Annotated in this window: 46 protein-coding genes and 2 tRNA genes (2 of these 48 cut by a window edge); 17 read left to right on the forward strand and 31 right to left on the reverse strand. The window is 43.8% G+C overall.

Translation table 11 applies throughout. The features are described from left to right. The 5 genes from G458_RS0115290 to G458_RS0115310 form a co-directional block, all read left to right on the forward strand. Positions 1 to 941, forward strand: the 3' portion of a protein-coding gene (locus G458_RS0115290) for a sodium:solute symporter family protein (RefSeq protein ID WP_026952663.1). It extends 457 nt beyond the left edge of the window; 941 of the gene's 1398 nt are visible here — the last part of the coding sequence; its start codon lies off the left edge, out of view; its stop codon occupies positions 939 to 941. Further along, positions 928 to 2109: a class I SAM-dependent rRNA methyltransferase gene (locus G458_RS0115295; RefSeq protein WP_026952664.1), complete on the forward strand. Its 1182-nt coding sequence runs from the start codon at positions 928 to 930 to the stop codon at positions 2107 to 2109. Before G458_RS0115290 ends, G458_RS0115295 begins: the two co-directional genes overlap by 14 nt. 66 nt (positions 2110 to 2175) lie before the next feature. Then, a complete protein-coding gene (locus G458_RS0115300) occupies positions 2176 to 2610 on the forward strand; it encodes a hypothetical protein (protein WP_026952665.1) in 435 nt (144 codons plus the stop codon). Between the two features lie 162 nt (positions 2611 to 2772). Beyond that, positions 2773 to 5085, forward strand: a complete 2313-nt coding sequence (locus G458_RS0115305; RefSeq protein ID WP_084438886.1) for a TonB-dependent receptor — start codon at positions 2773 to 2775, stop codon at positions 5083 to 5085. Between the two features lie 11 nt (positions 5086 to 5096). Then, positions 5097 to 5693 carry a hypothetical protein gene (locus G458_RS0115310; protein WP_026952667.1) on the forward strand — a complete coding sequence of 199 codons (597 nt, stop codon included), beginning with the start codon at positions 5097 to 5099 and terminating at the stop codon, positions 5691 to 5693. A 67-nt stretch (positions 5694 to 5760) separates the two neighbouring features. On the opposite strand, the gene G458_RS0115315 is transcribed toward G458_RS0115310, so the two are convergent. Further along, a complete protein-coding gene (locus G458_RS0115315; RefSeq protein WP_026952668.1) occupies positions 5761 to 6264 on the reverse strand; it encodes a hypothetical protein in 504 nt (167 codons plus the stop codon). A 208-nt stretch (positions 6265 to 6472) separates the two neighbouring features. Between G458_RS0115315 and G458_RS0115320 the strand changes: the two genes are divergently transcribed. Further along, the gene (locus tag G458_RS0115320) at positions 6473 to 8932 is read left to right on the forward strand and encodes a ligase-associated DNA damage response DEXH box helicase (RefSeq protein ID WP_026952669.1); all 2460 of its coding nucleotides are present in this window, start codon (positions 6473 to 6475) and stop codon (positions 8930 to 8932) included. On the opposite strand, the gene G458_RS0115325 is transcribed toward G458_RS0115320, so the two are convergent. From G458_RS0115325 to G458_RS21010, 4 genes are all read right to left on the reverse strand, one after another. Next, the gene (locus tag G458_RS0115325; RefSeq protein ID WP_026952670.1) at positions 8929 to 10377 is read right to left on the reverse strand and encodes a TrkH family potassium uptake protein; all 1449 of its coding nucleotides are present in this window, start codon (positions 10375 to 10377) and stop codon (positions 8929 to 8931) included. The two genes, G458_RS0115320 and G458_RS0115325, sit on opposite strands and share 4 nt — an antisense overlap. 2 nt (positions 10378 to 10379) lie before the next feature. Continuing rightward, positions 10380 to 11726 carry a Trk system potassium transporter TrkA gene (trkA, locus tag G458_RS0115330; protein ID WP_026952671.1) on the reverse strand — a complete coding sequence of 449 codons (1347 nt, stop codon included), beginning with the start codon at positions 11724 to 11726 and terminating at the stop codon, positions 10380 to 10382. A gap of 162 nt (positions 11727 to 11888) precedes the next feature. After that, on the reverse strand, positions 11889 to 13130 hold the full coding sequence (locus G458_RS0115340; RefSeq protein ID WP_026952673.1) for a DNA recombination protein RmuC: 1242 nt from the start codon (positions 13128 to 13130) through the stop codon (positions 11889 to 11891). Then, on the reverse strand, positions 13120 to 14136 hold the full coding sequence (locus G458_RS21010; RefSeq protein WP_035468363.1) for an alpha/beta fold hydrolase: 1017 nt from the start codon (positions 14134 to 14136) through the stop codon (positions 13120 to 13122). Before G458_RS21010 ends, G458_RS0115340 begins: the two co-directional genes overlap by 11 nt. A 79-nt stretch (positions 14137 to 14215) precedes the next feature. Here G458_RS21010 and G458_RS0115350 point away from each other — a divergent pair, with 79 nt between their 5' ends. Then, positions 14216 to 15442: an Nramp family divalent metal transporter gene (locus G458_RS0115350; RefSeq protein ID WP_026952674.1), complete on the forward strand. Its 1227-nt coding sequence runs from the start codon at positions 14216 to 14218 to the stop codon at positions 15440 to 15442. Positions 15443 to 15479: 37 nt separating this feature from the next. Here the strand turns inward: G458_RS0115350 and ypfJ are convergent, their stop codons facing one another. Next, positions 15480 to 16373 carry a KPN_02809 family neutral zinc metallopeptidase gene (ypfJ, locus tag G458_RS0115355; RefSeq protein ID WP_026952675.1) on the reverse strand — a complete coding sequence of 298 codons (894 nt, stop codon included), beginning with the start codon at positions 16371 to 16373 and terminating at the stop codon, positions 15480 to 15482. Positions 16374 to 16471: 98 nt separating this feature from the next. Between ypfJ and G458_RS0115360 the strand changes: the two genes are divergently transcribed. Beyond that, positions 16472 to 17224, forward strand: a complete 753-nt coding sequence (locus G458_RS0115360) for a 3-keto-disaccharide hydrolase (RefSeq protein WP_026952676.1) — start codon at positions 16472 to 16474, stop codon at positions 17222 to 17224. A gap of 138 nt (positions 17225 to 17362) precedes the next feature. Here G458_RS0115360 and G458_RS0115365 read toward each other — a convergent pair whose 3' ends face one another. Then, on the reverse strand, positions 17363 to 19201 hold the full coding sequence (locus G458_RS0115365; RefSeq protein WP_026952677.1) for a M1 family metallopeptidase: 1839 nt from the start codon (positions 19199 to 19201) through the stop codon (positions 17363 to 17365). A gap of 162 nt (positions 19202 to 19363) precedes the next feature. On the opposite strand from G458_RS0115365, the gene G458_RS0115370 reads away from it, so the two are divergent. Together G458_RS0115370 and G458_RS0115375 are read left to right on the forward strand one after the other, a co-directional pair. Then, complete coding sequence (locus tag G458_RS0115370) at positions 19364 to 22498, forward strand: VPS10 domain-containing protein (RefSeq protein WP_026952678.1); 3135 nt, start codon at positions 19364 to 19366, stop codon at positions 22496 to 22498. A gap of 83 nt (positions 22499 to 22581) precedes the next feature. Continuing rightward, the gene (locus G458_RS0115375) at positions 22582 to 23862 is read left to right on the forward strand and encodes an APC family permease (protein WP_026952679.1); all 1281 of its coding nucleotides are present in this window, start codon (positions 22582 to 22584) and stop codon (positions 23860 to 23862) included. On the opposite strand, the gene G458_RS0115380 is transcribed toward G458_RS0115375, so the two are convergent. The 4 genes from G458_RS0115380 to G458_RS0115395 all read right to left on the reverse strand — a co-directional run bounded on the left by G458_RS0115380 (position 23859) and on the right by G458_RS0115395 (position 27131). After that, positions 23859 to 24335 (reverse strand): TspO/MBR family protein, encoded by a 477-nt coding sequence (locus G458_RS0115380; protein ID WP_026952680.1) that lies wholly within the window; start codon positions 24333 to 24335, stop codon positions 23859 to 23861. The genes G458_RS0115375 and G458_RS0115380 overlap by 4 nt on opposite strands. A gap of 71 nt (positions 24336 to 24406) precedes the next feature. Beyond that, positions 24407 to 24856: a DinB family protein gene (locus tag G458_RS0115385; RefSeq protein ID WP_026952681.1), complete on the reverse strand. Its 450-nt coding sequence runs from the start codon at positions 24854 to 24856 to the stop codon at positions 24407 to 24409. Positions 24857 to 24858: 2 nt separating this feature from the next. Further along, complete coding sequence (locus G458_RS0115390; protein WP_026952682.1) at positions 24859 to 25683, reverse strand: N-acetylmuramidase domain-containing protein; 825 nt, start codon at positions 25681 to 25683, stop codon at positions 24859 to 24861. 80 nt (positions 25684 to 25763) lie between these two features. Further along, positions 25764 to 27131, reverse strand: coding sequence for a DEAD/DEAH box helicase (locus G458_RS0115395; RefSeq protein WP_026952683.1), 1368 nt, complete (start codon positions 27129 to 27131; stop codon positions 25764 to 25766). Between the two features lie 26 nt (positions 27132 to 27157). Between G458_RS0115395 and G458_RS0115400 the strand changes: the two genes are divergently transcribed. The 3 genes from G458_RS0115400 to G458_RS21535 all read left to right on the forward strand — a co-directional run bounded on the left by G458_RS0115400 (position 27158) and on the right by G458_RS21535 (position 32648). Beyond that, positions 27158 to 28360 carry a carboxypeptidase-like regulatory domain-containing protein gene (locus G458_RS0115400; RefSeq protein ID WP_245579278.1) on the forward strand — a complete coding sequence of 401 codons (1203 nt, stop codon included), beginning with the start codon at positions 27158 to 27160 and terminating at the stop codon, positions 28358 to 28360. Positions 28361 to 28410: 50 nt separating this feature from the next. Next, a complete protein-coding gene (locus G458_RS0115405) occupies positions 28411 to 30282 on the forward strand; it encodes a gamma-glutamyltransferase family protein (RefSeq protein WP_026952685.1) in 1872 nt (623 codons plus the stop codon). A gap of 350 nt (positions 30283 to 30632) precedes the next feature. Beyond that, positions 30633 to 32648 carry a sensor histidine kinase gene (locus G458_RS21535; RefSeq protein WP_051287367.1) on the forward strand — a complete coding sequence of 672 codons (2016 nt, stop codon included), beginning with the start codon at positions 30633 to 30635 and terminating at the stop codon, positions 32646 to 32648. Between the two features lie 79 nt (positions 32649 to 32727). Here G458_RS21535 and G458_RS0115420 read toward each other — a convergent pair whose 3' ends face one another. Next, positions 32728 to 34221: a calcineurin-like phosphoesterase C-terminal domain-containing protein gene (locus G458_RS0115420; RefSeq protein ID WP_026952687.1), complete on the reverse strand. Its 1494-nt coding sequence runs from the start codon at positions 34219 to 34221 to the stop codon at positions 32728 to 32730. A 469-nt stretch (positions 34222 to 34690) separates the two neighbouring features. Between G458_RS0115420 and G458_RS0115430 the strand changes: the two genes are divergently transcribed. After that, on the forward strand, positions 34691 to 36415 hold the full coding sequence (locus G458_RS0115430; RefSeq protein ID WP_026952688.1) for an amidohydrolase family protein: 1725 nt from the start codon (positions 34691 to 34693) through the stop codon (positions 36413 to 36415). Between the two features lie 319 nt (positions 36416 to 36734). On the opposite strand, the gene G458_RS21540 is transcribed toward G458_RS0115430, so the two are convergent. The 4 genes from G458_RS21540 to G458_RS0115450 form a co-directional block, all read right to left on the reverse strand. Next, a complete protein-coding gene (locus G458_RS21540) occupies positions 36735 to 37592 on the reverse strand; it encodes a PIG-L deacetylase family protein (protein WP_051287369.1) in 858 nt (285 codons plus the stop codon). Then, positions 37589 to 41002: a HEAT repeat domain-containing protein gene (locus G458_RS0115440; protein ID WP_026952689.1), complete on the reverse strand. Its 3414-nt coding sequence runs from the start codon at positions 41000 to 41002 to the stop codon at positions 37589 to 37591. Before G458_RS0115440 ends, G458_RS21540 begins: the two co-directional genes overlap by 4 nt. Before the next feature lie 180 nt (positions 41003 to 41182). Further along, a tRNA-Glu gene (locus G458_RS0115445) sits at positions 41183 to 41254 on the reverse strand. Positions 41255 to 41312: 58 nt separating this feature from the next. Then, positions 41313 to 41384, reverse strand: a tRNA-Glu gene (locus tag G458_RS0115450). A 184-nt stretch (positions 41385 to 41568) separates the two neighbouring features. Here G458_RS0115450 and gap point away from each other — a divergent pair. Next, on the forward strand, positions 41569 to 42588 hold the full coding sequence (gene gap / locus G458_RS0115460) for a type I glyceraldehyde-3-phosphate dehydrogenase (protein WP_026952690.1): 1020 nt from the start codon (positions 41569 to 41571) through the stop codon (positions 42586 to 42588). Here the strand turns inward: gap and G458_RS0115465 are convergent. The 12 genes from G458_RS0115465 to G458_RS0115520 form a co-directional block, all read right to left on the reverse strand. Further along, positions 42578 to 43627, reverse strand: coding sequence for a VOC family protein (locus G458_RS0115465; RefSeq protein ID WP_026952691.1), 1050 nt, complete (start codon positions 43625 to 43627; stop codon positions 42578 to 42580). The genes gap and G458_RS0115465 overlap by 11 nt on opposite strands. A 2-nt stretch (positions 43628 to 43629) precedes the next feature. Further along, positions 43630 to 44334: a TIGR04283 family arsenosugar biosynthesis glycosyltransferase gene (locus tag G458_RS0115470; protein ID WP_245579279.1), complete on the reverse strand. Its 705-nt coding sequence runs from the start codon at positions 44332 to 44334 to the stop codon at positions 43630 to 43632. After that, complete coding sequence (locus G458_RS0115475; protein ID WP_051287371.1) at positions 44331 to 44897, reverse strand: DUF6134 family protein; 567 nt, start codon at positions 44895 to 44897, stop codon at positions 44331 to 44333. The genes G458_RS0115470 and G458_RS0115475 overlap by 4 nt, the downstream gene beginning before the upstream one ends. Positions 44898 to 44937: 40 nt before the next feature. Further along, positions 44938 to 45909 (reverse strand): arsenosugar biosynthesis arsenite methyltransferase ArsM, encoded by a 972-nt coding sequence (gene arsM, locus G458_RS0115480; RefSeq protein WP_026952694.1) that lies wholly within the window; start codon positions 45907 to 45909, stop codon positions 44938 to 44940. Beyond that, the gene (locus G458_RS0115485; protein WP_026952695.1) at positions 45881 to 46504 is read right to left on the reverse strand and encodes a TIGR04282 family arsenosugar biosynthesis glycosyltransferase; all 624 of its coding nucleotides are present in this window, start codon (positions 46502 to 46504) and stop codon (positions 45881 to 45883) included. The genes arsM and G458_RS0115485 overlap by 29 nt, the downstream gene beginning before the upstream one ends. After that, complete coding sequence (gene arsS, locus G458_RS0115490) at positions 46504 to 47556, reverse strand: arsenosugar biosynthesis radical SAM (seleno)protein ArsS (RefSeq protein ID WP_026952696.1); 1053 nt, start codon at positions 47554 to 47556, stop codon at positions 46504 to 46506. The genes G458_RS0115485 and arsS overlap by 1 nt, the downstream gene beginning before the upstream one ends. Next, positions 47556 to 47888, reverse strand: coding sequence for an arsenosugar biosynthesis-associated peroxidase-like protein (locus tag G458_RS0115495; RefSeq protein ID WP_026952697.1), 333 nt, complete (start codon positions 47886 to 47888; stop codon positions 47556 to 47558). Before G458_RS0115495 ends, arsS begins: the two co-directional genes overlap by 1 nt. A gap of 253 nt (positions 47889 to 48141) precedes the next feature. Further along, entirely contained in the window at positions 48142 to 49440 is a 1299-nt protein-coding gene (locus G458_RS0115500; RefSeq protein ID WP_026952698.1) for a TRAP transporter large permease, read from the reverse strand. Between the two features lies 1 nt (position 49441). Further along, positions 49442 to 49915 carry a TRAP transporter small permease gene (locus tag G458_RS0115505; RefSeq protein WP_035468366.1) on the reverse strand — a complete coding sequence of 158 codons (474 nt, stop codon included), beginning with the start codon at positions 49913 to 49915 and terminating at the stop codon, positions 49442 to 49444. Next, positions 49912 to 50898 carry a TRAP transporter substrate-binding protein gene (locus G458_RS0115510; RefSeq protein WP_026952700.1) on the reverse strand — a complete coding sequence of 329 codons (987 nt, stop codon included), beginning with the start codon at positions 50896 to 50898 and terminating at the stop codon, positions 49912 to 49914. The genes G458_RS0115505 and G458_RS0115510 overlap by 4 nt, the downstream gene beginning before the upstream one ends. A gap of 20 nt (positions 50899 to 50918) precedes the next feature. After that, a complete protein-coding gene (locus G458_RS0115515; RefSeq protein WP_026952701.1) occupies positions 50919 to 51587 on the reverse strand; it encodes a beta/alpha barrel domain-containing protein in 669 nt (222 codons plus the stop codon). Next, positions 51587 to 52579 (reverse strand): sugar kinase, encoded by a 993-nt coding sequence (locus tag G458_RS0115520; protein WP_026952702.1) that lies wholly within the window; start codon positions 52577 to 52579, stop codon positions 51587 to 51589. Before G458_RS0115520 ends, G458_RS0115515 begins: the two co-directional genes overlap by 1 nt. A gap of 45 nt (positions 52580 to 52624) precedes the next feature. Between G458_RS0115520 and G458_RS0115525 the strand changes: the two genes are divergently transcribed. Continuing rightward, positions 52625 to 54253: a UxaA family hydrolase gene (locus G458_RS0115525; RefSeq protein ID WP_026952703.1), complete on the forward strand. Its 1629-nt coding sequence runs from the start codon at positions 52625 to 52627 to the stop codon at positions 54251 to 54253. Between the two features lie 62 nt (positions 54254 to 54315). Here G458_RS0115525 and G458_RS0115530 read toward each other — a convergent pair whose 3' ends face one another. Then, entirely contained in the window at positions 54316 to 54978 is a 663-nt protein-coding gene (locus tag G458_RS0115530; RefSeq protein WP_026952704.1) for a hypothetical protein, read from the reverse strand. Positions 54979 to 55116: 138 nt separating this feature from the next. Beyond that, positions 55117 to 55398 (reverse strand): DUF1330 domain-containing protein, encoded by a 282-nt coding sequence (locus G458_RS0115535; RefSeq protein WP_026952705.1) that lies wholly within the window; start codon positions 55396 to 55398, stop codon positions 55117 to 55119. 41 nt (positions 55399 to 55439) lie between these two features. On the opposite strand from G458_RS0115535, the gene G458_RS0115540 reads away from it, so the two are divergent. After that, positions 55440 to 56819, forward strand: a complete 1380-nt coding sequence (locus G458_RS0115540) for a mannitol dehydrogenase family protein (protein ID WP_026952706.1) — start codon at positions 55440 to 55442, stop codon at positions 56817 to 56819. Here G458_RS0115540 and G458_RS0115545 read toward each other — a convergent pair. Beyond that, positions 56773 to 57671, reverse strand: the 3' portion of a protein-coding gene (locus G458_RS0115545; RefSeq protein WP_026952707.1) for a TolC family protein. Its footprint extends 493 nt past the window's final position; the window shows 899 of its 1392 coding nt (coding positions 494-1392); its start codon lies off the right edge, out of view; it ends in the stop codon at positions 56773 to 56775. The two genes, G458_RS0115540 and G458_RS0115545, sit on opposite strands and share 47 nt — an antisense overlap.

Here is a 57671-nt window from a genome sequence, read left to right on the forward strand (position 1 = left end):
TTATTTCTGCAGGCATAGTGGTTTTCTATACCTTCTTAGGAGGAATGTGGGCCATCTCAATTACCGATTTTATCCAAACCACCATGATTGTCATTGGGTTGATTTGGGTATCGGTCATGGTTGCCCAAGAAGCCGGAGGCGTTGGAGAGATATTTTCCCAAGCTCCCCCGGAAAGCTTCCAGTTCTTTCCAGAAAATAGTCTGAATGCCTGGATCAGTTATTTCGGAGCATGGGCCATTTTGGGTCTAGGAAGTATTCCATCCCAGGATATTTATCAAAGAGTCATGTCGGCCAAATCCGAAAAAGTAGCCATCCGATCTACCTATTTGGCAGGAGGATTCTACCTTTCTTTTGGACTTTTGCCTCTTTTCATTGCTTTGGGAGCAAAAGTTCTTTATCCCGAACTGTACCTAGAAAACAAACAAATGTTACTTCCTTCCATGGTTTTGCGACATGGTGGGCTTGCGGTTCAGGTCGTTTTTTTTGGTGCTTTGATCTCTGCTATAATGAGCACCACGAGTTCCGGGCTCCTAGCACCATCGGCAATCATTTCTGAAAACATCATCAGGCCATATTTCGGAGAAAAACTTCAAGACAAGCATCTTCTTTGGATCTTGAGAATCAATATCATTTCTGTAGCCCTTATATCTACGCTGATGGCTACCTGGGAATCCAATATCTACGAACTGGTGGCCGGCGCCTCCATCCTGATGTTGGTCTCCTTATTTGTACCCTTGACTGCTGGCCTTTATTGGAAAAAGGCCTCTCCTATGGGAGCTTTATTGGCCATGGTAATCGGTATGTTGACTTACCTGATCGCTGAAAATTTCGAATGGACTGAAAACAACCATTTACTCGGCTTGATTGCCAGTATTCTTGCCATGGTATTCGGCTCCTATTCCTTTCCAGACAAAAAGAAACTCTCCTATGAACTATCCTAAAATCACCCTACAGAAAGGAAAAGAAGTTTCACTTCTCCGAAAACACCACTGGGTCTTCTCCGGGGCAATTGCAAAAAGCGAACCCGGCATAGAAAACGGTGATCTTGTCTCCGTATTTTCCTCCAAAAACGACTTCTTGGGAATAGGTCATTTTTCCCAAGGTTCCATCATGGTGAGAATTATTTCCTTTGAAGAAAGACCCATCGATGCATCGTTTTGGGCAGAAAGAATCTCTTCCGCTTACTCCTTGAGAGAAGCATTGGGACTCACGAATAATCCTGAAACCAACGTATTCAGATTAATCCACGGAGAAGGAGATCTACTTCCGGGATTGATCGTGGATTATTACCATGGTACTGCCGTAATTCAGGCGCATCATGTGGGTATGCACCGGCATGTTCGGGAGATTTCCCAAGCCCTACAGGAGGTTTTAGGAGATAAACTACAGGGAGTGTATGATAAAAGTGCTGAAACACTTCCGAAAAACCTGGAAATTTCCTCTAATGAATGGATTTGGGGAAAGCCACAAACTGATCTGGTTCAGGAATACGGAGCCACCTACAAAATCGACTGGGAAAAAGGCCAAAAAACCGGTTTTTTCATTGACCAAAGAGAAAACCGAAAGCTGGTCTCCACCTATTCCAAGGGAAAAAAGGTTCTAAATACCTTTTGCTATTCCGGGGGATTTTCTGTCCTGGCCCTTCAAGAAGGAGCCACAGAAGTCCATTCAGTAGATATTTCTGCGAAAGCCATTGAATTAACTGAAGAAAATGTAGCCTTAAATGCTGGATTTTCCGGGAAGCATCTTTCTATCACAGCTGATGTGGTTAAATACATCCGCGAAATCGGAGATGATTTTGACCTGATTATTTTGGACCCACCGGCCTTTGCCAAGAATATAAAGGCCCGGCACAATGCGGTGCAAGCCTATAAAAGACTGAATGCAGAGGCCTTGCGGAAAATCAAACCCGGAGGCATCTTATTTACTTTCTCTTGCAGTCAAGTGGTGGACAAATCCCTATTTGCCCACACCATTACTGCAGCCGCCATGGAGAGCAAGCGAAAAGTCAAAATCCTTCACCAACTCAGCCAGCCGGCAGACCATCCGGTGAATGTTTTCCATCCAGAGACCGAATATCTCAAGGGCTTAGTCCTTTTTGTGGAATAAATTATCAAGGATCAAAACCTTTCTCTATCTGCTTTTGTACTAATTTCACCTTTCAAACAAAAAACTATGTACACAGGATTATTACATACCCACTCCGGCCTTGCCTATTTGGTACTGGCTGCTTTGATCATCGTCATCTTCTGGGCGCTTTTCGGTTCACTTACCGGAAGAGAATTTACAGAGAGAGATCGTAAACTTGCTCTGGTTGCATTTATCCTTTCCCATGTCCAGCTTTTGGTGGGTCTGATTCTTTATTTTGTCAGTCCTCTTGGCCTACAACTATTGACCGGTGGAGGTGCGATGTCTGATCCAGTAGCACGACTTACCGCCCTTGAGCACCCCGTAATCAATATTGTTGCGATTGTCCTCATCACCATCGGATACAGCCGAGGCAAAAAACTCACGGAGTCCCGTGCCAAATTCAGAAGTATCTATATGCTCTATGCCATAGGATTGATTTTGCTTTTGAGCAGACTTCCTTGGATGAATTGGATGGCATAAAATCCTTTTTAATAAATCAAAATCCGGCTCAAAAGGCCGGATTTCTTGTTTTCATTTTTTTTGATCCCTGCTTTCACATCCAAGAATGACCATTTAACATTTTATGCAACTTTGTTTCAAAAACTTTGGTTAAATCGGTTAGCACATTTTACTTTTGCAACCGTGTTACATAAAGCAAAGCCATATTTTCTATTTCTGGTTTTTGGGTTTATCGTCCATTGGACCCAAGCCCAGCAATGTAATCTTACCCTAAGGGGGAAAATCATTCACCTTGAAAACGGTGAACCCATTGAGGCTGCTTCCATCCTAATCATGGAAAATCGCTCCGGTGCGGTGTCAGATCCCAATGGAAACTTTGTAATCAGAGACCTTTGTCCAGGCACTTACACCATCAAAGTTCAGTATCTAGGACATAAAGAAATCCTTCAAACCCTTCAGCTGACAGGAAATACATTAAATCAAACATTCCGGATGGAAGAAGAGTCTTTGGACTTAGGCGGAGTGGAAGTTCACGGACATCGGGATGCAGTTCAAACCACCACCGCTGTTACCTCGCTTTATGGTGAAGCTCTTCTTCAAGCTCGAGGAGAAAGCCTAGGCGAAAGCTTAAAACGAGTGGCCGGTGTGACCACCTTTTCGACTGGTAATACAATCGCCAAACCGGTAATTCACGGAATGCATAGTAACCGGATCATGATTTTAAACAATGGCATCCGACTGGAAGGTCAGCAGTGGGGAGCTGAACATGCCCCGGAAATTGATCCTTTTTTGGCGGATGAAATCACAGTAATCAAAGGTGCTGAGACTGTAAGATTTGGTCCTGAGGCTATGGGAGGAGTGATTTTGGTCAACCCACCTTCCCTTCCAACCTCTAAAAAGCACCTGACTGAGCTTCATCTTATCGGTGGAACGAATGGCCAAATGGGAAACATATCTGCTTCACATGAGGGAGGTTCGGATAAAATCAAAGGATTGGGATACCGAGTTCAGGCTTCTGCCAAAAGGGCTGGATTTGTGAAATCACCAAACTACTACCAAGCCAACACGGGCATGGCGGAATATAACTTCTCCACCGCCCTGGGATACAGCTCCGGGGATTTGGGGATTGAATCTTACTACAGCTTTTTCAATACTGAAATTGGGATTTTGAGGGATGCACATACTGGAAACCTTTCGGATCTGGAAGAAATCATCCGTAATGGAGAGCCTTTTAACAAGCCGGACTTTTCCTATGAAATCTCCAACCCCAAACAGCAAGTGAACCATCACTTGGCCAAACTTAAAGCTCATTACCATCTGAACCCCTCTTGGAAGCTTAATCTTCAATATGGATTTCAGCTCAATAACCGAAAGGAGTACGATAGAAGAAGAGGCGATTTAAATGCCCGCCCTAGCCTGGATTTGGAGCTTTTCACCAATACCCTAGAGCTATTTCTGGATCACAACCTGAAATCCAACTGGAGCGGAAGCTTCGGTTTCAATCTTATCCAGCAGGCAAATTCAAATATCCCGGGAACAGGTGTCACTCCTCTTATTCCAAACTATAACATGCTCAATGGTGGAGTTTACTGGATGGAAAAATACCTGAAAGGGCCATTGGAACTGGAAGCCGGAGTCCGGTACGATTACCGAAAAGTAGATGCTGCAAGGTTTGTGGGAAATGAACTTCAAGAAGCTAGTCTGGATTATCAAAATTTCTCTGCCTTTATCGGAGGATTGTACCAATTAAGCCCCTATTTCTCTTTTTCTTCCAACCTGGGATCTGCATGGAGACCCCCGAATGTAAATGAGCTGTTCTCCCAAGGTCTCCATCATGGTGCTGCGGCTGTGGAGATTGGAGATGCCAATTTGCTCTCCGAAAAGTCCCTCAAATGGGTCAATGGATTGGAATTTGAAAAAGACAAAGTCTTGATCGAATTCACCGGATATCTCAACCAAATCCAGAATTACATCTATCTCAATCCTACTGGAGAGACCTACGTCAGCCTACGGGGTACTTTCAATGTGTATGAATACCTACAGGCAAATGCTCTCTTTTACGGAGTTGACCTTTCGGGTAGTTATGCTTTTTCAGAGCGAATTAATGCTTATGCAAAAGGCTCCATCATCCGGGCCAGAAACACTGACATGGATAACTATTTTCCCTTTATCCCCTCTGATCGGATGGATTGGGGACTCTCCTATTCCTTTGGAAAAAAAGACAATCCAAACTCCCATCAATTCACTTTCAGCAACCAACTGGTTGCCAGGCAAAAAAGGGAGCCTGATTTTGACTTGGCACCAGCGCCACCAAGCTATGCGCTAATCAATCTTGCCTATCAAAAGAAAATACAACTAGCTAAAAACCAACTGAATGTAGGAGTTCAGGTCAACAACCTATTGAATACCGAATACAAAGAATACATGAACAGATTCCGCTATTTCACGGATGATATGGGAAGAAATATTTTAATCAAACTCAATTACCAATTCTAAATTTTAACAAAATGAAAAACTACACCAAACTGCCTCTGTACTTATTTGCAGCCCTGACGCTGGGATTCGTTTCTTGCGAAAGTGAAGATCCTGAAAAAGAAAATGAAGGTGAAGTGATCACTGATGTAATTCTTAATTTCCAGGAATTGGACGGATCAAATAACCCAGTTGGAAGCACTTTTTCTTTTAAGGCCAGTGATTCGCAAGGAATTGAAATTGGAGGATCTCCGACCATCGAAACCATCAATCTCATCAAAGGCAAAAAGTATTCGATGACTATCCAGGTGCTAAATACAATTGAAGGGGAAGACATCACCAAAGAAATCTTGGAAGAAGCTGACGAGCATCAATTCTTTTTCCTTGGAAGTGCTTTTACCAACAATATTCTAAGCATTGTCTATGCTGATGACAATGGAATTAACCTTGGCGTAAAAACAAGATTGACCGTATCATCCTCTCCAGGAACCAACAATACTTCTATGCGAGTAGTCTTGAGACATGATTTGGACAAGAACTTCCCAGGCGCCACCAATCCAAACTTTGCCAATTTTATTCAAGCAGGTGGAGAAACTGATTTGGATATCACCTTCCCAATTGTTCTTAATTAATCGAGAATTACCCCCCAAAAAAAAGGCAGCTTCCCAGCTGCCTTTTTGCATTTATCGACTGTTTGCTTTAGAAGTTATTTCCACAAATGGCCATATTCTCAGGGATGAATTCAGCTGGATTTTTACCGACATTACCCGCGACCAAAACCACTTGATAATCCGGCCCTTCGTTGGCCAAATGAATTTTGACATGCCCATCAAATAACTTCATTTCTTCAAAACCTAATTTCGTACCATCAGACAATTTTCCTAAAATCGTAGAAGACTCCAAAGTCTTTGCTGAAACTGGACGAAGCAAAAAAGCTATTGGTGCATCTGCCTGATCGTATCCTCCAAAATGCAAATGGGCTGGATATTCGTAGTCTGAGTTTGCTTTTGTACCATCCAACTTCAAGTTGAATTCCAATTGACCCCCCAGTAATTCTCTTACATTCAATACTCCTGAGAAATTATAATCACTGGATTTATACAACTCAAAATTCAATTCCTGCCCAGTGTATTTTTCAGGCTCAGTCTCAGAACAGGCCAACAAACCAAAGGCGACTAAGGCTATTGCAAAAATCTTTTTCATTCTCTGTCTTTTTTCTACCAAACGATTTGCCGGGAAGGCTGTTTAATTTTAACTAAAATAATTCATTTAACTCCCAAAAAAAGTGATGAGTGACACTTTCGGAATATTTTGCCTATAAAAACACTTCAAGACAAATTCTGTCAAAAGGATAAAGAACCCCAATTCTTTTCTCATTTTGAAGCCAAGATTGAAACAGACCCAAAACCCGATGGAAGATTCCAAACACCGAATAGCTTTGGAATATTTTCGAGGAAAAGGATGGAATCCATTCCCTTTCCAAATCCAAACCTGGAATGATTACCTGGAGGGAAAATCAGGCCTCTTGAATGCTCCCACAGGTTCAGGAAAGACTTTTGCCCTTTGGTTTCCTGCAATCCTGGAATATATCCATCAGAACCCAAACACTTGGAAGAAGGCCAAAAATAATGGGATTCAGCTGATTTGGGTGACTCCCCTCCGCGCCTTAGCTCAGGACATTCAAAAGGCCATGCAGGAAGTCTGTGACTCCATTGGCTTACCTTGGAGAGTCGCCGTAAGAAATGGGGATACGGATGCTAAAACAAGAACTGCACTCAAGAATAATCCTCCGGAATGCTTGATCACCACACCCGAGACACTCCATATTCTAATTTCTCAGAAAGAGCATCAAAAGCTATTTCAATCTCTTCAAGCAGTCATTATCGATGAATGGCATGAATTGGTTGGAAATAAACGGGGTGTCCAGGTACAACTTGCCTTGGAATACATTCAATGGATTTGTCCAAATACTTTTCGAAGGTGGGCGATTTCGGCCACGATTGGCAATTTGGAGCAGGCTGCAAAAGTCCTTTTAGGCGCAGATCTTCCCGTCCACATCGTGAAAGCTGAGGTGGAAAAGCAGATCCTCATCCATTCTGTTTTTCCAGATGAAATTGAAAAATACCCTTGGGCTGGGCATCTGGGAACCCGGATGCTGGATAAGGTAATCGACATCATTGAGGCCGGAAAAACCGTTTTGCTTTTCACCAATACCCGATCTCAAACCGAAATCTGGTATCAAAAAATCTTAGAAGCCAAACCCGAATGGTCAGGCTGGATGGCCATGCACCATGGTTCACTTGACATGGCAGTAAGGGCTTGGGTAGAAAATTCACTCCACGAAGGAAAACTCAAAGTGGTCATTTGTACTTCCAGTTTGGATTTGGGGGTCGATTTCAGGCCAGTAGATCGGGTTATTCAGGTGGGCAGTCCCAAAGGTGTGAGCCGATTCGTTCAGCGGGCAGGCCGGGCCGGCCACCAGCCTGGACTTCCTTCGGAGATCTTTTTTGTGCCCACCAATGCCCTGGAGCTGGTGGAAGCAGCAGCCTTGAGAAATGCCATCGAAAAGGAAGAAATGGAGTCTCAGTTTACCCCCGAACTTACCTATGACGTCCTGATCCAGTTTTTAGTCACCTTGGCGGTGGGAGAAGGCTTCGATCCAAAATCTATACTACCCATTGTACAGAGGACTTATTCTTTTTCCAAACTTAGTCCCAATGAGTGGGAATGGGTCATGGATTTTATCACCAAAGGAGGTGCTTCTTTGGGAAATTATGAGGATTTCCTGAAAGTGGAATTGGCTGAAGATGGTCTCTACAGAGTCAAAAGCCGGAAAATCGCCATGAAACACCGGCTGAGCATGGGTACGATCGTATCGGATGTCAGTTTGCGGGTAAAATTCAAAAATGGATCTTACCTCGGCACCGTCGAAGAGTACTTTATCGCCAAAATGAAAATCGGAGACCGGTTCTTTTTTGCAGGAAGAAACCTTGAACTCCTCCAGGTCAAAGGAATGGATGTTTTCGTGCGAGTCACCGAGAAAAAGACCTCCAATGTAGTCAGCTGGATGGGTGCCCGAATGTCACTTTCTTCCATGCTTTCAGATAAAATCCGGGAGATTTTCAAACAATACAATCAAGGTTTAATTCTTTCCGAAGAAGTCCGGAGAGTACTGCCAATTTTGGATTTGCAAAGCAAACTCTCAATCGTTCCGGATGGTGATACCTTTTTGGTAGAATACCTACAAAGTGCGGATGGATATCATCTCTTCTTCTACCCTTTCGAGGGCAGAATGATGCATGAACTAATGAGTGCTTTGATTGCCTATAGGATATCCCTCAACTATCCGATTTCCTTGAATATGGCTATGAATGACTATGGATTCGAAATCCTTTCGGATGTGCCCATTTCTCCAGAGGAAATCTTTGAAGAAGACATTCTAAGCCTGAAAAACATTGAGGAGGATATCTTGCATTGCGTCAATGAAAGCGAAATGTCCAGAAGAAAATTCAGGGAAATTGCCAGTATCGCAGGATTAGTCTTTCAGGGTTATCCAGGAAAACCAGTCTCCTTCAAACATATTCAGGCTAATTCCGGATTGCTCTTCCAGGTCTTTGAGCAATATGATCCGGAAAATCTCTTGCTTCAACAGGCCAGAGCTGAATCTCTCAACCAACAAATGGAGCAGGAGATGTTTATCAGGGCAATCCAAAAACTTAACCAACTGAAAATTGTCATCCAAAGACCTGTTCAGTTTACCCCATTCTCTTTTCCAATCATGGTCGATAGATTGAACAGAACCAATGTATCCTCAGAAAGTGTGGAAGATAAAATCACAAAAATCCTCGCCCAAATGCAGGAAGTGGATTAGTTGGCTCTCCAGAAGAATGGAGTGAACAGGATCAGAATTGTAAACAATTCCAATCTTCCCAACAGCATCATAAAGGATAAAACCAATTTGGCGGCGGGTGAAAAGAAGGCAAAATTGTCCACAGGCCCCACCTCTCCAATTGCCGGACCGACGTTTCCTAAACAAGTCGCCACTGAGCCCAAGGAAGTCGCCAAATCATAACCCAAGATCGCAATGACCAAAGAACCAGCAACGAAGGTACTGAGGTAGATCAAGAGGAAGTTCATGATGTTGTTAATGATTCTCCCGGTTACCATTTCCCCGTTGATGATCAAAGGAACTATAGCTCTGGGATGAACGATTCTTTTGAATTCCAGCCAGGAATTCTTCAAGAATACCACATGGCGGACAAACTTGATCCCACCTGCTGTAGAACCCGCTGATCCACCCAAAAACAACATCATAAAGCAGATGAAAGTGATCCCCATTCCGTATTGGGTGTAATCATCCGTCACAAAACCGGTCGTGGTGATTAAGGAAACTACCTGAAATATGGATTTTCGGAAAGCTAGTTCCACTTCAGTTTCGGAATTGATCAAAATCCCGGCAAATACAATTAGAGTCAATAGAAGTATTGCTCCTGTGTAGGCCTTAAACTCATCACTCTTAAAAATCCTCCCAAATTTCCCAACAATTCCAAAATAGATCAGGGTAAAGTTGGTGCCGGCAAAAAACATAAAGATCACAGCTACATATTGAATAAAAGCGGAGTCATAAAAGGCCATACTGGCATTCTTGGTAGAAAATCCTCCTGTAGCCAAGGTAGTCAGGGCGTGGTTGACCGCATCATAGAAAGTCATTCCTCCAGCCCAATAAAGAAAAGCGGCAGCAACCGTTAAGCCCACATAGATGTACCAAAGTCTTTTGGCTGTTTCTGAAATTCGGGGGTGGACTTTATCGGAAGTCGGACCGGGAGATTCTGCTACAAAGAGCTCAGAACCACCAATTCCCAAGAGAGGAAAGATGGCTACCGTCAAAACGATAATACCCAAACCTCCAATCCATTGGGTCATACTCCTCCAAAACAGCAATCCTTTTGGCATCGCTTCAATATCGGTCAAAATGGAGGCTCCGGTGGTGGTCAATCCAGATACTGTTTCGAAAATCGCATCCGAAACCGAATCTATTTGATCAGAAAGAAAAAAAGGAAGCATCCCAAAAAGGGTCATGATAACCCAGCTCAGGGCTACAATTAAATATCCTTCTCTTTTTCTGATCAATTGATCATACTTGGCAAAAGAGAAAAAGAAGATCATCCCGATGAATAAGGAAATTGCCGCCGAAATCATGATCGGCGAGGAATCTTCATTGTAAATCCAGGAAATAGAAGCAGCAGGCAACATCAATACCCCGATCAAAAACATCAAGGCGCCCATGATTCTCCCGATAGCTTTAAATTGAATCATGCTTAATGAAAAAGTTTCTCCAAGGGTTGCTTAGCCTCAGGAAGGGCCAAAACAATCGCTTTATCGTCTAATTGAAGCATAAAATCCCCGTCAGGGATATGTACATTTTCTCCCCTAATCACCCCTGCGACAATGGCGGAGGATGGAAAATGCAACTCTCTTAGCGGATGCTTAGTCAGGCGGTTGTTCTTGCTGACGCTATATTGAATAAATTCAGCATCCACCCCATAAATCCCTGAAACTGCATCTACAGTGCCTTTTCTCAAGTATCGGGTGATCTCATTCGCCGCCACCAACTTCTTGTTGATCAGTGAATCCACTCCAATACTGTGGGAAATATGGATGTATTCTCGTGTATCTACATGGGCGATGGTTTTATAAACCCCATGATTTTTAGCAGAAAGACTGGTGATGATATTTGTCTCTGAAGATTCGGTCAGGGCAAGGAATGCATCCATTTGCTCAAGTCCCTCTTCCACCAATAGTTCAATGTTTTTGTAATCTCCATTGATTACCAAAGTGTCCGGAAGGCGTTCCGCAAGCCATTTGCAGCGGTCTTTTTCATTGTTGACCAAGGTAACCCGGTAATCCTTCTGGAGTTTGATCGCCGTGGTCACGGCCATATCATCTCCTCCGATGATCATCACATTTTTGATTTTGACCTTTTTTTGGCCAAGGGCCTCGATGATCGACTCGGTATTTTTCTTGTGGGAAATGAAGAAAGCGTGATCGTTATTTCGGATGATCGTACTTCCACGAGGAATAATGGTCTTTTGGTCCCGGACAATCGCAATGATTCGGATGTCTTCATAGATCGGATCCTCTTTGGTATCCATGATCCTCTGATTGACCAATGGACTGTACTGGTCCAAGGTTATCCCGACGATATTGAGCTTTCCTCCACCAAAATCAAAAACCTCCGTAAAACTTGAGTTTTCAATCATCTTGTAGATTTCCCTAGAGCAAAGCATCGTAGGAGAAATCAGGTTATCGATTCCCAGATTATTGAAATATGGAACGTTTTCTTCTTTGAGATAGGTATGGTTTCTAACTCTGGCCATTACCCGCTTGGCTCCCAATTGTTTGGCCAAAACTGCCGTTACCAAATTGGTCTTTTCAGAAGTAGTCACAGCCAAAACCATATGGGCATCTTCCACATTAGCTTGTTGCAAAACATCAAGCGAAGTGGCATCCCCTTGGACGGTTAAAACATCAAGTTTAGAGGCTACATAGTCTAAGACGTTACGATCTGTATCGATCAGCGTAATGTCTTTGTTGTCATAACTCAACCGCTCCGCTAGATGGTATCCCATATCCCCAGCTCCTGCGATTACAATATTCATCCCCATAGAGATTTATTTGAGTCTTTGTTTCGGGCGAAATTAAGGTCTTTTCGGATGGATTTCAGAGACAATGATTGTTCTTTTTCCAAAACTCGGGAAAAGGTAAGGAATCCCTTTGGGTAAAAACAAAAATCAGATACTTTTTCACCTGAATTTTCAGGGAAAAAATTACTCCTCCAGGAGATTTTTGCTCTCAAGTTCCGGAAGTTCCTGAACATCTTTAAGTTTTCGTTGAATCATCCGGGTTCTAACACCCACGAGTTTATCCAACTCGGAATTGGCTTCTGTAAGCTTCCGTTGAGTTTTTTCCAAAAGAGTCCCAAATTTCCCGAATTCTGTCTTGATCGCCCCCAAAATCTGCCAGATTTCGGCACTTCTTTTTTGAATGGCCAGAGTCCTAAAGCCCATTTGTAAGGAATTTAAAATGGCTGAAAGGGTAGTCGGTCCAGTGACGATGACTTTGAAATCCTGCTGAATTTGCTGACTCAATCCCGGCTCCCGGAGGATTTCAGCATAAAGACTCTCAACGGGCAGGAATAGAATTGCAAAATCTGTAGTCCCGGGTGGGTGAATGTATTTGCTCTGAATATCCAAAGCCGATTTTCTCACCGCTTTGAAAAGTTCGGCTCGATAAAAATCGACTTTGGACTTATCTCCTTCTTCATAGGCATCCACTAATCTCAAGTAGGACTCCTGAGGAAATTTGGAATCGATGGGTAGTAAAACCACATCGTCCTGACCCGGCATTTTCACGGCAAATTCCACCCGCTCCCTACCTCCATTCACTGCAGTATTGACCACGTATTGATCTGGAGACAAGAGGTTTTCCAAGATTGCCTGTAACTGATATTCTCCCAACACTCCCCTGCTTTTCACATTGGTTAAAACCCGCTTCAAATCCCCCACTCCATTGGCCAAACTCTGCATCTCTCCCAAGCCTTTTTGAACTGCCTGCAGCTGCCGGCTGACCATTTCAAAGGATTGACCTAAGCGGGCTTCCAGGGTTTTCTGGAGTTTTTCATCGACCGTCTCTCGGATTTTCTCAAGCCGGGATTCAGTGTTTTTGACCATTTCATCTTGCCTTCGGCTCAATTCAAAAAACTTCTCCCGCTGCAATTCATTCAGTTCCTTCATCGACTGCTTCACAGTATCACCAAACTGCTTCAAAGCCTCATTCTGATCTTTTGTGCCAGCTCGCTGATGCTCAAATACCAATTGAAATTGCCGGACCATGGTTTCCCCAGACTCTTTTCTTTGTTCTGCCAAAGCTTGGCTTAACTCCTGTCTCAATTGGGCCAAATCCCGATTTAAAGATTCATTTTTCCCGCTTTTCAAGGAAGACCAAATAAGCCAGATAAAAAATAAGACCTGGACTCCAAGGATCAGGTATAGGACAGGATCAGTCTGCATAAACGATTTGTTTGGGAGGTTCAAGGTAATTCCTCCTAACCTCCACACCTAAAAATGACAAGTATTCTGAGACAGATTCTGTCGGGATTTCTTCCATAGGCACATGCCCTGCCTCCTCAAAGATCACCAAATTGGCTTTGGGGAGTGCATTTTGAAAAAGATTAGCATGGGAAACCGGAATCCAGGAATCCTTAGCTCCCCAAAGAATCAAAGTGGGCATAGAAACTCTTTCAAAGTCAAATTCAGACTTTCTGGTTTGGCTCAACCGGTCTAAAGTCGCCTGACGATTCCCTTCTCTCAACATCAGCTCGTAATACCGATCGACAGTTTCCTGACGTATTTTTTTAGAATCTCCATAGACCTGCTTCATATTCATGGCAAACAGGAATTTGGGAGTACACTTCAGCAAAACTTTAGAAAACAATGGATTCTTTGCCAATTGGATGATCCAGGGAGACTTCGAAGATGTATTGACTGAATCGGTCTCAATGGTTCTTACTTTTCGTTGGGGAGCTCCTGAAGCATCCAACAAAGCCAAAGTCAAAACTTTGTCTGGCCTACTGGAGGCAATCTCCAAGGCAACGGCCCCTCCCATGGAGTTGCCCGCCAGATGAAACTTGGAAATACTCAACTTCTCGGCTATCTGCTGAACCAGCACACTATAATCCTCTAGAGAGTAGCGCTTCAAGTCATCCGGTCCAGTCAATCCATGCCCTGGAAAGTCCAAGGCAATTGTCATAAAGTAGGGACTGAGTTCTTTTTGCCAGATCTCCCAGGTATGCAGTGATGAAAAACTCCCATGGAGCAAAAAGATCGGCTCTCCCTCTCCCATTATTCTTAAATGGATATTTTGTCCATCAACATTCAAAAAATGGGATTCAGGGGTGTAATACTTTCCAATCGTTTCATCGGCCGAAATATCCGAGCGATACATCAAACCCAAAAAAAACATGCAAGCAAGCAATAAGGTCACCAGAATTTTACTGAGTATTTTAACAAATCGCATGAAAGACTAATTTGACATTGGAACAATAAAACCTACAAAAAATCTTCCCAATTCTCTATTTTCCCAAAAAACTTCCCCTTTGAAACTTAAAAGTTTACTAGAAAAAATCGGCCCCGGTCCTTTGGTCACTGCCGCATTTATTGGTCCAGGGACCGTAACAGTCTGCACCTTAGCGGGTATTCAATATGATTACACCCTGCTTTGGGCTCTGGTTTTAAGCATTGTGGCCACACTGTATCTCCAGGAAATTTCCGGTCGCTTAGGATTAGTCACCGGAATGGACCTTAGCCAGTTGCTTAGAAATCAAAGAGGTGGGAAAGTTCTGAAATACTTTTCCATGGTATTGATTTTGGCTGCCATAGGACTTGGGAATGCTGCATATGAAGGTGGGAATATCTCCGGAGCTAACTTGGGCCTCGGAATTTTTGCTCAGTTTCCGGTGTGGAAATTCAGCGAAATGGAACTTGTTTCCGGAAACCTTCTATTTGGGGTTTTGGCTTTGGCCTTACTTTGGAGCGGGAATTTTCAGCGGATTGAAAAGGTCTTGGTGGCCTTGGTGATTGCCATGTCTTTGGCCTTTCTGGTAGCGGCAGTAATGACCAAACCCGACCTGATGGGAATCTTACAGGGAGTAGTTCCTTCCTTTGATTTCCAAAAATTCCCCACTGTAGTTGCGCTAATCGGAACCACCGTGGTCCCTTACAATCTCTTTTTGTATGCTAGCTTGGTCAAAAAGAAGTGGAATTCGGCAGATTCTGTTTCTAAAATGAGAACCGACATCAGTTTGGCCGTGATCCTCGGAGGTCTTGTCTCCATGGGCATTCTAATCGTGGGCGTTGCAAATCCTGCTCAGGAGTTACACAATGCCCAGGATATCGCTAAAGGACTTACTGAGGTATTCGGAGTTTTTGGGACTTATTTGATGGGGTTTGGATTAATGGCCGCCGGAATGACTTCTGCCATCACGGCCCCTCTTGCGGGAGGGCTGGTGATTTGTGGGATTTTAGGCTGGAACCAGGATGTCAAATCTCCCCAAATGAGAGCAAGCATGGGAATTATTCTGTTTTTGGGGATTCTGTTTTCATCCTTTGGCATCCGTCCGGTTAGCTTAATTACCTTGGCTCAGATTGCCAATGGAATATTGCTCCCGGTCATTAGTGGCTGGTTGATATGGGCTGGAAGTCAGTCTGCTTATCTGGGGAAATTCAAAAACACCTGGATCTCCACCACCATTGGCTTTTTGATTTGGCTGATCACGTTAGGTTTAGGAATCAAAAGTATCGGAACCGTAATGGGATGGTTTTGAATGAATTCAGAATTCTAAATTCATAATTCTGAATTATTTATAGGTCCCTGGCATTAAACGTATCGCCTTGCCGCAGATCTCCGGTATCGAATCCTTTTTTAAACCATCTCATCCGCTGGGCCGAAGATCCATGGGTAAAAGAATCAGGCACAACTCTTCCTGAGGCTTGTTTTTGAAGTCGATCATCTCCAATAGCATTCGCTGCATTCAGAGCCTCTTCCAGATCTCCCGCTTCCATCATTCCTGAAACTCTCTGACTATGATGAGCCCAAACTCCCGCTAAAAAGTCTGCCTGAAGCTCCAGCTTTACCGAGTTTTGATTGTATTCTTTCTCCGAAACTTGTCCCCTCAAGCTATGAACTTGGTCGGTTATCCCCATAATTTTCTGGATATGGTGTCCGACTTCATGAGCAATTACATAAGCATAGGCAAAATCCCCTCCCGCCTTCAGTTTCGTCTCCATATCCTGAAAAAAGCTCAAATCAATGTATAGCTTCTCATCTGCCGGACAATAAAAAGGTCCTGTGGCACTACTCGCATTCCCACAAGCGGAAGACACAGCTCCGGAAAATAGAACCAAGGTTGGTTCTCTATAATTTTCTAGCTGCCGATTCCAAACATCCTCTGTATCTGCCAGAATAGTGGCGGCAAATGCTGCCATTTCATCCTCGGCTGCCGTTGGAGTGTAATTCGTTCCCGTAGTAAAGCCCTGCCCGGTACCACCGCCAAGTAAATTACCCAATAAGGAAAGCGGATTATTGCCTGTGACGAAAGAAATAACCAGAAAGAGGCCAATAATGACAAGGCCTGTTTTCGAAAATAAAAATTTGACCAAAGTGCCAATCAACATGGGGTTTAATCCACCTCCAGAGCCACTTTTCCCCCTTCTGTCATCAATATTTCCACTTTGTCTTCTGCCTTGCCATTTCATGGTATAAAAGATTTGTTTTCGAATAAAATTAACCAAATTGACCAATTCGAAAACCAGACTTCAAGTTTTCCTTTCATGAAATTTTAAACCCGTAACCTATGAACCTAAAAATTTTCTATTCCGCACTCTTACTTTCAAGCTTCGTTTGTTTTGGAGCTTTTGCCCAAAAAGCCAGCTCATACTTAGGCACCAAACCTCCAAAAGGCGCCAAGGTCTATTTAGATGGCACCGCCAAATCACTCCATGAAAACTGGAAGTATTGGGAAGGACCAAGATTCTCTGCCGAAATGCCGATCAAATGGAAAGAAGTGAAAGACCCTGTCGATGGAATGCCCGCTATTTCCTCCAATGATCCTTCCGGTGCTGGTGGAAAATACGGAGCCGCAGATATTGTCACCAAAGATGAATTCCGTGATTTCGAGGCCCATGTTGAATTTTTGGTAGGAAATGAAGGTGGAAACAGTGGAGTCTATCTTCAAAATCGATATGAAATTCAAGTCTTGGACGGAGATTATGGCCTGCATGGCATGGCAGCAGTCATCAATGAACATTTACCTACTTCGGAAGAATACAATGGAGTCGGAAAATGGAATGCTTATGACATCAAGTTTCGGGCGGCAAGATTTGAAAATGGAAAACTGACTGAAAAAGCTCGGGTGACTGTCTATTTCAATGGAGTCAAAATCCACGACAACGTTGAAATCCAGCAAGTTTGGGGTGGTCCTAACTCAGGAATTGACGGGGGAAATGAAGGAGGAAAAGGAATCACGGATTCTCCCGGTGGCCTCAAACTTCAGGCTGAAGGACATGATGTCCTTTACCGGAATATTTGGATCAAAAAATTAGACTAAAAAAGAAAAAGAGGCTGCCCCATAAAGTTTCCCTTTGTCAGCCTGAGCGGAGTCGAAGGCCATTGCATGCAATTGCCACTACAATTCAACTTCGCTCAGGGTGATAAACTGGAATTAGGAGACAGCCTCTATTATTTTTTAAAACTTCACCAAATTATTTTCCTGCTGTACATCCGCCATTCTCTTAGTCGGATCTATTTCTACCGACTTAATGGTTTCTAATGGCTTGGTAAGAATCAAGGTTTTGGACAAATTGGTCCATGGCCAAGCCTCGGTATGGATCCGGGTTGGCTGACCTTTTTCCTGAGGTTTCTCTCCTCTCATAATCACCAAGGGCAAATAGATGGACTCTTGAGATCCGTCCTTGTAGGTAATCACCAAATCTACGGGCATTGGCATCAGGCCAATTCTTTCCAAAGTGATCTCTGTATTTCCTCCATTGGCTTTTACTTCTTTGATTCCATAGTCAATGGTCTTGGTGGTATATACAAAGTATTCTTTGTACCAATCCAGCTCCAAACCACTTTCTTTTTCCATTATTCGAACCAAGTCATTCACATTGGGATGCTTGAATTTCCAAGTGTTGAAATACCGAAGGATTCCCCGGTCTCTAGCTTCTTCTCCGATCACATATCCCAACTGGGCCATGAAAACAGCTCCTTTGGAATACGCAGCAGAGCTGTAAGCTCGATTGGTGTGATAATGGTCCGAATGAGTGGACATCGGTTCCTCCAAACCGGAAGATACTAAGCGATAGTATCCTCCATAAGAGCCACGATGTGGGCTTGCACTTTCCTGAAAAATATTAGCCATAGTCAGGCTGGAAGCATAAGAAGTGAATCCTTCGTCCATCCATGGATACAAAGATTCGTTGGATGCCAAAACCCCATGGTACCAGCTGTGTGCCAGTTCATGAACCATAACACCTACCAAGCTTGCTAAAGATCTTTCACCAGTGATCAAGGTGGACATGGCATATTCCATACCTCCGTCTCCTCCCTGCACTACTGAAAACTGCTTGTAAGGATACTGACCAAAATGCTCAGAAAGATAGGATATCGCTTTAGGAGTATATTCTTTCAGCTTTTCCCAATTCTCAGAAGTCTTTGGGCCTGGGATAAAGAAGTGGTGTACCGTAATCCCATTGTCCATTTTGACTTTATCATGCTGGTATTTGTTGTCAGCACCCCACATGAAATCATGCACTTGAGGAGCCACAAAATGCCAAGTCAAAGTATTTCCTTTAGGTGCTGGCACTTTCACACCTTCATCCTGATATCCATGGCCAATTTCATTTGGATTTTGGAGATATCCGGTTCCACCGATTACATAGGATTTGTCGATGGTGATTTTCACCTCATAATTCCCCCAAATGCCATAAAATTCCCGACCGATGTAGGGATTGGAATGCCAACCCTGCTCGTCATAATTGGCCATTTTAGGATACCACTGGGACATGGAATAACGAACCCCTTCCTCACTGTCTCTACCTGATCGACGGATTTGAACAGGCACCTGGCCTTCAAATTCCATGTCAAAGGTCACCGAAGTGTTCGGAAGGATCGGTTCTGGAAGACTCACTTCCAAGATAGTTTCTACTTCCTTAAAGTTCACCGGCTTACCGTTCATCGTCAAAGTTTTGGCATGAAGGTATCCGATTTCATCAGGAGCCAATTTGGAAATCCGATCTGCCACCCGCTTGTCCGGATCGGCAATGGTCCTAGATCTCACATCCATCATGCTTCCCGGTTGAAAGGCATTGTAATACAAGTGATAAAACACGCGATCCAACGTGTCTGGAGAGTTGTTGGTATAGACCAATTTTTGGATCCCGGTATATCGGTTGGTTTTCACATCCATTTGGACGTCCATTTTGTAGTCAACGGCCTGCTGGAATCTGCCATTTTGGGCGACAGCTGCGGTGGTAACTGCAAAAAGAAAAAGCCCGAAAAAAGGCTTCAGTTTACTTCTTAGCATAGAATCAAATTTTACCTCTAAGAAAAAGAAAAGTTGAAATCTGCCCAAACCAATAATCAAAAAGTAGCCCGATTGACAATTTTCTATTTCATTCATATAAAAAACAGCCTCGGTTTCCTTGCTTTTGATTTATTTAAAGACTTGATACATCCACCAAATTTTATGAAAAAAATCTACCTTTTGATTTTGGCTGGACTGCTTGCCTTGGGTACCCATGCGCAGCAAGTGGACATGGAGCAATTCAAGTCCATGAAAGCCAGAAACATCGGTCCCGGCGCCATGAGTGGCCGGATTACTGCAATAGATGCAGTCAGAGAAAACCCAAATATTATTTACGCTGGTTCTGCTTCGGGAGGCCTTTGGAAATCCACTTCCGGAGGGATCACGTGGAAGCCGATTTTTGATGACCAGCGTGTACATTCCATCGGATCGATTTCCATTTATCAGAAAAATCCGAACATCATTTGGGTAGGTACAGGTGAAGGTAACCCTCGGAACTCCCTGAATATGGGCTATGGGGTGTACCGTTCCCTGGATGCCGGGGAAACCTGGCAATTGATGGGCCTGGAAAAAACCAGAGCTATTCACCGAATCATCGTTCATCCTGACGATCCTAACACCGTGTTTGTGGGAGCTATCGGCTCTCCTTGGGGTGAACAGGAAGACCGAGGAGTTTACAAGACCACTGACGGAGGAAAAACATGGAAAAAAATCCTCTACATCGACACCAAAACCGGTGTGGGTGAAATGATCATGGATCCCAACAACCCGAACAAGATTTTTGTCAACATGTGGCAGCACCGAAGATACCCTTGGTTCTTTGAATCAGGAGGTGAATCTTCAGGTCTATTTGTAACCCATGACGGTGGTGAAACTTGGAAAAAACTTACTGCTGAAGAAAACGGCTTACCCAAAGGAAACCTGGGAAGAATGGGATTGGCTATTTCCAAAGCCAACAGCAACAAGATTTACGCCTTGATCGAATCCTCCAAAAACGCTTTGTATGTCTCTGAAGACGGTGGAAAAAAATTCACCATGGTCAATGACAAAGGTGAAATTGGCGACAGACCTTTCTACTATTTTGAAATTCATGCGGATCCGAAAAACGAAAACAGAGTTTACACGCTTTATTCCAGAGTAGGAGTCACAGAAGACGGTGGAAAATCCTTCACTCAGTTGCTGCAATATGCTGGGGTACATCCAGACCATCATGCCTGGTACATTCATCCTGACGATCCTTCTCTTTTGATTGATGGAAACGACGGGGGATTGAACATTTCCCGTGATATGGGCAAAACTTGGATGTTTGCAGAAGGTCTTCCAGTGGGTCAGTTTTACCACATCAACGTGGACAATGAGGTTCCTTACAATGTCTATGGAGGAATGCAGGATAACGGTTCTTGGGTAGGACCTGCTTATATCTGGAGAAATGACGGAATCAGAAACACTTACTGGCAAGAGATCTCTTTCGGTGACGGATTTGATGTAGTCTCCCACCCTGCCAACTCCCGCTTCGGATACACTATGTCTCAAGGCGGAAATGTATCCCGATTTGATAAGCTAACTGGACACAACAGAACTATCCGTCCAACACATCCGGACAAGGATGTTTTCCTTCGATTCAACTGGAATGCAGCCATCGCTCAGGATCCTCACGATGCTAATACGGTATATTATGCTTCTCAATTCCTGCATAAATCCACTGATTCCGGAGAGACCTGGGAAATCATTTCACCGGATTTGACCACCAATGATTCAACCAAGCAAAGACAGCAACAGACCGGTGGATTGACTTTTGACATCACAGGTGCTGAAAATCATACGACGATTATCGCCATCGCACCATCTCCAGTAGATAAAAACGTCATCTGGGTAGGTACAGATGATGGAAATCTCCAATTGACTCAGGATGGGGGTAAAACATGGACCAACCTAGCCTCCAAGTTAACCGGTCTGCCTAAGAACTCCTGGATACCACAAGTACAGGCTTCTACCTACGCTGCAGGTGAAGTTTGGGTCATTGCCAACAACTACCGAAACAATGATTTCAGTGCCTATGCCTATTACAGCAACGACTTTGGAAAAACGTTCACCCGCATTGCGGATGATTCTAAAGTTTGGGGTTATACGCTTTCTGTCAAGCAGGATCCTACCGAACCTAACTTGGTTTTCCTCGGAACTGAATTCGGCTTGTATGTATCGTTTGACAAAGCAAAATCCTGGAACAAGTGGGAACATGGCTATCCAAAAGCAGTCTCCACTTACGATATGGCCATTCAGGAAAGAGAAGCAGACTTAGTCATCGGTACTTTTGGCCGTGCAATCTATGTCTTGGATGATATTCGTCCCTTGAGAGCATTTGCCAAGAATGGTGGAAAAGCTCCAGCTTCAAAAGTCACCGCATTCCCGGCTCCTGAGGCTTATTTAGCTGAAATCCAGCAGCCTCATGGTGAGCGCTTTGCTGCAGATGCAAAATATGCTGGAGAAAACCGTCCAACAGGCGGTCGCATCAGCTATTTCATCAATGATTCCAAAGAAAAGCTGGATTCTGTCACCGTGAAGATCTATGACGCATCCGGAGAGCAAATAAGAACCCTGAAAACTCTTCCAAGCAAGGGCGTAAACAGAATCATCTGGAATCTTGACCGGAAATCAACTGCAGAAATGTCTGGAGGATTTGGCGGAGGAGGAAGGAGATCCGGATTCTTTGAGCCGAGCGGTGGTGATGCATTGCCAGGCACTTACAAAGTCGTGGTAGAATATGGCGGCGAATCCTCTGAGACCTCCATCAAAGTCAATATGGATCCAAGAATCAGCTACCAGTTGGCAGATCTCCAAGCGAAGGAAGCTTTCTTGAAGCAAGTGGAAGCCCTTTCCAGCGAGGTTAGCGCAGCGACTAAAAAACTGGATGACGCACAGAAAGTCATCGACAAGGTCAATGCATTAATCAAAGATGTGAAAACCGAGGAGGCAAAGGCACTAGCCACAGCTACCAAAGACATCAAAAAGAAGCTTGACACCGCAAGAGAGGCCTTCAATGGTCCAACCCGTGAAGGACAGGGAATCGTGAGAAACCTATATCCAACCACCATGACTCGAGTTTTTGCTCCTAGAAGCTATGCCAACTCCAGCTATGGAGCTCCTGGTGCTACTGAGCAGAGATTGTTGAGCCAAGGTCAGGAAGCTGCCAAAGAGGCTATTGCCAAAGTGGAAGAATTCATGAACGGTGATTGGAAAGCTTTCGAAGAGAAAGTGAAAAACACACAAATAGATTTGTTTGAGGCAGTAAAAAATTGATCCTTCCTCATGGAAATACCAAAAAGCATCCTGATTTTTCGGGATGCTTTTTTTATGGTCTAAAATAGAATAGTAACCCATACATGTATCACCCTTCTAAGATTTCTTGGAAAACAGCCTCAGGATTGGTCATTGCCAATATGATCGGCACCGGAGTCTTCACCAGTCTCGGATTTCAGCTAGCTGAAGTCCAAAATACCTGGTCTATTCTTTTGCTCTGGATTCTTGGGGGAGTGATGGCTCTGATAGGTGCTTTTGTGTATGCAGAATTGGGGACTCATTTTCGAAAAACCGGAGGGGATTATATTTTCTTATCTGCTACGATCCATCCTTCAGTAGGCTATTTGTATGCTTGGGTTTCCCTGACCGTGGGCTTCTCTGCTCCCATCGCTATTGCAGCTATGGCCATGAACCAATACCTCAGTCCCCTTTTGGGAGAGAGCATCTTCCCGGGACTTTTCTTTCTGCTTGCTATCCCTATTGCTCACATGTTTTCGCTAAAGCGCTCGGCGATTTTTCAGGACTTGATGACTTTGATAAAAATCGTATTTGTTCTGGTCTTGATTCTTTTGGGGTTTGCCTTTGCAGGTACATTGGAACAAAATGCTTTTGAATTTTCGGACAGCTGGACCAATGAAGTTTGGAAGCCGGGTTTCGCAGTCTCTTTAATCTATGTGTTTTATGCCTACACCGGATGGAATTCTGCAGCATATATCATTGAAGAGGTTGATCAACCTCACAAGAACCTTCCCAAAGCCTTAATCTTTTCCACGGTTTTCGTAATGGCGGTTTACATTTTACTCCAGATTGTTCTGTTAAAGCATGCCAGTTTGGATCAGCTGACAGGAAAAGTCCAGGTTGCTGATATTGCCTTTGGGAACTTGTTCGGGAAAAATGGAGCCCTTTGGGTTAGTTTTTTCATAGCCGTCCAACTGATTGCCACCATTTCTGGCTATAGCTGGGTGGGGCCCAGGATTACCTATGCCATGGCTAGAGATTTCAAACTTTGGCAGCCCTTGGCCAAGGTGAACGCCCACCAAATTCCCGTCCGTGCCATCGCCTTAAACACGGCAATCAGTCTGCTGCTCTTTCTTTCCGGGTCCTTTGAGCAAGTCATGATCTATGCTGGATTTGTCCTTCAATTGATGGGAACGATCACCATTTACTCTTCTCTGAAAATTCAAAAAGAAAGTGGCTTTGTCACTCCGTTCAAGCCTGTGCTTCAAATAGTGTATCTAGTGTTTAGCACCGCGATTTTGGTTTACCTGTTTTGGGATAGACCTTGGGAAAGCCTAGCTGGATTGGGCATTTTGCTTTTGGGCTTGCTGATATTTTGGCTGGACGAAAAGAAAAATCCAGCCTAATTGCCTGCCAACCGCAATTGTCCAATTAGGATCATCGTGGCATAAAAAGTCCAAACCACCACCGGAAATACCAAGTAAGAGAGCTTGCTGGAAAAATCCCCTACCTGAGCTCCTACCCACAATCCTGCCAGGATCACGAGAATGTTTCCTACAAGTCCGAGTTTCAATGCCGAAATACCGGTTAATTTTTCAAGCCCCAAGGTATAATAGGCATAAGAAGCACAGAGAACTGCCAGAAAAATCACTAACCAAGCCAAGTCATTCGCTTCAAATTCAAGGAGCTTATATCTCAAAATGGCCAAAAAGAAGAATAAAACTACCCATACTATGGGAATTACATACCCCGGTGGCTCAAACCAAAGGCGCTTGTTCACTTCATTCCCTGAAAATTTAAGCCCCAAAAAAGGAACCGGAAGATTGATCAGAACCAGAATGGCGTAAAACAGAACAAAATTTGCCAGGAGACTTTCCATTTTTTTAAGTTAGGGCAAATAAATAAGGAAGATGCCCCAGGATTCAGCCACCCTATTTTTTTAACATACTTTTATGAACCCGAGACCAATCTTCTATGGTAATTGATCTGTCCCAGGTGGTAATTGAAATGACCGTATAGGTGGATCAAAAAGAAGCCGATGGTCATTGGATGTCCGAAGAATGCATGGAGAGACATGTCATCCAGCCTCTTCGGATGCAAGTTTAAAAGGGCCTTTTCGAGGATTTCTTTGACCTCCAAAATCTCAGTGAGAAGCCCTTCTCTAGGTTCCCCTTTGGCCCCAAACTCCCTTTCCCTATTGCGGTGATAGACTACACCTCCTAAATCATGTCCAATAAAAAACTTAAGGTTGCCGACAAGGTGAAGCGCCAGATTGCCCGCTGAATTGGAAATTCCTTCTTTAACCACCCAAAGATCTGATTCCTCTGAATAAAGTTCTATTTCTTGTTTTAGCTTGTCTAAGTCTCGCTGAAAGAGCCGGTTAAGTTCTTCTAGATTCATAATTAGGTTAAGTATTTTAAATAGGCATTCGCCATTTTGATGTCGTATTTGTTTTTGGCGTATTGCGGTCCATTATAGCAATGTGCAAATTTTGCCCAATTTTTTACCCTTAGGTGATTGATACATCCAAAAACAGTAATGTATCTTCCAAAGGCTTGGAGCTGATTTCGCTCATGCTCATACATTTCATCAACAAATTCCTGCACGGAGCCATAGCCGAGCTTTATTGCATGATACCCCATGATTTGATAGCTTCCCCATGAAGCTGAGGACAATGCTGCTTCACGGAATTTGGGATCTGGATCTAGGCTGGCGGCTTTTTCCAAGCGTGAATATTCCCCTGCACCTCCAATGTAATGAGATCGAGTCCAGGAAGAATACAATACATCTGCATTGGAAGCATTGGCAATACTGGAAGGATTTATTCCTCTAAGCTTTAACTGCTTCCAGAACTCATGTCCCTCGAACAGGATTTTGGGTCTCCCATCGACCAAAAACCCTTTTCCGCTACTTTCTACTTCATTGACCGCCTTGACAGCAGCCAGTTCAAGATTATTTTCAACCGCAAAATCTCTCAAATCCTGCTCTCCGAGAAACTTACTTTCCAATTCTTGGGCAGGTTTGGTCTTGCCGATCAAAACAGTCCAAGTTTTGATTCCCACTTCCCCATCCACGACGAGATCGTTTTTCTTTTGAAAGTCACGGACAGCCGCATCCGTCATCGAACCAAAATATCCCGTAGCAGGGATGTCATAGCCTAATTTACCGAGCAATTCCTGGAGATAAGAAACAAATTCACCACGGGATCTAAGTTTAATGTATCGCATATCGCATAAGGTTGAAAATGGAAAAGTACTTCCAATTTACCAGAAGTACTTTACAAAAGCGAATGCGATGTGCCTGAATATCAGGAATCAATTACATTTTTCCGTTGTCCGTATTTGCTGGGCTTAGATTCCTGACTGGGTGCTGTAGGGCTGGATTCCGGCTTGGAATGAGGCTTTTTCTCAGAAGTTACTCCCGGAGATTGGACTGGATTTGATGCAGGTTTATTCTTGGAAGGAAACTTTTTCTTTTTCTTTTGGGAAGAAGAAGGCCCTTTCGAGAAGCCCTTATCTGATTTGGCCTTTTCTCCAGAATAGGTTGGTCCCGCTGAAAAACCCTCAGGTAAGGGATTCTGTGTCACTTGCATCCCGATCAGTTTTTCAATCCGGACAAATTTGAATTGATCCTTGGCGTTGACAAACGTGATGGCCTCGCCTTCTTTGTCAGCACGGGCTGTTCTACCAACTCTGTGGACATAGTCCTCTGGATCGCTTGGGGTATCATAATTGATGACCAGCTCTATACCGACCACATCAATTCCTCTGGATATAATGTCTGTTCCGACCAGAATTTTGACCATTTTATTTTTAAAGGCAGACATGATCTTCTCCCGCTCCACCTGCTCCAGATCAGAGTGAAAAGCTTCCACGTCAAATTCCTTCTTTAAGGTCTTGAATAAGGCCTTTACTTTTTCCTTGGTCGAAGCAAAAATGATGACTGCTTCATATGCCTTTTGGGAAAGAATATGCTTGACCAAATCTTCTTTCTGATCATCATGAACCGAGTACATACTCTGAGTCACCCCTTCTGCGGTCTTCCCGATTGCAATGGAAATCTCTTCGGGCTTTTGAAGGATTTTCATGCTAAACTGCCTGATTTTAGGAGGCATAGTGGCTGAAAAGAGAACCGTCTGCCTGTTTTTGGGTAGGTAATTGACGATTTTCAGAATATCATCCGAAAAACCCATATCCATCATCCGGTCTGCTTCATCTAGAATCAAATGCTCCAAAGAACTCAAATCCATCTTTCCTCCCGCCAGAAGGGCGATTAATCTACCCGGGGTCGCAACCACTATCTCCGCGCCGGTTTCCAGAGCTCTTTTTTGCTGCTCCCAAACCACTCCGTCTCCTCCTCCATAGATTGGAATCGAACTGATTCCCAGAAAATAGGCAAAGCCTTGAATCTGCTGATCAATCTGTATGGCTAATTCCCGAGTGGGTGCCAAAATCAAAGTATTGAGCTTATTTGAGCCCGATTTGGAAATTTTATTAAGTACTGGCAGAATAAATGCCGCTGTTTTTCCTGTTCCTGTTTGTGCACAGGCAATGAGGTCTTTTCCTTCCAAAATTACTGGAATGGCTTTTTCCTGAATAGGTGTGGGTTGTTCGAAACCCATAGCATCCAAGCCATCCTGAAGGTTTTCCTCGAAATCAAATGATCTAAAATCCAATGTAAAGGTGATTTATTAAGGTAAAAATGGCAGAAACTCCTGCCAATAGATTCAAATATAAGCTCTTAAACCTTGTAAAGCCAATTGAAGGCTCTTACAAAACCTCTTTTGGCAAGAATAGGTTGTTTGAAGTATATTACCTATCCATATCCTACCATGACTCTATGATATTAAACCGACTTAAAATATTACTTCCTTTTTTGTTTTTATGGATAACCCCTGACCTGGTCAGTGGTCAGACTTTCAACATTCGGGGAAGAGTGATCGATTCCCAGACAGAAGAGACACTTGGTGGAGTCACTGTGGTTTTGCGAAACAGCGCTTATGGAACCAATACCAACTCCGGAGGCTCTTTTCAACTTCAAAATGTCGTCGGGGAAAAATACACGCTTGCAATCAGCTATCCCGGGTACAACATGCATGAACAGATCATCCGCTTGGATCAAAACATGGATTTGGGTGTGATTCAGTTGGTAAAGTTTGGCAGTGAAGGCACCGGTGCCGCCCTCCAAAAAACCATCCGATCTGCCAATGTAAGCCGACTGCTAGTCGAGCGACCAAATTTTATCGGAGGAAATATGTTTTATGGCATCCCTCCCGAACCCAAAAAAGTGTTGGGTAATTTTTATTTGGATACTCAATGGAACCTGGCTTCCATTCTTCTCTACCGTGATCAGCAGGTATTGGAGGGATTTCGGGTACGATACAACATCAACTCTAACCAATTTGAATTGATGGAACCGGAAAGCAATTTGGTCTCCACCATGCCGGGCCTTAGAGTGCAAAACATCGTCTGGATGGACAGTTCTTACAAAGTTCCCCGATACTTTGTTAACGGAATGGACTTCAGGGACGAAGGTGTGCCGATCTCTGGCTTTTTTGAAGTGCTGGTCGAAGGTGAATTACCGCTCATGAGAAGAACACTTGCGGTTTTCAAAGAGTCCAATTATAATACCGCCCTTATGGTCGGAAACAGAGATGATCAAATCATCAAACGAAATGTTTATTACTACCTCAAGGGAAAAGACCTTTACCCCGTCCCCAAAAAACGAAAAGACATTTTCCTAATATTCGGGGAGAAGGCAGCAGAAATGGAGGCATTTGCTGAGAAAAACTCCATCGATTTCAAGGAGAAAAGCTCCATTTTCCAGATGTTCACGTACTATAATTCCCAGTTTCCGGGATTCGTCCCCATCATGACCCAATTGCTGGATGAAACTGAAAATTAAGCTAGCCGAATAATCATCACCCATTTACCAAAATCAAACCACTACCCTTTATGAAAAAAATATACCTATTAGCCAGTCTATTGCTCAGCTCAGTGCTGAGTTTCGGCCAAGGTCTTCCCGGATTAGGAGCTGGCACCACCCCCAACAATAAACCCATTTTGCATGGAAAAAACTGGGTGGCCATCACCGGTAAACCTTTAGCAGCGACCGCGGGAGCTGCTATTTTTCAGCAGGGAGGAAATGCTGTGGACGCTGCCTGTGCCATGATTGCTGCTACATCCACCATGTGGGATGTACTTTCCTGGGGCGGAGAAACCCAAGCCTTGATCTATCATCCCAAACTGAAAAAAGTAATCGCCATCAATGCCCTTGGCTATGCTCCAACGGGAGCAACCGTAGAGTTTTATAAGAGCCAAGGAATGGATTATCCTCCGCAATTTGGTCCATTGGCAGCGACCACTCCGGGTACTCCCGGAGGAATCATGACCATGCTGGCAGAATATGGTACCATGAGCTTGGCACAGGTGCTGAAGCCTTCCATGGATTTGGCCAAAGGATATCCCATCGAAGCTCAGACTGCCAATGCCATTGAAGCCCAAAAAGCAAAAATCAAACAATGGCCATATTCCAAAAAAGTGTTCCTCCCTCATCTGGGACAGGAAAGAGAAGCTCCGGAAGTAGGGGAAATTTTTGTGCAGGAAGAATTATACCAAACGCTTTCCAAGCTAGTTGAAGCTGAAAAAGCAGCCTTAAAAGCCGGAAAATCCCGAAAAGAAGCCATCTATGCCGCGTATGACCGCTTTTACAAAGGAGATATTGCTAAGGAAATCGTGAGAGGAACCCGTGAACAGGGAGGATTATTTACCGAAGCTGATCTGGCGAACTGGAAGGTGAAAATCGAAGAACCCCTGCATGTCAACTACAAAGGAATTGATGTTTACAAGCTTCAGGAATGGACTCAAGGACCTGCTCTTTTGCAGTCCTTGAATATTCTGGAAAACTTCGACTTGAAATCCATGGGATACAATTCTGCCAACTACATCCATACCGTGTATCAGGCGATGAGTTTGGCCTTTGCGGACCGGGATTTTTATTATGGAGATCCTGCCTTTGTGAAGTCGCCTATGAAAGGCTTGCTTTCCAAGGAATATGCGAAAGAAAGGGCTAAGCTGATCGGAGACGTCAATGACCCCAAAATCACCGCTGGAGACCCCTACCCTTTTCAGGGAGAGACGAATCCTTATTTGGACATCTTGAATCAAAACAAGGAGAAAATGGCCTCTGCTGATCCTGGGGATTTCAACACCACCATTGACGAGAACTTCTTAACTGCATTTCAAAGCGGCACTACTTCCGTAGAGACCGCTGATGCGGAAGGATGGGTGGTTTCTGTGACCCCAAGCGGAGGATGGATTCCTGCTGTGGTGGCCGGAAATACAGGTGTTGGGCTTTCTCAGCGTATGCAAAGCTTTGTCTTAGACCCGAATCTCAATCCTTACAATCTTCCAGAGCCAGGTAAAAGACCTAGAGTGACCTTGACTCCAAGCTTGGCGATGAAAGACGGCAAGCCGTACTTAGCTTTCGCTGTTCAAGGCGGAGACTCCCAAGACCAAAACCTCCTTCAATTGTTCTTGAATATGGTGGAATTCGGCATGGACGTGCAGGAAGCCACCGAAGCCCCGAACTTCAATTCCTATCAGATGCAGAGTAGTTTTGGAGACCATGAAATCCGCCCCGGAGCCATTACCCTTCGCCAGGACACTCCGGAATGGATCCGAAAAGAGTTGGCTCAGCGTGGCTACTTTTTGGAGTTTTGGAATAAAACCTCCGGGCCCATCAATGCAATCTGGTTTGACTGGAAGCATGGCAGCTTCTGGGGAGGATCCAGTGACTATGGGGATGATTATGGAATTGCTTGGTGAGAAGAGGTTAAAGTTGAGAGTTTAAAGTTTAAAGTTTAAAGTTATGGAGTGGTCAATTTGAGCGGAGGCTTGAATTGGCCACTTTTTTATTCCAGAAGTATTTGAAAACAATTCACTTCTCAGAAGGATTTTCCATTGGCATTCCAAACTCCAGGTGCGGAAAGATCGAAGAATTCAAGCTTAAAAAATCCAATAGTCCCCTTCGATTCGTAAATCACGATCTACCTTTAACCCCACTCATTTCCATGGAATTGCTAAAAAATAGGCTGAAGCAATCAAAGCATTTTTGATTCTATAAAATATTCCTTAATCTCGGTTCGCCCCAAACCCTAAACCCATTCCCTTTTTCCTTGAATACAACTTTACGAATCCAAAATAAACTGCCTTTAGCAGCCAGAATCACTTCGGCATTGGGCTTATTATTCCTGATCAGCTGGTTTCTGGACATCCGTTTTTTCCTTCAGCTTTTTCAGGATTTACCCTCGATCAAGTTCAACTCCTCCCTGTTGTTATTTGCCTCGGGAATCTGCGCCTTACTTTGGCTAGAGGATAGGAACAAAACTGTCGTTCAGGTCTTGGGGGCTACCATCTTTCTATTTGCCCTTGCATCTCTATCCCAGGACTTCTTTCAATGGGAATTAGGACTGGACGAGTGGCTGGTGGTGGATCGGATAGGACGGGCATCTGGAAGCTCCCATCCGGGAAGAATGCCGGGAATGACTTCCTTTATCTATGTCTTTTTTGGGATGTCCATGCTTTTCTTTACCCAGAAACCACCAAAAGGATTTTTGGGACAGATACTTCTCCATGCCATTACTTTCTTGACTTTCATAGCTTTGACGGGCTTTCTGATGGAAGTTCCCAATTTTTACACCCTGTCATTTTTGACGGGGATTTCTCCCAGTATTGCCTTGATTTGGTTTCTGTTTTCGGCCATTCTCACCATGAAGAATCCCAATATTGGAATCACGGGCCTTCTGATCGGGAAGCAAAAAGGAAGTGTATTGGCAAGAAAATTAACCCCGAGAATTGTCCTGGCTTTAATCGTTCTCTCTTGGATTTGGATAGAATTGCAAAGAAGGGCCTGGGTGGAACCCGAGTTTGGAATCTCTCTCTTTGCCTTGTGCTTTCTGGTAGTAGGATTGGTTTTGGTTTGGGATGCCGCAGCTTGGCTGAATAAATCCGATGAAAAGCGGGTTTTGGCAGAAAATGAACTCCTCCTTGCCAAAGAGAATCTCGAGAAAATGGTGGAAATCAGAAATCAGGAATTGAAAGGAATCCTGGATTCGGCAGCGGTTTCTATCATGGCAACCGACCAAGAAGGCCTGATTCAGCTTTTCTCCAAAGGAGCAGAAAAAATGCTGGGTTACACTGCCGAGGAAGTCGTAGGCAAATTCAAACCGGAGCAATTTCATGTACCTCAGGAAATCTCGGATGGAGCTTCACAGCTCAGCCTCCAAACCGGGAAATCCATTATCGGATCAGAAGTATTTACCCATTCCCCACTCCAGGGAAAAGTGTTTTCCAGAGAATGGAGCTACCTCAGAAAAGATGGAAGCACTTTTCCTGTACAACTCAATATCTCTCAAATCACCTCGAATGAGGGAGAACATCTCGGCTTTATTGGCATCGCCACCGATATTTCCCAGTTGGCAGAGTCACAAAAGGAGTTGAAAGACCTGCTCGAAAAATTAGAATCCAAAAACAAGCAATTGCTCAATTTTGCGCATATCATTTCCCATAATCTCCGCTCTCCAGTCATCACCTTGGACTCATTGATCACATTCTACAAGGATGAGGAAAACCCGGAAGAAAAACAGGAACTCTTCGGACTGATGGAAGAAGTAATCAAAAACCTGCTTTCCAGCATGGAGGACACCATAGATATCCTAAAAGTCCAGGAAGATACCGACCAGGTCATAGAAGAGGTGGCTTTGGAAGGCATTCTTGACAAAACCAAAACGGCCCTGATCGGCAAGATCATGGAAACCAATGCTACCTTGGACGTGGATTTTTCTGCCTTCAACCGACTTCATTTTTCCAAATCCTACCTCGAAAGTATTTTCTTGAACCTGATGTCCAATGCACTGAAATACAAGCATCCGGATCGCCCTCCCCATCTCCAAATCAAAGGAGAGCTGGAGCAAGAAAAGCGGGTGTTATCATTTGCCGATAATGGCATGGGCATAGATTTGGAAAAACACCGGGACAAGGTCTTTGGGATGAATAAGACCTTTCATACCAACCCTGACGCCAAGGGTGTTGGGCTGTATATCGTCAAAACGCAGATAGAATCCTTGGGGGGAAAGATCCAGGTTTCCAGCACCCCCAATGAAGGAACTACCTTTCGAATTGAATTTCCTTAAGCTATTCCAATAAAGTTTCGGAGGTTTAACCTAAAGGAAAAAGTTTCAGGCTTACTTTCCCCTCAAGCCATTCTATTGATCAGACTTTTTTGGAATACACATTTCCGAATCTATCCTTAACCTCAATCACCAGATTTTCGGTGGTTTCGGGCTGGAAAAAGAACATATGATCGTTGAGCTGGGGCTCTACCCAAGACCTCCGTGAAGGCAAAGTCGGTCCGGTGTGCAGCTCCATACTCCAAGGATCACGGGCCATAATTTTCAGAGGGTTGCCTTTCTTGATTCCATTCACAAAAACAGAAATCTCCCATGCCGGATCGTAATTCCAGCAGTTTAGGGAAAAGAAATCCGGGAAATCGGGATGGTATCCTTTGGGATAAACTCTAAACTGTTCTTCCATCTCCAATCCAGTCCCCTTGTATTGCCATTGCAGTTCCGAACCTTTAGCAGAATAGACTGCATATCCATTTGGAGTACCGTCATAGCAAATCGGGCCTGACCACCAGGCTCCGCATACCGTTCCATGGTTGTGCTCAAATACATGCCCCTGGATCATATTGTCATTGAAATGGGTATGGCCGGAAAGAATATGGACTTGGTAACCTTCCAAAAGTCGGTACAGATGCTCCCGATTACTTACAGTACCTCCCAGAGTATCCCGCTCCGGATATCTTTTTACCCCGCCGGTATAGGTGGGAATATGGAGGGAAACAACCACCGTCTGGCCTTTTTCCACGGCTTTTAAGTCCTGCTCCAACCAAGCAAGTTGCTCCTCCGGAATATATCCGATATATCTTGAGCCTGTGCCTAAGTAGAACACATCGTCCAACACGATATAGTGAATTTCTCCCCGATTCCAGGAATAATAAGTTGGTCCAAAATGCCCTTCAAAAGTCCCGCTGGTACTTTCATCCGATCTTCCCCCAAAATCCAAGTCATGGTTTCCTACCACCTGAAAAAATGGAACTCCATAAGAGGAGACAGACTCATTGTACTCCTTGAAAAGTTCCTTGTGATCATAAACCAAATCACCGCAGCCGATTCCAAAAAGATTGGGATCACCCAACGAAGCAATGGTTTTTCGGACATCGGGAGCAGCTACGGTCAGCAATTGATTGGCATCGTATTCATCCTGAATCTGGGTATCCGAAAGCAGAAGGAAGCGGTGGTTTTCATCGGATTGACTGAGCTTTTTCAATTCAAAACTCATCTGCTGATCGGCCTTGGTTTTAGATATCCTTTGGAAAAAAAGCGCAGAGCCATTCCCTTGCTTTGGGAGCTCATAGCCAGAAGGGATGGAGATAAAGACAAAATTCCTGTCCATAGAAGTTTGAAGGGTAAATTCTCCGCTGGAATTGGTCAGAACCACAGTACGGCCATCTGACACGGCCACCTGATGGATCCCCTGTCCATTGGAAGTCACACGACCTCTTACCCGGATGGGACTGAAAAGCGTGGGAAGGTTGGCCTGGGGAAATTCATTTTGAATTTCGGCCAAAACAGCATCTCCTAAGCCTATCCATCCCAAGGAAGTAAGGCCTAAACTTTTGATAAACTCTCTTCTTTTGAACATGCTCGGTTGTGGTTTGGGTTGATCCGGGAAGCAATATCGCTTGAGCTAAAATGCATCAGTTGGAAGAAAATTAGAATACCTCCGATCAAAAATCTCAATTTCTTAATCTTGGGGTCATGGGATTTCAATTCACCTGAATGGGTAGCCCCTTTGCTAGATTGAGACAAAATTCCAAATTAAACCTCTTATGTATCCTGCCTCTGGCAGTTTTGAGAAATACATGGGCTTTCTGGCTACCTAAATTTCGTGCCTAAAGGCACTAATTTATATTCGACATATCCTTTTTCTGCCTACCCTTTTTGGATTCTATTTTTCAATAATCCGTATCTCCATTGACCAATCCCCCCTGCCCCCTTTTCAAGGGGGAGTTTGCGATCACCCCTTTCCATTCTGAATTCATAATTCATAATTCATAATTTCTCTCCTGGGTTATTTTTAAAATCCATGAACCTTGATTTTCAGGGGATTTATGTTCAACTTATTTTTGGATTTCGGATTCCCAGAGCCTTTGAATGCTCCATTTTCCTCGGGTTATTCTGTTTCTCCATTATTTCAACTTGCCTTTTTATTTGCCATGAAGAGAAAATTTTCAGATCTCCACTGCCACAATCACATGCGTGCTCATTTCCACATGCAGGAAAAAGAGAAAAAATTCACCCGAAAAGGAGAATTCAGCCCCTGGACGGTCATTGCCTCCAACTCCAAAAAAAAGGATAAAGGAGTCATGGGCGCCAGTTACAGCCAGATTGACCTCGTTAAATGCTGGAACTCCAATCTGAGGTTGACTTTCAACTCGCTGTATCCTCTGGAAAGGCAGTTTGTCCAGGGAATGGATCCGAAGATCAAAGAAGATAAATGGTATCACTTTGTCGCCCGGGGTATTTTAGGGGATACCGGACTTCGAAGGGATTTGCTACAAACCGCCTACATGCGGATTCCTGACAAGGTAGTGGACTATTTCCAATCCGATAGTTATGATTACTGGGAGTCCCTAAACCGCGAAAAAGACTTCGTCCTTTTGGATTCAGGCAAAAGGATCAAAAAAAATGAAATCCATGTGCCTCAGGCTCTTTTTGGGGATAAAAAGGCTGCCGAAAAAAGAGCCAAAAACGAACCTGAAAGTTATGTAGCAGAAAATGCCTGCTACCGCATTCCCAAAAACCGGGAGGAGCTGTTGGCCTCTTTGGCCGATGACTCGGAGATTACAATGGTTTTGACGATTGAAGGAGCGCACTCCATCGGCACCGACAAATGCAAATACGTTCAGGATATCTCAGACCGAATTCAGTTTATCAAAAACATGTGGGAAGTGCCGGTCTTTTTCATCACGTTTTCCCACCACTTTGACAATCACCTCTGCGGACATGCCCATTCCATCCCCGGCATGGGCAAAGTCCTGATGAGTCAGAAAAAACACATGAATGAGGGGTTTAGAAGAAATGGAAAGAGAATCATTCGGGAAACCCTCGGCTTGGACAATAACCTCAAGAGAGACCCCAAGCTTGGCTATCGAATCCTGATTGACGTCAAGCACATGGCCGCCAAGTCGAGAAAGTACTACTACGAAATGGTCAATTATCTCCTGAAAAAGGGGGACAGAATTCCAATTATCGCCTCTCACTGCGGGTATTCCGGCATCCACACACTTGAGGATCATATCCGCTGCGAAAATCTGGAACATGATGACTACTGCGATCCAAAGCATAAGAAATTCAATGCCTGGAACATCAATATGTGCGATGAGGATGTCGAGATGATCGTCAAAACCCGGGGGATGTTTGGGATATCTTTTGACCAGAGAATTTTGGGGATTACCAAAGAGGATAAGAAACTGGACGAAACCCGGACCCCCAAACGAAATGGAATCAAAATCATCTGGGAGAATATCGATGCCATCCTCAGAAGCGCTTACGATAACCCCAAACTGAGTTCGGAGCAGAAGGAAAATGTATGGAAATGCATTACCATCGGGACGGATTTTGAGGGCTTAATCGACCCGGTCAACCCCTATCCTACGGCTTTGGAATATGAGCTAATGGCGAATAATTTGGTCTTTGAAATTGAAAAAGACCGAAAAGACCCCGCCAACAGTCACCTTTCCAGATTCAAATCCCGGGAGGACGTGGAAAAATGGGTCGATGATTTTTGCTACAACAATGCCGAAGCCTTTGTGAAAGAAAATTATCCGGTGTAATAGGAAATTTCGGATTTGGGGTTCGGATTGAGGATTTCGGATTTGGGAAACTTCAACGTGCCTCGACTAGCTTGGCACAAGAGCACTGTAAAAGAGCTCAGTACAAGTTTCGAATACTTGAACAAGCCTCCATTTACCCTCTACTTGGTACATGGTACTTTGTACTTGATACATACTACTTGATACTTGATACCTGATACTTGGTACATACTACTTAATACTTGATACCTGATACTTGATACTTGATACCTGCTACTTGATACTTGGTACTTGGTACTTGATACTTGGTACTTTGTACTTTGTACATATTACATCCCTTCTACCTCTTCACCTCATAAAAATATTCCCGATCAAAAATCCTGGAATAAATCCAAGCCGGAACCTCCCGGTGGTAGGGCATCAGGTCTTTTAAAACATCTTGCTGAGTTTGATGGGCTTCCATCACTTTCAAAACTCTTTTGAAATAAGGCCTCGTCACCACAGAAAAATCAGGTATCGGCAAGCCCTGAGTTATATCTTCTGGGTAGTTTTTTTGAAATCCGGAGGAAAGCTTCAGGGCAAGATTGATTTGCTTTGGACACAAAGTCACCTGAAAAAGCTTAGCTGCTGAAAAATCAGGATTTCCTGTATTTGCTATAAATACTTCTTCAACTGCCAAACCCGAAAGGCGATGGTCTGGGTGTCCATAGAGCCCCACTTTGGAATCATAAGAAACCAAGATATCCGGTTGCACTCGCTGGATAAGCTCCAAAGCAATTGATTTCAATGAATCCAAACCAAGGCTACTTAAGCCACTATCCGGATAGTCCTGAAGAATCAACTCATCAGCCCCAATCAAAGCAGCAGAGGCCATCATTTCCTGAGTTCTCAACTCCGCCAGATAAACCTCATCTTCAATTCCGGAGGATTTTCCTTTTTCCCCTCGGGTCAGACAGGCAAGGTAAATTTCATGACCATCTTCCTTGAGTTTCATCAAAGTACCTGCAACCGTGACTTCATCATCCGGATGAGGAAAAAGGGCCAAAACACGACGTTTTGGCTCTTTTTCAAGTAAATTATCCCGCACAGGAATTCCTTGATCATGAATCTCATTCTTGGCAAAGAGTATTAGGATCCAAGGCGAAATCAATAAAATGACCACGATGATCCCCAGGGAGACAATCAACCATTTTTTCATTCGGACCTCCTTAGATTACTGAGGTAGGTAACCAAATTTCTGATTTCCCTCTTGCTGAGTAAGGTACCCATCGGAGGCATGCTGGAAGCAGCCAGCTGGGATGATTTCACCTCATTTTTGGAGATCGTTCTTTCATTTGCCCCTAGCTGAATTTTCAGATTTGTAGGAGAGTCCTCGAGAAGCGTTCCGGTGATTTTTTCCCCGGAGTTCAATTCAACGGTAATCAAGCCATAGCCGGGTGCCAGTCTTTTGCTAGGCTCCACCAAGGCAATCAGCAGTTCCTCTTTGCTCAGCTTATTCCCGATTCCATCCAAAGGTGGTCCGGCATTCCCGCCCATATCGTCATAGGCATGGCATCGGATACATTGAGCAGTTTGGTTTTCAAAGAATATGGTCCTTCCGGCCCTAAAATTTCCTTCTGCCAAAGCACCGGCATATTTTTTCCAAGGCTGATCTCCGGCTTTTTTATCCAAAGCAGCTTCAAATTTAGTTTTAAGATCAGGCGATCCAGTGGCCACTATCGCTTCCTCCAACTCGATCCAAGTGGCTTCAGGAAGTTTTCCTTTGTCGAAGTCAGCTAGCAATTCATTCCAAATCGGCAAATTTTGACTGCCTTCGATACCGCCTAAAGTCAGCAAGCCTGTTTGCTTCTCAGGAATAGTTCTGTTGCGGATAATATCCGTCAAAAGCTTTACTTTTTGCTCCGTTGGGATGGAAGTGGCTGGCAAAAGTCCCAAACCTGCCACCCGAACTGCCTGAGCTTGATCACTCATCGCAAGGGAAATGGCTTCACCCAGATTGCTGGCATTCAAGGCTACCAAGGAATTCAAGGCCTGGATCTTAACTTGCTCCGATGGATCTGATTTCAATTTGGAAAGCAATAGAGCTTCCGAGTCTTTGATTTCCAGTTTGCCAAGCGCTTTGGCAGATTCTAGACGGATTGATTCCTCCTTGGAATTGATCTGAGAAACCAATACTGGCTTCACCTGATCCCTCACCAAAGCTGCATCTCTTACGACAGGCCCTCGATACCTACCATCCACCCGATCCACCAAGGACGGCTTCGCCCAGGTTCCGATTGCGGCCAGGGACTCTTTTCTCAGCACCTCCGGGGTGTTGGGTTTTGCCAAATAGGCCAAAAGATGATTGAGGTTTTCCTCTTTCCCTACCCGTTGATTGGCACTAATTGCACGTCGGATCAAAGGTTCATTTTGAAAAGGAGTGGTACTCAGAATAGCCCCTAATGCAGGCAAAGCCGCAGGGACCGAGAAATCATCATGAATGGCTCTCGCTGCTTCAGTCACAATGTATTCGTCCGTATCATTCAGGAATTTCGCCAATTCAGGAGACTCCAATCTTCTCAATGCCAAAACTGCTCCCATTCTTACGGCCTTGGAAGGATGAGAAGACAAAGCAGCGATTGGTTGCACTTGTCCAATTCTAGACAGTGCCAAGGAAGTTGCATGACGGATATAGGCATCTTCATCGTTGTTTGCCTCCAAAAGTGAAATCAAGGCTTGAATGGCCTTGGCATCCTTACTTCTTCCCAATGCTTCTGCACTGAAAAATCTCACTCTGGCATTCCCGTCTTTCAATCCTTGGATCAGCGGATCTCCGGCTTTGGAATAGCGGATATCACCCAGCCACTTGGCGGCTTGAGCGCGGATTTCAGGATCAGAGTCCTTTAAAAGCGGAACCAATGCATCGGCATAATCCATTTTCTCCATTCTCGCAAGCTGACTGATTCCGACGATGGCATGAATTCTTGCCAGTTGATTGGATTTATCCTGAATCACAGTTTGAAAGACCTCAAAGCCCTTTTTGCCTCTTTTGGCCAGTTCAAATTGAGCCTTTCTTCGGATTCTCATGTCTTCAAAAGCCAACTTGGACTTCAACTCTTTTTCGGAAAGCTTTTTGTAATCGGCTTTGATTTCGGCGGCAGTTTGTTGCTGCAATGCCCAGCCTTTGGCAGTTTCATCGGTGAGTTTCCAGATTCTTCCGTAAAACTTGTCATCCCATCCATTGATCCAATCTGCCATATAAAGGGCTCCATCCGGGCCAAAATCTATCCCTGTTGCCAAAAAACCGCTGATGATTTTTTCTGTTTTGGTCAACTCAAAGCTTGCTCCCTTGGGCTGCAGCTGAAAAGCATGAAGACCTGAATTAGCAGGGCTACCCACAAATTCCACCAAGAAAAAATGATCTCTCCAGCGCTCTCCCAAGCCTGCTCCCGGGTTAAATACCATTCCGGTAGGGCCACTTACGTAGTTTTGGATACAAGGCGTTATGTATGCGGCTTGTCCTTCGAATCTGGGTAGAAAAAGCTTTTCATCCATCCAGACTTTGTAGGTATTGTTGTCTGGATCCCGGTATTTCCCAAACTGCCAGTTGATTCTCCAACCGGTATCTGAACCATTGGTGATATACACCAATCTTTCTTTTTCCCCAGCATGATCCCCGTCGTTATCTGCAGAGATCAGGTTATTGTATTGGTCAAAAACAAACTCATGGGTATTTCTGACACCCATGGCGAAAACTTCAAAATCACTCCCATCAGGATTGGATCGGGCAATTACCCCACGATTGGGATACTTCCATTCCGTTCCATCCGGACTTTTCCCATTGAAACCAATGTCTCCTATGCCCCAATAGATTCTTCCATCAGGCCCCATTTCCACTCCTGACATGCCATGACCTCCAAATCCGATATGGACCCCATAACCATGAGATAAGGATTGCTTTTCATCCATGATCCCATCACCATTCTTATCCATCAGCTTCCACATGTCCGGACCAGCAGCCACATAGAGTGCATCCTCAGTCTCCATTATCCCTCCTGCCACGTCCACTACTTCGTCATTGAAGTCCTGAACCATCAATTGAGACCAATCTGCAAGGCCATCTCCGTCGGTATCCCGAAGCTTATACACCTCATTCATCTCCAAGGTCATATCTCTCCAGTCATGAGAACCATCCCCGTTTAAATCGGCTAGCCAGGTATTTTCTGAGGACCTTTCAGGCGAAAGCTCGTCCCGTAGGAATGCCCGCTTATCCTCAATAGTCTGGATAGCTATGGAACGGATCTCCCAAGACTGATGCCCTCGGATATCAAATTCGGAATTATTTCTTCTCGGAGATCTGGAGTAAAGGATATCTCCAGCGTCATTGACTTGAAGTGCAATGGGATCTTTGACCAGGGAATCCACCGCCCAGATTTCCAGCTTCAAGCCTTCTGCCAGAACAGGGTTTATAGAGTTCTGAGCCACTTCAACCAAGGGTTGAATTTGTTCTTTGGTTAAGGTTTTAATTCGGAGATCTACAGGTTCCTTTTTGGTACAGGAGAAAATCAGGGGAAACGCCCCGATAGCCAAAGTGGCCAAAAGTCTGGTTTGAGAATTAATTTTGGTCATATAGGTTTATTATCAATACAGAAAAATAGGAAAATTGACCTAGACCTAATTGCCGTTGATATAAATGGTCTGAAAAACAAAAATCCCGGTCAGAAACCGGGATTTTGTTCACTTTAACCACTAACAACCATAAAACAAAAATAATTAAAGACTACTCGGTGATTGAGCTTTCAGTCTTAGTAGTCCGTACGGGAATCGAACCCGTGTTTTATCCGTGAAAGGGATACGTCCTAACCCCTAGACGAACGGACCATAAAGTAAAAATTTTCAAGATATTCTGACCTTTATGGTTGATAATCAGAACATTCAGTAGTCCGTACGGGAATCGAACCCGTGTTTTATCCGTGAAAGGGATACGTCCTAACCCCTAGACGAACGGACCATAAAAGCCTTGAAAAACGTGCTTTTTCAAAAGGTTGTGCAAATATAGGCGGTCAGATTTATAAACCCAAAAGTGCTGCAAAAATTTCTTTGGAATTTGAGTAAAGTACTGAACCAAAGCCATAAAAATTCAATTGAAATTGCTTGAAGAGTTTTAGCTAATTTCGCATCGAACAATAAAGTCCATGAATTCGAATACCCCAAAAGTCAGAGTAGCCATCAATGGTTTTGGAAGAATAGGCAGATATACGGCCAAGTTATTTTTTAACAACCCTCATTTTGAACTAGTTGCGATCAATGATCTTGCCGACCCCTCTTCGATTGCTCATCTCTTGAAATATGACTCGATTCATGGCAAGTTTGAAAAAGAAATTTCCTTGGCTCTTCCTTATCTCCAAATCAATGGAGAAAAAACCCTTTTGCTCAGTAAATCTGACCCTGAAAATCTTCCCTGGGGTGAGTTGGAGATTGATATCGTCCTGGAATGTACCGGAAGATTCACTCACCGAGAGGGTGCCGAAAAGCATCTGAATGCCGGTGCTAAGCGGGTGATCATTTCGGCTCCTGTAGTCGATGAATCAATTCCCATGGTAGTTTTGGGAGTGAATGATGCTATTCTAAAAGGAAATGAGCGGATCATTTCCAATGCCTCCTGTACCACCAATTGCCTTGCTCCGATGATCAAAATCTTGCATGAGAGATTTGGGGTGGTCAAAGGATATGCTTCCACGGTTCACTCTTATACCAATGATCAAAACCTTCACGATGCCCCCCATCGGGACTTAAGAAGGGCGAGGGCGGCTGCCTACTCTATTATTCCTACTACGACCAATGCCGGAAAAGCCTTGGACCGGGTATTGCCTGAATTGGAAGGAAGGATCGAAGCCTCTGCGATGAGAGTACCTGTGCCGGATGGTTCCCTGACAGATTTGATTGTCGAGCTGAGTCTTCCCGCAAGTGCAGAAGAAATCAATCAGGCCTTTAAAGAAGCCGAAAAATCAGAAATGAAAGGTTTCCTTCAAGTAGAGTCAGACCCGATAGTTTCAATGGATATCATCGGAAATCCCCATTCCTGCATCGTGGACGAGGCATTGACCTCTTCCAAAGGAAATCTCGTCAAGATCGTAGGCTGGTATGACAATGAATCCGGCTACGCCAATCGACTGATGAATCTTGCGGAGAAAATTTCAGGAATCAATCTCTGACTCGGTTCAAGCCCAGCATTTTAACCAATAGCTTGGGCAGGTTTTTCTCTGGATTTCTGGTTCTCAGATCTAGAAAGAGATTTAGCTTTTCAAAAATCGGGACTTTGTGAGTTTCTACCAATTCGATTAATGTGCCGTCAGGATCCTCGAGGTAACAAAAGTGTCCGGCTGCTTTTCCCATGTCAAAACTGTTCTCACTGTCCACGGTAAAGGCAAACCCATTTTCCTGGGCTTGGTCTCTTAGATAGGAAGTGCCATTGATGTCCAAACAACAATGGATAAATCCCAAATCCCCCCAAAACCGGTTTTTAAAAATCTTGTTGGGCTTAGTCCCCATCACTTGAACAAGCTCTATTTGAGCCGGGCAAAGTAGAGCTCCAAAGGCCCCTGGATTTTTCCCTTTCATGGTCAGAAGTGCACGCTTGGTTTTCACCAAGCCACCTTCCCAATTATAGCACAGCTCTTCTTTGTGGTATGCTAGTTCAGAAAAGCCCAATAAATCCTGATACAAAGCCTTGGATGTCTGAAGATCCGAGACGCCTATGCATACTCCCATGACGCCTCCATGAAGGTGCTTGCCTGAGGAAAACCAGGAGTGACATTCACAGATTTCAAAAACATTGTCAAAAGGATCTCTAATAAAAAAACTCTTATTTCCATCAGGATGAATAATTATCGGTGTCAATTGCTTCGAGCCGCAACTCTCCATCCAATGGACCGATTCCTCAATATTTTTACTCCTGATTTTGACTGCAAAAATCCCCAAATCTCCCCATTGGACCTGATTTATCGGAGGAATTGGAGTCCGGTTGGTAAACTGCCAAATTTCAAATCCACCTCCACCCTGCATATTCATGGCCAATACCGCATGTCGGGAATAAACCTCCCCTCCGGTATATTCCTTCATCAGGATAGCTTCTGCTTTGTCTTGAAAAATGGGTACATCCATCCCAAAGGCCTTTCTATACCATTTCCAGGAAGATTCCAAATCCTCTACCCCAATTCCTATTTGCTGGATTCCATTTAACTGATAGGCCATTATTAGTTGTGAACCAGATATTTATGATAGATAGATTTCAATTTCTGAGGTGGAGTTCCAAAATGGAATCTGGTAAAAACCAAAAGGTTTACCAATTGAACTCTGAGCCAGGAATTGGAGTGATATTTTCGTGCAGAGACTAAGATGGACTTGGGAATAATGTGAAAAGTCGTTCTTTTTTTGATTTTTCGAACCAAATCAAAATCCTCCATCAAGCAAAAATCAGGATCGAATCCTCCCAATTCATGAAAGAAAGTGGAAGAAATAAACAAGGTTTGATCTCCCCCTCCGGAAAACATTCCATTAAATCGGGTCATCCATCCGTTGATTTTCAAAAGGAAATCAGAAGAATCAAATCGATATCGATAACAGCCTGCCCGATAGCCGGACAACCTCGCTTTCTGAATATCTTCGGCAAAGCTTGAAAGTGGTCGGGTATCAGCATGAACAAAATACAGGGTATTTCCCTTGGCATATTTGGCTCCCAAGTTTAATTGCTTTGCGCGGGAGGCCTCTTTTAACTCATATACCGCTGCTCCATGGAAACGGGCGAGTTCTGCACTCCCATCCGTGCTTCCCCCATCTACTACAATCAAGTCTTCAATAAAATCTCCCCCACAGTTTCGGATCCAAGGAATCAATTCCTGGAGATTTTGCTTCTCATTCAGCACTGGAATAATGACAGAAAGCCTCAATACATCGTTCATCTTATCCTTCGGATTTGATAATTTTTGATTGGATTTTCAAGTACGATCTTTTCCAATATTCCGGATTTATAAAAGTACCGATTTGCATTTCCATCAATTTTAATCTCATAAACCCCAGGCTGAATCTGGGTGATTTTCTGAGAAACTCCATACACTTCAGAAAGGAAAACATCCTCATGCTTGGGTTCATGAAAAAAAAGCTTGGTACTGCACCAAGTCAAAGGTCCATTAACAGGCTTTTGATTTTCATATTTATAAGTATTGGCATCGACCTCGTAGTGCCTTCCATTCCATTGAACGGTTGAAAGAAAATCTCCCCGATTGGTTTTGGATTCGGATTTGGTCCTGACTATTTCGTCATGAAGGAATTGGGAAACGGTAGAAAAGCGCAGATCCACATTTCCAAAAAACCAAAACTTCACAAAGCTCTCCACTTTGTAAACCTGGGAATTGTTGATTTCCGGTGTTTTTTCTGCAACCAACTCCCCAATCTTCAAACCCAAAACTAGAATCTCATAACGCAGTGATTCTGCTTTGCCTTGAGAGAAGACCGGATTCGCCAAAAAGCAGAAAATTAAACCGAAAGCTAACCAAAACTTCACCCTAGCAGCAGCCTCCTCCGTCGTAGAAATAAGTGGACTCAGAAATGAATATGTCCGGTCGATTCAAGGACGCAATAGCGTTTGCAGTCTTATCACACACCGACAAAGGCTGATTTTGAAGAAGGATATGACCGGCCTTGTCATCAAAATATTCCTCTTCTCCATAATAAATCGCTGCTTTTCCAGTGAAAATGCATGGACCATCAGCAGGCATAGGATCTTTGATTGCGCAGATTTCTACAGACTCCAGATAAATCAACTTTTCGGTGTCATATTGACCCGGAGCCAAAACACGATAAGGCCTTTTGGCTCTGACTTCCACAGTTCCAAATCCTGCATCGGTAATCATTCGAAGGTAGTCCTTCAATGTCAAAGAACCGCTAAGGCATAATGCTCTGAGCTTTGGGTCATTTCGGAGCTGATCAGGAATAGGATCCTCCGAAATTGGATCACTCAAAACCAGCCTTCCATGAGGCTTCAATACCCGGTAAATCTCTTTTAAAGCCTTTTGAAGATCTTCCTGAGTGAAAATGTTGAAGAGGCAGTTTTGCGCCGCAACATCGATGCTGTTGTCTTCTACCGGCAGGTCTAGAGCCGTGCCTTTTTTCAAGGTCACAAAATCTCTCTTAAACCATGGATTGAGTTTCTCAGCTTCATAAAGGTTTTTGTCGCAAGCATCCAACATCTCATCGACCACGTCCACTCCGACGACTCCTGCAGCCTGACGGGAAAAATATGCAAACTGAAGAACTTCCATCCCTCCGCCTACACCCACATAGAGAATCCTCGGCTGACGAACCAAGTCTCTCGGGTGAACGGTACTCCCGCACCCATAATTCATTTCTTGCATGATTCTCGGGATTTCCAAGCCCGGAAGCTGCCAAATGGGTGTGGTGGTACAACAAAGCCCTACATCGGGCTTTAAAGCGGCTTGCTTATATACATCAACCGTGGTATCTAAATATTGACTCATACTGAGGCTTTTTATCAATTAATTTTTTTAAATCTTCTGCTGTATCTATATCATTCAGCATTTCCAACAAACTCACTTTCAAACCTTTCCTTTCAGCTTTTTCCAAAGTCTGCTTCAAAACCGACTCGGTACTCCAGGCTACCTGCTCAAAAATCTCCTTTTGTAGAGAATTCATCCCAAGAAGATAATATCCTCCATCCTCAGCAGGACCTAAAACTAAATCATTTCCATCCAGAATTTGGGCAGCTTCTGTAACTAATTCAGCCTTGATTTCCGGACAATCTGTCCCGATAATCAAGGCTTTCTTATATCCAAACTTAAGGACTTCCTGAAAAGCATTTTTCATTCTTTCTCCCAAATCATCTCCTTTTTGCAATCCAAAGCTCATCAAAGCCGAAGGTTTTTGCTCCGGAATGAAATCAGAATAAAAGATGAAAATCTCAAATTGTGTTTTGATTGCTTCTTTCAGAGTTAAATCAACCAATTGGTGATAAATCTCCAAAGCCTTTTCATTCCCTATTGTGGCAGCCAGTCTGGTTTTGACTTTTCCCAACTCCGGATTTTTCTGGAAAATAAGCAATGCAACTTCCTTCATCAGGCTGTAGCTCCTCCACAACTTGATCCTGCACCGGCAGTACAGCCGAAACAGTGATTGTTAACTTTGATATCTCGGGCAAGGAGGGCATTTCCATCCCATTTGGAGATATGTTGGGAGGATTTTTCATCCACTTTCATCTCCAGCATTTGATTGAAATCACAATCATACAGCCAGCCATCCCAGCCGATGGAAATGGTATTTCTACACATGACACCTGCGGCAGCACTGGGGTTAAAAGCATCTATTAGCTTTTCCATGTAAGACTCATAGTTTTCAGAACGGATCAAATAATCCAGAAAACGAGAGATCGGAATATTGGTAATTGCAAAAAGGGAATTGAAATGAACGCCAAATTTATCCAAAAGCTTCTTTTTGAATTCTCGTTCAAGTTCATCCTGGGCCCCAGGCAGAAATGCCCCGGAGGGATTATAGACCAAGTTCAAACTTAAGCCAGTCCCTTCCATTCCATAGCCTACCGCGTTAAGCCTTTTTAAAGCTTCAATGGATTTTTCAAAAACTCCGTCTCCCCGCTGTGAGTCTGTTCTCAATGCGGTGAAATAGGGCAAAGAAGAAACTACCTCTACTCGATTTTCTTTAAAGAAATCCGGTAAGTCATGGTATTTCGGATTGGCCAAAATGATCGTGAGATTACAGCGAACCAGAATGCTAATGTCCGGTCTGGCATTTCTGATCTCAGTTACAAACCAGCGAAACTCAGGATTCATTTCTGGAGCTCCTCCAGTCAGATCCACCGTATGAATGCTTGTCTCATGAGTAATGACTCTCAGGCACTCCAGCATAGTTTCCCGAGTCATGATTTCCTTTCGGTCAGGCCCGGCATCGACATGACAATGCTTGCAGACCTGGTTGCACATTTTGCCTAGGTTGACCTGAAAAATCTCAATTTGAGTGGGCTTCAAAGGAAACAGCCCTATGGTTTGAAGATGTGCTTGGAATGATTTTTTCCCATTGGGCAATTGTTCTTCAAGAATTTCAAGAGCTTCTTCAGGATTGGAAAGAGTATGATTTAAAGCTTTGAGAGACTTCATTACATCGTGATTTCTTTGATCTTATTCATCATTTGAGTCCCATGGACCAAAGATGCTCCTCCTCTAATCGCAGCAGCTACGTGCACGGCTTCCATCATCTGCTCCTCATCGCATCCCTTTTCCAGGGTATCAGAGGTATAGGCATCAATGCAGTATGGACATTGGATGGCATGGGCCACGGCTAATGCGATCAATGATTTTTCACGGGCAGTGAGTGCTCCTTCTTTAAAAACTTCTGCGTAGTAGGCGAAAAATTTATCTCCCATTGCTTTTTGTAGCTCGGTGATGTTTCCAAATTTTTTGAGGTCCTCAGGGTTGTAGTAAGTTTTCATGTTTGATTTTTTTGTTGAAATACGATGTTTCTTAAAATTCAGATTGAGTCTCCTTTACAAACTCTCAAATCCCTCTGTTTTGTTCAGGCTTAGGAGACCATTTAATAAAGAAACTGAAAACCTACCCTATTTTTCAAGGTTAAAATGAATCTTGATCCTAATCACATTTAAATCAATGGATTAAGAAATCAGATTTTTTCCATCTTGGATTCAATTAGGTAAGAAGCAAAAAAAGCCCTTTTCAGGGCTTTTTTTATAATAAATCAAACACTCTCGGCAGGAATAGGGTGATCTCCGGGAACAACATGATCAAGGCGAGAGCCAAAATCATGGCAAGGAAAAACGGCAATAAGGGTCGAATAACTTGGGTCAGGGAAATTTTGGCAATCGATACACCTACAAATAGAAGCGAGCCTACTGGTGGAGTACATAATCCTATACATAGATTGACCACCATCATGATTCCAAAATGTACCGGATCCACTCCTACTCTCGTCACCACCGGTAAGAAGATGGGAGTAAAAATCAGCACTGCTGGTGTGATGTCCATGAAAATCCCTACCCCTAACAAAATCAGATTGATCAGAATCAAAATCACCCATTTGTTGTCGCTGACATTCAGCATAAAATCACTGATCATCTGAGGAATATCCTCAGCCGACATGACCCAAGACATACTCATGGAAGTTCCGATCAGGAGCAAAACCACCGCTGTAGTCTCGGAAGCTCTCACTAGAATTCCTGGGAGCTCCTTCACATTCAATTCGCGGTAGGCAAAAGACAACACCAGCGTATAAACCACTGCAATTGCGGAGGCTTCGGTTGCTGTGAAAACCCCAATGACTATTCCTCCAATCACTACAATCAACAGGAATAAGCTAGGCAAGGCTCTCCAAAAGGAAGTGCCCAATTGTCCCAGAGTTACCCTGTCTCCATTTGGGAGTTTGTTTTTCTTGATAAAAATCGCTGCGCAGGCCATCAAAACCAGTCCCAACAAAAGCCCCGGAAGGTATCCAGCGACAAAGAGCGCCGCAATTGATACCCCTCCGCTGGCGAGGGAATAGATGATCAGGACATTCGAAGGAGGAATAATCAAACCCGTGGTCGAGGAAGTAATATTCACTGCGGCTCCGAGAGTTTTTGGGTAGCCTTCTGCATCCATCCTTTTTCCCAAAATACTTCCTAAGGCTGAAGCGGCAGCGGCGGCAGAGCCAGCAATTGCTCCAAAAAGCATGGAAGCAATGATATTGACATACAAAAGCCCACCGGGAAGTCTTCCGGTGAGACTTTTGGCAAAATCAATTAACCGATTCGCAATTCCTCCCCGGTTCATAATTTCCCCGGCCAGTACAAAGAACGGAATGGCCAAAAGGGCAAAACTGTCCAAGCCCGTTGCCATTCGCTGAGCGATCGTCGTTGAGGCTGGCAAAGCCGAAACTGTAATAATTAGCGTAAAGAAGCTTGATAAGCCCAAGCTCCAAGCCACAGGGACACCCAAAATCAGGAGCGTGACAAAACTTAATACCAAAATGGCAATACTGATCCACTCCATCTTATTCCTGGTTTTTTATGAGTTGAACAATGTGAAAAAGGTGGTAATAGACCACCAAAACTCCGGAGATTGGAACTATACCATAAATCCAACTCAAAGGAATCTGGAGAGTGGCTGATTTTTGCTGGAGAATCTGGGTGATATACACGAGGTTGCCTCCACCCCAAATCATAATCACCAAGCCGAAAAACACTACCAAGCCATGAATGAAAAATTGGAGGTAAAGCAATTGCTTTCCTTTAAGTTTTTCGGGCACAATGTCGATGGCAAGATGTCCGTTTTTCCCAGAAACATAGGCGGCACCGGCCAATCCCAACCAGATCATCATATATCTGGAAAGCTCATCGGTGAAGGAACTTGGATCCCCCAAAACATATCTTGAGAATACCTGCCAGGTCACGTTGATCACCATCAATCCCATGAGGACAGCAATCAAAGCACGGATAAATTGATCTAAAAACAGCTTTAATTTCATGATCGGGTATTTTGGATTCTGTCGATTAATTTCCCCAAGGCAGGATTTTCATTGCGAATCGCATCGTAGATGGACTTTACCTGCTCCAAAAAAGGTTCTTTTTTGGGATACGAAACCTGAACTCCTGCTTTTTGAACTTCCCGCATGGATTCTTCCACAGATTCTTTCCAAAGTTTGGCTTGATAAACCGCTGATTCATCTGCAGCTTCCTGAAGCCATACTTGCTCCTCAGGGTCGAGATTTTCCCAAACTTTGGTACTTACCAAAACCACATCCGGAACCATGGTATGCTCATCAATGGAATAAAACTTACACACTTCATAGTGTCTGGAATTGTAAAAACTCGGAGGGTTGTTTTCGGCAGCATCCACAATGCCTTGTTGTAAGGCGGTATAAAGTTCTCCATAAGCTACCGGAGTGGGAGATCCTCCCATTGCGCGGATCATATTGATCGCCATCTTGGATTCCTGTACCCTAATCTTAAGGCCAGTAAGATCCGCTGGAGTTTCCACCGGTTTGTCTTTGGTATAAAAACTCCTTTTTCCGGCATCATAAAAACAAAGCCCTCGGAGCCAAAACTTCTCGCAGCTAAGCAGCAGTTCCTTTCCGATCTCTCCATAAAGCACCTGATTAACATGCTCGTCATCCCGGAAAAGAAATGGCACCCCAAAAACACTGATTTCTGGCGAAAATGCTTCCAGAGATGCTGCTGATACTTTAGTCATACCTAGACTTCCTATCTGCAGCAATTCCAACAGCTCTCGCTCTGTCCCGAGTTGCTGATTGGGATAAACCTTGACTTTGATTCTTCCGGAAGATTTTTCTTCCAGCCTCTCCGCCAGATATACCATGGCATTATGGACAGGATGCGCTGTAACCTGGGCATGGCCCATTTTGATGATTTTTACCCTCGAATCGCTTTTGCAACTCCACAGGAAAACTATGGAAAGCAAAATTAGGGCTTGGAAAATTCGGTTATTCATTGGGTTTGGGTTATCGAAAGTTAGGTTTTTGGGGCTCTTAGCGATTCAATGATATTCATGGCTTGCTTTACTTGCTCCTGTATTTTCTGAAAGTCTCCTTGCTGGATCAGATCCTTTCTGAAAAGTTGGGATCCCATTCCAACACAGAGAACACCTGCCTTAAACCACTGCGAAAGACTTTCTACAGTTGGCTCTACTCCACCCGTTGGGATAATTTCAATTTTTGGCAAAACGGCATGAACAGCCGGTACAAATTCAGGTGTCAGAATGTTTGCAGGATAGATTTTTACCAGCTGACAACCAAGTTGTTCCGCGAAAAAAATCTCGGAAACGGTTCCGCAACCCGGTACCCAAGGCACTTCCACTTTGGCGCAATACTCTCCCAACTTGGGATTCATCACCGGTGCTACGATAAACTCCGCTCCCATGTCTATGAATTCCTCGGCCTCATAAGAATGATATATCGTACCGGCTCCCAGATATAGGCCGGGCATCTTATCGGCAGCCGCCCTGATTTTAGGGAAAATTGATTTGGCTTCCTTACCTCGGTTCACCATCTCGATGACACGAACACCTCCTTCATAGGCCGCAAAAAGCAAATCCAAACAGACTTGCTCATCGGGATGGAAAAATATCGGCATCATGCCTCCGGCATGCATTCTTTGGATAAATGGGGTTGGATTTCTCATCAGCGTTTGATTTTCCCAACTGATTCTCCGTTGGCGAGATCGTGGACTTCTTGAAGGGAACACAACAAAATATCTCCGGGAACACTATGCTTCATTGCACCTGCAGCCATAGCAAATTCAATCGCATCGGCAGGCTCCATGGTCAGCAATCCATAAATCAAACCTCCTGCAAAAGCATCTCCTGTCCCCACCCGATCCACAATATGGGTTAAATCATATTTTCTTGAAGAAAAGGTATTATCTGGAGTATATAGGGCTCCAGCCATGGTATTGTGGGAAGAACTGTGAGATTCCCGGTCAGTTTTGACGATATACTCGAGGTTTTTGAACCTGGAAAAAGCAAGTTTTTTAGCTTCAGAAAAGGACTTCACATTTTCATTTAGACATTGATTGAAATCCCTGGTTCCGGCTATCATCACATGGGTATGCTCCATCAATTCAGGCATAATTTCAAAGGGAGCTTTTCCATACTGCCAGAGGTTACTACGGTAATTCAAATCCCCACTGACCTTCACTCCCTTCTCTTTGGCTTTCTTCAACCCCTCCAAGGTAAGGTCCGCACAATTCTGGGATAAAGCCGGGGTAATTCCTGACCAATGTAACCAGTCTGCTCCATCCAGAATTTCATCCCAATTCAAGGCTTTAGGATCCAACTGGGAAAAGGAAGAGTCTGCCCGATCATAGATGATCTGACTGCTTCTTTGCATGGCTCCATGTTCTAAAAAATAGACGCCCATCCTTCCAGGGGTAAGCGGGACAAAATCAGTCCTAATCCCATTTTTGCGAAGCTGGGCTTTTGCTGCCCATCCGATCTCATGATCAGGAAAAGCAGTCACATGAGCCACATCCATGCCCCAATAAGCAAGAGCGGCTCCAACATTGGCTTCCGAGCCCCCAAATTCCACCTCCAGAGATTTGGTTTGCAAAAAACGTTGATTGCCGGGTGGAGAAAGTCTCAGCATGACCTCCCCGAGGGTGATGATTTTCTTCATGGAAGATATTTTTTTCTAATTTGAACAAGTTAAACAATAATACAAATGAACAATACAGTCCTGCTCTTGGATGAAGCCGACAATGTTGGGGTGGCTTTGACCGATCTTTTTCCGGGAAATATTGCCAAAATCAAAAATTTAAACCTTGAAATTCAGGAGTTTGTGTCGGCTAAACACAAGTTTGCGATAGAACACCTAGAGGCTGGGCAGGATATCTTGATGTATGGGACCATCGTCGGGGAAGCTACTACCGAAATCCCCGCAGGACATGCCATCACACTTGCCAATATAAGGCACAAAACCAAGCACTACACGCTTGAAAACGAGCCCTACCACTGGAAAAGCCCGGATGTATCCAAGTGGAAAAACAGAACCTTTTTAGGCTATAAAAGAGCTGATAATCAAGTAGGAACAGCCAATCTTTGGCTGGTTTTACCGATGGTTTTCTGCGAAAATACCAACATCAAACTGCTCGAAGAAGCCTTTGAAAAAGCTTTGGGATTCTCCCAAACCAATCCCTACGAAGACCAACTTAAATCCCTGATTGCCGGCCTGAATGGAGAAAAATTTACGGAAACGGTTTCGCAAAAAACCAAGGCTTTTCGCTCTGAAATCTTCCCTAATCTGGATGGAATCCGCTTTCTCACCCACTCCATGGGTTGCGGAGGTACCCGACAAGATGCGGATAGTCTTTGTGGGCTATTAGCGGGATATATCCACCATCCCAATGTGGCAGGAGCTACAATTCTGAGCTTAGGTTGCCAAAATGCTCAAGTCAGTATTCTTCAGGAAAAACTGGCCAAGCTGGGCTGCCAAAAACCATTGGTAATCTGCGAGCAACAGCAATCCGGAACCACTGATTCACTCCTTTCCAAAGCTGTAAAAGAAACCTTTGAGCAGCTTGTTTTAGCCAATCAAATGCAAAGGAAACCTAGTCCCCTCAGCAAGCTTGTCATTGGGCTGGAATGCGGAGGTTCAGATGGTTTTTCAGGCATTTCTGCCAACCCAACCCTGGGAAGAGTCTCAGATATGATTGTAGCCTTGGGCGGGACGGCAGTTCTTTCGGAGTTTCCAGAGCTCTGCGGAGCTGAAGGAAATCTCATCCATCGATGCCAAAGCCCTGAGTTAGCTGAAAAATTCATCCATTTGATGGAGACCTATAACGAAGCCGCTAAACGGGTGGGAAGTGGATTCGATATGAATCCAAGTCCCGGAAATATCAAGGATGGCTTATTGACCGATGCGATCAAATCTTGTGGAGCAGCAAAAAAAGGCGGCTCAGCACCTATTTCTGATGTTTTGGACTACACAGAATATGTGAAAACCCCGGGGTTAAACTTGCTCTGTACCCCTGGAAATGATGTAGAAAGTACCACTGGACTGGCAGGAAGCGGATGCAATGTCATCCTTTTCACTACTGGACTGGGAACTCCAACCGGAAACCCGATTGCTCCGGTGATCAAGGTGTCCAGCAATACCAAATTGGCTGAAAAAATGCCAGATATCATTGATTTCAACACCGGTACTATTATCACTGGCGAAGAAGATCTTGAATCGGCTGGAGATAGACTCTTAGAATTGATCCTTGCGGTGGCAAGCGGAACTCAACTGACCAAGGCAGAAGAAAAGAAGAATTATGATTTTATCCCCTGGAAAAGAGGAGTTTCCCTCTAAAACAAAAGAGCGGCACTGAAATTCAGGCCGCTCTTTGACTTAATAAGGGTGATTGCTACGGATTAATTGAAGAAAATATTAGCTCTAACAAGGGTGGTACCCTGACCGGTAGTGCCACTAACGTTCCCTTTCACAGTTCCATTTCCACTTGCTTTTGCAAAGATCCCAGTGCCTCCAACGATCTCAATCTGAGCTTCAAAGGTGATGTTACCGTCTTGGTCAAACTTCGCATTATTCAACACATTTGTAAACCAAATGGTGTTTCCTTTTCCATCGGTAGTTAGTGTGCTTACTGTTTTAGCACATGCATCGATTTGGGCTACATCCAAACCCAAAGCCGTTAACTGATCAGCGAAAAACTCAGTCACAGGAGCAGCTACAGTCGTTACTTCCCCAAATTCATTAGGCGCTCCGTTTGCATACTGGTTAAAGAATGAATAGCTCTTTCCGATGTAAGTGGCGTTACCAGTGCCAAATCCAGGAAATGCATAAGGCGGAATTCCCTCAGATCCAGCAAGGCTTTGATTGGAGAATTTTTCCTGATATACCACTCCGTTAGGACTCTTTCTCAAATTCTCAGAACCAGAGACAAGATCTGTCATAGATTCCACCACTGGAAGGGATTCTTCCATCGTCAGAGGCGCGGCCTCCTCCTGAACACATGAATTCAAAGTCAATACGAGAGCAAATCCCAATACTGACCAACTTAAATAACTCTTTTTCATTGGATTAGAAAATTTAGGTGATTGGATTTTTTTGACAATTATTTAATAAAACTAATTTGAAACAATTAATCCTTTAGGCTCATGCAACCTATTAAAGACTAATTTTTGCATTTCATACCAATAAAAATGCCAAAAAAATCAACCCACAATAAAAAAGTTGGCAGATGAGGCTTTTTGTCGAATATTCTTAGCCTTTTGGTAATTCTCAGAATTGTACCATTCTAAAGCTTTCTCTCTGGAGGGAAATTTCAATAACACCAATCGATCATGTTTCCACTCTCCTTCTAAAGCCTGAACAGGAAGGCCCCTGATTACAAACTCTCCACCATAAGGTTCAAGGCTGGAGGGAGTCAGCTTTTTATATTCTTCATAAACTTCATTATCATAGATATCGACTTGGACAAGTATGTAGGCTTCCATTGTTACAATTGATTAGTTTACCCTAAGCTGAAAAAAATTCTATGAACACCCAAAATGATATTCACATTCTTCAGTTCGGAACAGGAAATTTTCTTCGGGCATTTTTTGAATCCATGAATGAAGAAGTGTCAAAAAAATATAACCCACTGAATATCTGCATTATTCAGTCCACCAACGGAAATACACTTGAAAAGCTTAAAGCCCATCATTACCAATTCCCTATCTGGATTTCTGGTAGTTTTAACGGTCAGGTTATCGATTCCATTCAGGAAATCAGCTGTATCAAAGACGGTTTAAAGCTGCCTGAGGAAGGGGAAAAATTTCTGAATTTCGCATCTAGCCCAAGCCTTAAGTGGATCGTATCCAATGTCACGGAAGCCGGAATGGTCTGGAAAAATGAAGGCCCTTTCGAAAAACTTGCGGAATCCTTTGCGGGAAGAATTACCCAGTGGCTGTATCGAAGATTTCAATCTATTCCTCTGGCTGAAACTGTAATTTTCCCTTTGGAACTTATCCCAAATAATGGAGAATTACTTCGGGAATTTGTACTCAAACATGCCGAAGAATGGAATTTGGGACAGGAATTTCTGAATTGGCTGGACCTCAAGGTCACTTTTTTCACAAGTCTTGTAGATCGGATTGTCCCTGGCTTTCCAAAATGTACTGGTAAAGAACTCCAGGTTTCTCACCCGCTCTTAGTCCATGCTGAGCCCTATTCTTTCTGGGCAATCAAGGGAAAAAAGTACCAAGCCCATTTAATTCCTTGGTTGGATTGCGGCTCTGAAGTGATTTTGGAAGAATCCATTGAGCATTATGCTCTGAGAAAAATCAGAATTCTGAATGGAGCTCATACGTTTATGGCCGCCCATGGACTTTGTCTGGGAATAAAAACTGTCAGAGAATATGTAGAAAACCCAAAAAACCTCCATCAATTAGACAAAATGGTAACTAATGAGATCATTCCTTTTCTACCGATTGATGGGGATGAATTGAAAAGCTTTTATGCTTCCGTGGTCGAAAGATTCAGCAATCCAAGCATTGAGCATCGATTAGAGGACATTATGATGAATTCGGTATCCAAGTTTAAAAGTCGCCTGCTACCCTTGATTCAGCCCTTCCGAGAAAATCACCATGGAGGCTACCCGGTAAGTATCGGAATGGGAATCTTTTATCTTATTTATTACTACCTGCATAACCCTGATAAAATCAGAGACACGCAGGAGGTAAAAAACTTGTTTACCGAGGTTCCGAATCAAATGGAATTAAAGTCAAGCATGAAGACTTTGGCTGAAAAGCTATTTGGGCTAGAAATGAATGAATCCATGGATATGCTTTGCGAAATCGTCCTTCAAGAAATGAAGGAGATTTCACCACTTACTCAAAGCCAAGACCGGCAGCATAGCGCGCCTTCGCAAGACTGATTCTCAGTTTGGATGCAAGGTCATTGAGAGTAACTCTTGAATCAAACACGGAAACTTCACGGGCATTTACGAGAAACAAACTGCTTTCCCCGAGTTGAAACCTTCTGTTTTCGCCTTGAAGAAGCGTTTCCAAACTCTTTACATTTTCCCGAAAGGTCTTTACCTGCTGATTGATGATGGTCCAATTGTTCAACTCTGACTCCAGTTTGTTTCGAAGTTGGAGTTCTTTCAGATCTCTTGAATTTTGTTTAAAATCAATCTTGGCTTTGGTCAGACCCAAGGCACCCCGGCTTTTTCTCCACAATAAGGGCGTATAAACTGATAATCCCCATTTGTAATTATTTTCAAAAAACTGGGTTTCACTAAAATCCGAAAGACTTTCGGTCAGGAAATTATACTTCAGTTTAACTACCGGAATCAGCTGTTGGGCTTTTAATCGCCTCTCCACATCCAAGCTTGCGAGTTCGTAGTCAGTCAAAACCAATTCCGGATGATTTGTCACCTGAGTTCTCAACTCGCCAAAATCCGGGGAATTGGAAAAATCCTCATAAAGGCTTGCAGGGATCGTATTTTCATCCAAGAAAATTGGCTGATTATTTTCGCCCCATAGGAAGGTATTGAGCTCCTGAGTAGAAGCAAAGAAAATATTCTCTGCCGTTTGAAGCCTATATTGCCGGTTTAGCAATTGGGAAAATGCTTCTACCGTATCGATGGCCGCAAGATCACCTTGTTCAAAGCTTTTCTTTATCCCCTCAAATCTGAACCGTGCCAGGTCCACTCCTTCCTGGAAGACCAAAAGGTTTTCATACGAAAGTGACCATTTCCAATAAGCTTCTGTGGCCATCAGAAATA

Origin of the sequence: Algoriphagus mannitolivorans DSM 15301 (genome assembly GCF_000429425.1) — a bacterium.
Classification (GTDB): domain Bacteria; phylum Bacteroidota; class Bacteroidia; order Cytophagales; family Cyclobacteriaceae; genus Algoriphagus; species Algoriphagus mannitolivorans.

Excerpts from the sequence above, each read along its gene's own strand:
- G458_RS0115295 (WP_026952664.1), top strand. The coding sequence starts at position 928 with ATGAACTATCCTAAAATCACCCTACAGAAAGGAAAAGAAGTTTCACTT.
- G458_RS0115300 (WP_026952665.1), top strand. The coding sequence starts at position 2,176 with ATGTACACAGGATTATTACATACCCACTCCGGCCTTGCCTATTTGGTA.
- G458_RS0115310 (WP_026952667.1), top strand. The coding sequence starts at position 5,097 with ATGAAAAACTACACCAAACTGCCTCTGTACTTATTTGCAGCCCTGACG.
- G458_RS0115315 (WP_026952668.1), bottom strand. The coding sequence starts at position 6,264 with ATGAAAAAGATTTTTGCAATAGCCTTAGTCGCCTTTGGTTTGTTGGCC.
- G458_RS0115320 (WP_026952669.1), top strand. The coding sequence starts at position 6,473 with ATGGAAGATTCCAAACACCGAATAGCTTTGGAATATTTTCGAGGAAAA.
- G458_RS0115325 (WP_026952670.1), bottom strand. The coding sequence starts at position 10,377 with ATGATTCAATTTAAAGCTATCGGGAGAATCATGGGCGCCTTGATGTTT.
- trkA (WP_026952671.1), bottom strand. The coding sequence starts at position 11,726 with ATGGGGATGAATATTGTAATCGCAGGAGCTGGGGATATGGGATACCAT.
- G458_RS0115340 (WP_026952673.1), bottom strand. The coding sequence starts at position 13,130 with ATGCAGACTGATCCTGTCCTATACCTGATCCTTGGAGTCCAGGTCTTA.
- G458_RS21010 (WP_035468363.1), bottom strand. The coding sequence starts at position 14,136 with ATGCGATTTGTTAAAATACTCAGTAAAATTCTGGTGACCTTATTGCTT.
- ypfJ (WP_026952675.1), bottom strand. The coding sequence starts at position 16,373 with ATGAAATGGCAAGGCAGAAGACAAAGTGGAAATATTGATGACAGAAGG.
- G458_RS0115360 (WP_026952676.1), top strand. The coding sequence starts at position 16,472 with ATGAACCTAAAAATTTTCTATTCCGCACTCTTACTTTCAAGCTTCGTT.
- G458_RS0115365 (WP_026952677.1), bottom strand. The coding sequence starts at position 19,201 with ATGCTAAGAAGTAAACTGAAGCCTTTTTTCGGGCTTTTTCTTTTTGCA.
- G458_RS0115370 (WP_026952678.1), top strand. The coding sequence starts at position 19,364 with ATGAAAAAAATCTACCTTTTGATTTTGGCTGGACTGCTTGCCTTGGGT.
- G458_RS0115375 (WP_026952679.1), top strand. The coding sequence starts at position 22,582 with ATGTATCACCCTTCTAAGATTTCTTGGAAAACAGCCTCAGGATTGGTC.
- G458_RS0115380 (WP_026952680.1), bottom strand. The coding sequence starts at position 24,335 with ATGGAAAGTCTCCTGGCAAATTTTGTTCTGTTTTACGCCATTCTGGTT.
- G458_RS0115385 (WP_026952681.1), bottom strand. The coding sequence starts at position 24,856 with ATGAATCTAGAAGAACTTAACCGGCTCTTTCAGCGAGACTTAGACAAG.
- G458_RS0115390 (WP_026952682.1), bottom strand. The coding sequence starts at position 25,683 with ATGCGATACATTAAACTTAGATCCCGTGGTGAATTTGTTTCTTATCTC.
- G458_RS0115400 (WP_245579278.1), top strand. The coding sequence starts at position 27,158 with ATGGCAGAAACTCCTGCCAATAGATTCAAATATAAGCTCTTAAACCTT.
- G458_RS0115405 (WP_026952685.1), top strand. The coding sequence starts at position 28,411 with ATGAAAAAAATATACCTATTAGCCAGTCTATTGCTCAGCTCAGTGCTG.
- G458_RS0115420 (WP_026952687.1), bottom strand. The coding sequence starts at position 34,221 with ATGTTCAAAAGAAGAGAGTTTATCAAAAGTTTAGGCCTTACTTCCTTG.
- G458_RS0115430 (WP_026952688.1), top strand. The coding sequence starts at position 34,691 with ATGTTCAACTTATTTTTGGATTTCGGATTCCCAGAGCCTTTGAATGCT.
- G458_RS21540 (WP_051287369.1), bottom strand. The coding sequence starts at position 37,592 with ATGAAAAAATGGTTGATTGTCTCCCTGGGGATCATCGTGGTCATTTTA.
- G458_RS0115440 (WP_026952689.1), bottom strand. The coding sequence starts at position 41,002 with ATGACCAAAATTAATTCTCAAACCAGACTTTTGGCCACTTTGGCTATC.
- gap (WP_026952690.1), top strand. The coding sequence starts at position 41,569 with ATGAATTCGAATACCCCAAAAGTCAGAGTAGCCATCAATGGTTTTGGA.
- G458_RS0115465 (WP_026952691.1), bottom strand. The coding sequence starts at position 43,627 with ATGGCCTATCAGTTAAATGGAATCCAGCAAATAGGAATTGGGGTAGAG.
- G458_RS0115470 (WP_245579279.1), bottom strand. The coding sequence starts at position 44,334 with ATGAACGATGTATTGAGGCTTTCTGTCATTATTCCAGTGCTGAATGAG.
- arsM (WP_026952694.1), bottom strand. The coding sequence starts at position 45,909 with ATGAGTCAATATTTAGATACCACGGTTGATGTATATAAGCAAGCCGCT.
- G458_RS0115485 (WP_026952695.1), bottom strand. The coding sequence starts at position 46,504 with ATGAAGGAAGTTGCATTGCTTATTTTCCAGAAAAATCCGGAGTTGGGA.
- arsS (WP_026952696.1), bottom strand. The coding sequence starts at position 47,556 with ATGAAGTCTCTCAAAGCTTTAAATCATACTCTTTCCAATCCTGAAGAA.
- G458_RS0115495 (WP_026952697.1), bottom strand. The coding sequence starts at position 47,888 with ATGAAAACTTACTACAACCCTGAGGACCTCAAAAAATTTGGAAACATC.
- G458_RS0115500 (WP_026952698.1), bottom strand. The coding sequence starts at position 49,440 with ATGGAGTGGATCAGTATTGCCATTTTGGTATTAAGTTTTGTCACGCTC.
- G458_RS0115505 (WP_035468366.1), bottom strand. The coding sequence starts at position 49,915 with ATGAAATTAAAGCTGTTTTTAGATCAATTTATCCGTGCTTTGATTGCT.
- G458_RS0115510 (WP_026952700.1), bottom strand. The coding sequence starts at position 50,898 with ATGAATAACCGAATTTTCCAAGCCCTAATTTTGCTTTCCATAGTTTTC.
- G458_RS0115515 (WP_026952701.1), bottom strand. The coding sequence starts at position 51,587 with ATGAGAAATCCAACCCCATTTATCCAAAGAATGCATGCCGGAGGCATG.
- G458_RS0115520 (WP_026952702.1), bottom strand. The coding sequence starts at position 52,579 with ATGAAGAAAATCATCACCCTCGGGGAGGTCATGCTGAGACTTTCTCCA.
- G458_RS0115525 (WP_026952703.1), top strand. The coding sequence starts at position 52,625 with ATGAACAATACAGTCCTGCTCTTGGATGAAGCCGACAATGTTGGGGTG.
- G458_RS0115530 (WP_026952704.1), bottom strand. The coding sequence starts at position 54,978 with ATGAAAAAGAGTTATTTAAGTTGGTCAGTATTGGGATTTGCTCTCGTA.
- G458_RS0115535 (WP_026952705.1), bottom strand. The coding sequence starts at position 55,398 with ATGGAAGCCTACATACTTGTCCAAGTCGATATCTATGATAATGAAGTT.
- G458_RS0115540 (WP_026952706.1), top strand. The coding sequence starts at position 55,440 with ATGAACACCCAAAATGATATTCACATTCTTCAGTTCGGAACAGGAAAT.